49 protein-coding genes (1 of these 49 cut by a window edge) are annotated in these 57,671 nt (G+C 67.0%); 20 read left to right on the top strand and 29 right to left on the bottom strand.

Annotation, left to right across the window (positions count from 1 at the left end):
- The 14 genes from DVW87_RS02710 to DVW87_RS02650 form a co-directional block, all read right to left on the bottom strand.
- Positions 1-1,617 carry the 5' portion of an NAD(+) synthase gene (locus DVW87_RS02710; protein ID WP_114686215.1) on the bottom strand. 435 nt of this gene lie to the left of the window's left edge, so only the first 1,617 of its 2,052 coding nucleotides appear in the window; the start codon lies at positions 1,615-1,617; its stop codon lies off the left edge, out of view.
- Positions 1,618-1,871: 254 nt separating this feature from the next.
- The gene (locus DVW87_RS17695; protein ID WP_147276192.1) at positions 1,872-2,258 is read right to left on the bottom strand and encodes a hypothetical protein; all 387 of its coding nucleotides are present in this window, start codon (positions 2,256-2,258) and stop codon (positions 1,872-1,874) included.
- A gap of 37 nt (positions 2,259-2,295) precedes the next feature.
- Positions 2,296-3,081 carry a nucleotidyl transferase AbiEii/AbiGii toxin family protein gene (locus tag DVW87_RS02705; protein ID WP_175312234.1) on the bottom strand — a complete coding sequence of 262 codons (786 nt, stop codon included), beginning with the start codon at positions 3,079-3,081 and terminating at the stop codon, positions 2,296-2,298.
- Positions 3,059-3,361 carry a hypothetical protein gene (locus tag DVW87_RS17690; RefSeq protein WP_147276191.1) on the bottom strand — a complete coding sequence of 101 codons (303 nt, stop codon included), beginning with the start codon at positions 3,359-3,361 and terminating at the stop codon, positions 3,059-3,061. Before DVW87_RS17690 ends, DVW87_RS02705 begins: the two co-directional genes overlap by 23 nt.
- 28 nt (positions 3,362-3,389) lie before the next feature.
- Positions 3,390-3,734 (bottom strand): hypothetical protein, encoded by a 345-nt coding sequence (locus tag DVW87_RS02700; protein ID WP_147276190.1) that lies wholly within the window; start codon positions 3,732-3,734, stop codon positions 3,390-3,392.
- Positions 3,735-3,921: 187 nt separating this feature from the next.
- Entirely contained in the window at positions 3,922-4,761 is an 840-nt protein-coding gene (locus tag DVW87_RS02695; protein ID WP_147276189.1) for a hypothetical protein, read from the bottom strand.
- A gap of 53 nt (positions 4,762-4,814) precedes the next feature.
- Positions 4,815-5,240 (bottom strand): hypothetical protein, encoded by a 426-nt coding sequence (locus DVW87_RS02690; protein ID WP_114686211.1) that lies wholly within the window; start codon positions 5,238-5,240, stop codon positions 4,815-4,817.
- A gap of 55 nt (positions 5,241-5,295) precedes the next feature.
- The gene (locus DVW87_RS02685) at positions 5,296-7,956 is read right to left on the bottom strand and encodes a UvrD-helicase domain-containing protein (RefSeq protein ID WP_114686210.1); all 2,661 of its coding nucleotides are present in this window, start codon (positions 7,954-7,956) and stop codon (positions 5,296-5,298) included.
- A complete protein-coding gene (locus DVW87_RS17685; protein ID WP_147276188.1) occupies positions 7,953-9,080 on the bottom strand; it encodes a hypothetical protein in 1,128 nt (375 codons plus the stop codon). Before DVW87_RS17685 ends, DVW87_RS02685 begins: the two co-directional genes overlap by 4 nt.
- A gap of 67 nt (positions 9,081-9,147) precedes the next feature.
- Complete coding sequence (locus DVW87_RS02670; protein ID WP_147276187.1) at positions 9,148-10,545, bottom strand: RNA-binding protein; 1,398 nt, start codon at positions 10,543-10,545, stop codon at positions 9,148-9,150.
- 58 nt (positions 10,546-10,603) lie between these two features.
- Positions 10,604-13,381: a phospholipase D-like domain-containing anti-phage protein gene (locus DVW87_RS02665; RefSeq protein ID WP_181814690.1), complete on the bottom strand. Its 2,778-nt coding sequence runs from the start codon at positions 13,379-13,381 to the stop codon at positions 10,604-10,606.
- Positions 13,382-13,412: 31 nt separating this feature from the next.
- Positions 13,413-16,421, bottom strand: a complete 3,009-nt coding sequence (locus tag DVW87_RS02660) for an anti-phage-associated DUF1156 domain-containing protein (RefSeq protein ID WP_239017725.1) — start codon at positions 16,419-16,421, stop codon at positions 13,413-13,415.
- Entirely contained in the window at positions 16,421-16,987 is a 567-nt protein-coding gene (locus DVW87_RS02655) for a DUF3780 domain-containing protein (RefSeq protein ID WP_147276186.1), read from the bottom strand. The genes DVW87_RS02660 and DVW87_RS02655 overlap by 1 nt, the downstream gene beginning before the upstream one ends.
- A 38-nt stretch (positions 16,988-17,025) precedes the next feature.
- A complete protein-coding gene (locus DVW87_RS02650) occupies positions 17,026-20,130 on the bottom strand; it encodes an anti-phage-associated DUF499 domain-containing protein (RefSeq protein ID WP_114686204.1) in 3,105 nt (1,034 codons plus the stop codon).
- A gap of 442 nt (positions 20,131-20,572) precedes the next feature.
- Here DVW87_RS02650 and DVW87_RS02640 point away from each other — a divergent pair, with 442 nt between their 5' ends.
- On the top strand, positions 20,573-22,957 hold the full coding sequence (locus tag DVW87_RS02640; protein ID WP_114686202.1) for an ATP-binding protein: 2,385 nt from the start codon (positions 20,573-20,575) through the stop codon (positions 22,955-22,957).
- A 15-nt stretch (positions 22,958-22,972) separates the two neighbouring features.
- Here DVW87_RS02640 and DVW87_RS02635 read toward each other — a convergent pair whose 3' ends face one another.
- Entirely contained in the window at positions 22,973-23,998 is a 1,026-nt protein-coding gene (locus DVW87_RS02635) for a DNA cytosine methyltransferase (protein WP_181814689.1), read from the bottom strand.
- A gap of 5 nt (positions 23,999-24,003) precedes the next feature.
- Between DVW87_RS02635 and DVW87_RS17960 the strand changes: the two genes are divergently transcribed.
- A complete protein-coding gene (locus DVW87_RS17960; protein ID WP_181814688.1) occupies positions 24,004-24,363 on the top strand; it encodes a hypothetical protein in 360 nt (119 codons plus the stop codon).
- A 125-nt stretch (positions 24,364-24,488) separates the two neighbouring features.
- Here the strand turns inward: DVW87_RS17960 and DVW87_RS02630 are convergent, their stop codons facing one another.
- From DVW87_RS02630 to DVW87_RS02595, 8 genes are all read right to left on the bottom strand, one after another.
- On the bottom strand, positions 24,489-25,298 hold the full coding sequence (locus DVW87_RS02630) for a hypothetical protein (protein ID WP_114686200.1): 810 nt from the start codon (positions 25,296-25,298) through the stop codon (positions 24,489-24,491).
- Positions 25,295-26,008, bottom strand: coding sequence for a hypothetical protein (locus DVW87_RS02625; RefSeq protein WP_114686199.1), 714 nt, complete (start codon positions 26,006-26,008; stop codon positions 25,295-25,297). Before DVW87_RS02625 ends, DVW87_RS02630 begins: the two co-directional genes overlap by 4 nt.
- Before the next feature lie 82 nt (positions 26,009-26,090).
- Entirely contained in the window at positions 26,091-27,059 is a 969-nt protein-coding gene (locus DVW87_RS02620; protein WP_181814687.1) for a DUF7146 domain-containing protein, read from the bottom strand.
- 200 nt (positions 27,060-27,259) lie between these two features.
- A complete protein-coding gene (locus DVW87_RS02615) occupies positions 27,260-27,934 on the bottom strand; it encodes a hypothetical protein (protein ID WP_147276184.1) in 675 nt (224 codons plus the stop codon).
- Between the two features lie 126 nt (positions 27,935-28,060).
- Positions 28,061-28,414 (bottom strand): helix-turn-helix transcriptional regulator, encoded by a 354-nt coding sequence (locus tag DVW87_RS18210; protein ID WP_220149779.1) that lies wholly within the window; start codon positions 28,412-28,414, stop codon positions 28,061-28,063.
- Positions 28,415-28,623: 209 nt separating this feature from the next.
- Positions 28,624-29,406, bottom strand: a complete 783-nt coding sequence (locus DVW87_RS02605; protein WP_114686196.1) for a hypothetical protein — start codon at positions 29,404-29,406, stop codon at positions 28,624-28,626.
- A 75-nt stretch (positions 29,407-29,481) separates the two neighbouring features.
- A complete protein-coding gene (locus DVW87_RS02600; RefSeq protein ID WP_114686195.1) occupies positions 29,482-30,420 on the bottom strand; it encodes a hypothetical protein in 939 nt (312 codons plus the stop codon).
- A 130-nt stretch (positions 30,421-30,550) separates the two neighbouring features.
- The gene (locus tag DVW87_RS02595) at positions 30,551-31,927 is read right to left on the bottom strand and encodes a tyrosine-type recombinase/integrase (protein ID WP_181814686.1); all 1,377 of its coding nucleotides are present in this window, start codon (positions 31,925-31,927) and stop codon (positions 30,551-30,553) included.
- A 302-nt stretch (positions 31,928-32,229) separates the two neighbouring features.
- On the opposite strand from DVW87_RS02595, the gene dinB reads away from it, so the two are divergent.
- Genes dinB through DVW87_RS02575 form a run of 4 tightly spaced genes read left to right on the top strand, consistent with a single transcriptional unit; the run spans position 32,230 to position 36,837 of the window.
- Positions 32,230-33,336: a DNA polymerase IV gene (dinB, locus tag DVW87_RS02590; RefSeq protein ID WP_239017724.1), complete on the top strand. Its 1,107-nt coding sequence runs from the start codon at positions 32,230-32,232 to the stop codon at positions 33,334-33,336.
- A complete protein-coding gene (locus DVW87_RS02585; RefSeq protein WP_114686192.1) occupies positions 33,333-33,902 on the top strand; it encodes an alpha-ketoglutarate-dependent dioxygenase AlkB in 570 nt (189 codons plus the stop codon). The genes dinB and DVW87_RS02585 overlap by 4 nt, the downstream gene beginning before the upstream one ends.
- Before the next feature lie 60 nt (positions 33,903-33,962).
- A complete protein-coding gene (dxs, locus tag DVW87_RS02580) occupies positions 33,963-35,888 on the top strand; it encodes a 1-deoxy-D-xylulose-5-phosphate synthase (RefSeq protein WP_114686191.1) in 1,926 nt (641 codons plus the stop codon).
- 4 nt (positions 35,889-35,892) lie between these two features.
- Entirely contained in the window at positions 35,893-36,837 is a 945-nt protein-coding gene (locus tag DVW87_RS02575) for a 50S ribosomal protein L11 methyltransferase (RefSeq protein WP_114687020.1), read from the top strand.
- Here DVW87_RS02575 and phhA read toward each other — a convergent pair.
- On the bottom strand, positions 36,834-37,706 hold the full coding sequence (gene phhA, locus DVW87_RS02570; protein WP_114686190.1) for a phenylalanine 4-monooxygenase: 873 nt from the start codon (positions 37,704-37,706) through the stop codon (positions 36,834-36,836). The two genes, DVW87_RS02575 and phhA, sit on opposite strands and share 4 nt — an antisense overlap.
- Before the next feature lie 22 nt (positions 37,707-37,728).
- Here phhA and DVW87_RS02565 point away from each other — a divergent pair, with 22 nt between their 5' ends.
- Together DVW87_RS02565 and DVW87_RS02560 are read left to right on the top strand one after the other, a co-directional pair.
- The gene (locus tag DVW87_RS02565) at positions 37,729-38,403 is read left to right on the top strand and encodes a TIGR02117 family protein (protein WP_239017723.1); all 675 of its coding nucleotides are present in this window, start codon (positions 37,729-37,731) and stop codon (positions 38,401-38,403) included.
- 50 nt (positions 38,404-38,453) lie between these two features.
- Complete coding sequence (locus tag DVW87_RS02560) at positions 38,454-39,095, top strand: esterase/lipase family protein (RefSeq protein ID WP_239017722.1); 642 nt, start codon at positions 38,454-38,456, stop codon at positions 39,093-39,095.
- On the opposite strand, the gene moaB is transcribed toward DVW87_RS02560, so the two are convergent.
- The 3 genes from moaB to DVW87_RS02545 are packed head-to-tail and all read right to left on the bottom strand — an operon-like array spanning position 39,082 to position 42,188.
- Positions 39,082-39,609, bottom strand: a complete 528-nt coding sequence (gene moaB / locus DVW87_RS02555; RefSeq protein ID WP_114686188.1) for a molybdenum cofactor biosynthesis protein B — start codon at positions 39,607-39,609, stop codon at positions 39,082-39,084. The genes DVW87_RS02560 and moaB overlap by 14 nt on opposite strands.
- Positions 39,610-39,630: 21 nt before the next feature.
- Positions 39,631-41,400: a lytic transglycosylase domain-containing protein gene (locus DVW87_RS02550; protein WP_114686187.1), complete on the bottom strand. Its 1,770-nt coding sequence runs from the start codon at positions 41,398-41,400 to the stop codon at positions 39,631-39,633.
- Between the two features lie 23 nt (positions 41,401-41,423).
- On the bottom strand, positions 41,424-42,188 hold the full coding sequence (locus DVW87_RS02545; protein ID WP_114686186.1) for a uracil-DNA glycosylase family protein: 765 nt from the start codon (positions 42,186-42,188) through the stop codon (positions 41,424-41,426).
- Positions 42,189-42,315: 127 nt separating this feature from the next.
- Here DVW87_RS02545 and DVW87_RS02540 point away from each other — a divergent pair, with 127 nt between their 5' ends.
- From DVW87_RS02540 to DVW87_RS02505, 8 genes are read left to right on the top strand one after another with little or no spacing between them, the layout of a single operon-like run.
- A complete protein-coding gene (locus DVW87_RS02540; RefSeq protein WP_114687018.1) occupies positions 42,316-43,977 on the top strand; it encodes an electron transfer flavoprotein-ubiquinone oxidoreductase in 1,662 nt (553 codons plus the stop codon).
- A 19-nt stretch (positions 43,978-43,996) separates the two neighbouring features.
- Entirely contained in the window at positions 43,997-45,580 is a 1,584-nt protein-coding gene (locus tag DVW87_RS02535; RefSeq protein WP_114686185.1) for a tetratricopeptide repeat protein, read from the top strand.
- On the top strand, positions 45,577-46,404 hold the full coding sequence (locus DVW87_RS02530) for a 4-(cytidine 5'-diphospho)-2-C-methyl-D-erythritol kinase (protein WP_114686184.1): 828 nt from the start codon (positions 45,577-45,579) through the stop codon (positions 46,402-46,404). Before DVW87_RS02535 ends, DVW87_RS02530 begins: the two co-directional genes overlap by 4 nt.
- The gene (locus DVW87_RS02525) at positions 46,374-47,129 is read left to right on the top strand and encodes an N-formylglutamate amidohydrolase (RefSeq protein WP_181814685.1); all 756 of its coding nucleotides are present in this window, start codon (positions 46,374-46,376) and stop codon (positions 47,127-47,129) included. The genes DVW87_RS02530 and DVW87_RS02525 overlap by 31 nt, the downstream gene beginning before the upstream one ends.
- A gap of 9 nt (positions 47,130-47,138) precedes the next feature.
- Positions 47,139-48,860 carry a dihydroxy-acid dehydratase gene (gene ilvD / locus DVW87_RS02520; protein ID WP_114686183.1) on the top strand — a complete coding sequence of 574 codons (1,722 nt, stop codon included), beginning with the start codon at positions 47,139-47,141 and terminating at the stop codon, positions 48,858-48,860.
- Positions 48,841-49,245, top strand: coding sequence for a hypothetical protein (locus DVW87_RS02515; RefSeq protein ID WP_114686182.1), 405 nt, complete (start codon positions 48,841-48,843; stop codon positions 49,243-49,245). Before ilvD ends, DVW87_RS02515 begins: the two co-directional genes overlap by 20 nt.
- Positions 49,242-50,678: an NAD(P)H-hydrate dehydratase gene (locus DVW87_RS02510; RefSeq protein WP_114686181.1), complete on the top strand. Its 1,437-nt coding sequence runs from the start codon at positions 49,242-49,244 to the stop codon at positions 50,676-50,678. The genes DVW87_RS02515 and DVW87_RS02510 overlap by 4 nt, the downstream gene beginning before the upstream one ends.
- On the top strand, positions 50,675-51,871 hold the full coding sequence (locus tag DVW87_RS02505) for a class I SAM-dependent RNA methyltransferase (protein ID WP_114686180.1): 1,197 nt from the start codon (positions 50,675-50,677) through the stop codon (positions 51,869-51,871). The genes DVW87_RS02510 and DVW87_RS02505 overlap by 4 nt, the downstream gene beginning before the upstream one ends.
- Here DVW87_RS02505 and truA read toward each other — a convergent pair.
- Positions 51,843-52,589, bottom strand: a complete 747-nt coding sequence (gene truA / locus DVW87_RS02500; RefSeq protein WP_114686179.1) for a tRNA pseudouridine(38-40) synthase TruA — start codon at positions 52,587-52,589, stop codon at positions 51,843-51,845. The genes DVW87_RS02505 and truA overlap by 29 nt on opposite strands.
- A complete protein-coding gene (gene fmt / locus DVW87_RS02495; RefSeq protein WP_114686178.1) occupies positions 52,586-53,488 on the bottom strand; it encodes a methionyl-tRNA formyltransferase in 903 nt (300 codons plus the stop codon). Before fmt ends, truA begins: the two co-directional genes overlap by 4 nt.
- A gap of 98 nt (positions 53,489-53,586) precedes the next feature.
- Between fmt and recR the strand changes: the two genes are divergently transcribed.
- From recR to DVW87_RS17955, 4 genes are all read left to right on the top strand, one after another.
- Positions 53,587-54,183: a recombination mediator RecR gene (gene recR, locus DVW87_RS02490; RefSeq protein WP_114686177.1), complete on the top strand. Its 597-nt coding sequence runs from the start codon at positions 53,587-53,589 to the stop codon at positions 54,181-54,183.
- 45 nt (positions 54,184-54,228) lie between these two features.
- Complete coding sequence (gene def, locus DVW87_RS02485; RefSeq protein ID WP_114686176.1) at positions 54,229-54,762, top strand: peptide deformylase; 534 nt, start codon at positions 54,229-54,231, stop codon at positions 54,760-54,762.
- Between the two features lie 350 nt (positions 54,763-55,112).
- Positions 55,113-56,336 (top strand): DNA recombination protein RmuC, encoded by a 1,224-nt coding sequence (locus DVW87_RS02480; RefSeq protein ID WP_420822323.1) that lies wholly within the window; start codon positions 55,113-55,115, stop codon positions 56,334-56,336.
- A gap of 458 nt (positions 56,337-56,794) precedes the next feature.
- Positions 56,795-57,334 carry a tetratricopeptide repeat protein gene (locus DVW87_RS17955; protein WP_181814684.1) on the top strand — a complete coding sequence of 180 codons (540 nt, stop codon included), beginning with the start codon at positions 56,795-56,797 and terminating at the stop codon, positions 57,332-57,334.
- The last annotated feature ends 337 nt before the right edge of the window (positions 57,335-57,671 follow it).

Genomic DNA, 57,671 nt, shown 5'->3' with positions numbered 1-57,671 from the left:
GAGCACGCGGTCGGTTTCCGCATCGAACTGGTTCGTCTTCACGCACCAGCGGATCAGATACTGGATCAGCGTCTTGGGCACGCCGGCATTGAGCGCATAATGGCTCATCTGGTCGCCCACGCCATAGGTGCACCAGCCGAGCGCCAGCTCCGACAGGTCGCCGGTGCCGACAACCAGGCCGTTGCGCTGATTGGCCAGCCGGAACAGATAATCGGTGCGCAGGCCCGCCTGCACGTTCTCGAACGTCACGTCATAGACCGGCTCTCCGCGCCCGAACGGGTGGTCCATGTCGGCCAGCATCTGCGTGGCGGCGGGGCGGATGTCGATCTCCGCGCCGGTGATGCCCAGCGCCTTCATCAGCGCCCAGGCGTTCGCCTTGGTGCCCTCGCCGGTGGCGAAGCCGGGCAGGGTGAAGCCCAGGATATTCTCGCGCGGCGCGCCCAGCCGGTCCATCGCCTTGGCGATCACGATCAGCGCGTGCGTCGAATCGAGCCCGCCCGACACGCCGATCACCAGTCGCTCGGCGCCTGCCGCGGCGATCCGCCTGGCGATGCCCTCGACCTGGATGTTGAAGGCCTCGTAGCAGTCCTCGTCCAGCCGCTCGGGCGTGTTCGGCACGAACGGGAAGCGGCGGATCACGCGGCGAAGGCCGACATCGGCGAAGTCCGGCTGGTGCTCGAAGGCGACCCGGCGAAACGCCTTTTCCGGATCGCCGGCGGCGCGGGCGGCGTCGTTGAACGTCCCCATCCGCATCCGCTCCTGCTCGATCCGCTCCGCATCGACATCGGCGATGACGAGATCGTCGCTGGTGAAGCGCGCCGATTCGGCCAGCACGTCGCCCAGTTCGTGGATCATGCCCTGGCCGTCCCAGGACAGGTCGGTGGTGCTCTCGCCCGGTCCCGCCGCGGAGTAGACATAGCCGCACGCCGCCCGCATCGACTGCGCCGCGCACAGCAACTCGCGGTCGCGCGCCTTGCCGACGATGATGTTGGAGGCGGACAGGTTGCAGCAGATCAGCGCCCCGGCCAGCGCCCCGGCGGTGGAGGGCGGAGTGGCCGCCCAATAATCCTCGCAGATCTCGGCATGGAACACGAAATGCTCGAGGTCGCTCGCCGCGAAGATCAGGTCGGTGCCGAACGGCGCGCTCTGTCCCGCCACCGTGATCCAGCAATCGCCGGTGATCCCGACGCCCGGCGCGAACCAGCGCTTTTCGTAATATTCCCGGTAGTTGGGCAGGAAGCTCTTGGGCACCACGCCCAGCAGCCTGCCGCCCCGGATCACCACCGCGCAATTATACAGCCGCCCGTTGCGCGGCAGCGCGGCCCCGACCAGAAGCACCGGGCGAAGCTCTCGCGATGCCTCCAGCACCGCCGTCAGCGCCGCCTCCGTGGCCTGCTGCTGCGCGGTCTGCAGGTGCAGGTCGTCGATCGCGTAGGAGGTGATGTTCAGTTCCGGGAACACGACAAGGTCGCACCCCTCGTCGTGCGCGCGCCGGGCCAATGCGATCGTCGCCTCGGCATTGGCGGCGGCGTCGCCCACGCTCGCCCGCGGGGTGGCGGCGGCGCAGCGGATCAGCCCGTGGCGGTGGATGGAGTAGAAGGGGTGCGTGTCGGCCATGTGCGGGGCACTACCTCGTTGGGCAAGAATTTGTCACCGCGGCAGCGCACCGGCGCGCCAGTGGTTCCCAGCGTTGCCGGTCTGTTCTATATCGGCGCCGTGACGCGCAAGATCATCCATGTCGACATGGACGCCTTCTATGCATGCCGGTCATCCACCCCTTGTGGAATGCGGTCAGGGAGTGGCGTTTGGACGTATGGGCAATCGCCAGGCAATCGTCATCTCACGGCGCCAGACGCGGATGGGCAGTCGCATCAACATTCTGGCTCGTCCGTGAATCTGCCGATGATGCGAGTGGTCCGGCCTGCGTCGTAGCGATCGATAAATTCCTCAGGATAACCGTTCTCGACGAGCCATTCCTTCAGTCCTGCAAGGAACGGCCCTGCTTCGGCTGAGGTCGGCGCTGACTTCGGGAAGCCGTACGCGTGACCCTCTGGCGGGTCGATCATGGGCGGGGAAGAACCTTGAGGACCATGCCAGTCGGCGGCCTTGTCGTGGGTATGTCCAGGGGCTTCCCAAACCCCTTCACGAACCGGATCGTACATGAGGTTCAGCACACGGTTCTCCGCCTCGCTCCTTTCCGAAGCGGTGGTTGCTCGAACCGCGTCGACCCGGTGGATACCCCGGAACAGTTTCGCCATGACTTCTTGGAGGGCGTTCATTCGCTGTGTCTATCCGTCACCGTTCACGAGAGGTGTCGCGGGCATCGGGAGGCGGTAGATCGTCCATGCCCTTGGAGACCGAGGATAGGGCTGCCTTCTTCGTCTTGCGCATGTATCCATTCACTGTCGCCTTCATCCTCTCGGCCAGCTCCGCCATCGTCTGCGGGGCATTGGGCTCGATCGACTGGAATCCTGGATCGAAGGAGGTGAACGGCCTTGTGAGGAGACCCATGCGGCTGTCGAACGGATAGTGCGGGCGCTTGAGTCGGAGGACCTCATCGATCTCCGACATGCTGCGACCCTGCCGTTCGACGAAGTGAAGTAGGTCGAAGGCATCCCGCGACGTCCAGCGTTCTGCGACGACCATGGCCTTGAGACGGAAGATGGTATCGAGATCGGCGACCGGCACGGCGCCGTGGGATTCGGGTGCGGCCTTCTTCAGCACGTCCAATTCCTCTCGACGGTCCGGACAGAAGAAGGTGACCTTGACGCCGTCGACCATCCAGTCCTGATGGACGTCGTCGATGTCGTAGCCCTCGTTGTCGAAATGCTGTCTGGCAACGAGGCTGGTCACCAGTTCCGGTGGTTCCGCAGCTCGAAGCTGGGTCAGTATCCGCCCGATGCGGGCACGGTCCAGCTCCTTGCCGAATTGCACGAAGTCGAGATCCTCGCTGACGCGATGGGCGACGTGCAGGGTCATCGCGGTGCCGCCGATGAGGAGATGGTCCGTTGCGAGATCGACGACGCGGCCGGCGCGCTCGAGTACGCGTCTTGTGGCCTCAGGCAGCGCGCTCGTGCGCATGACGGACCCCCTGCAGGACTGACGCGTAGATGGGATCCAGGACCTGCCTGTGGAGCGGCGTGAGTTCGGCATCGATGTCGGACCTGACGCGCTCCATGCGATCGATGCCCCAGAGCGCGGCTGCGAGAGCCAGATCCACCCTCGTCGGGTCGGCGAGGATCATGGCGATCATGGTATCGACGTCGGAGAGTCCGGGATTCGACCACCACCTGTTCTTCTGGAATATGTGACCGAACCCGTCCCCCTTCGTTCGATCCTGCTGCTCGGCCGGCATTCCCATGGCGACACTCCGCTTTCTTCGTCTTGAGCTATGTTCGCGAAGCCGCGAGTTCGGCCCTTGCCCTGTTCCACAGCCGACTCCTCGCTCCTTGGTCCTGCTCACCGAGCAGTTCGGAGAATGGACTGCCCGATCTGAGAAGTCGACCATCGGGGTCGTCCTTCAGCATCGCCGATCGTATCTCGTCGACGCTCATCGTCAGAAGCACGCCCCACATCCTGTCGGCCAGGGTGATGCTTCCGTCCGCAAGGCGGGAACTGACGAGGTCGTTCGCGGCGTTCACGATACCGGGGTCGGCGGCGATGCGATCGGCATAGTGCTGATGGGTGATCAGTCGAAACCGTTCGTTGACGGCGTGGCCATCGATCATCGTCATCTGCTCCGGGCTCTGCTGCCTCAATTCGCTTCGATCATAATCCTTCCGACCTGCGATCGTAAGGGGTGGGTCGGGATGCTCAGCATCTCCTGACCGCCGCCCCGGATCTTTTCGATCGTCTATGGTAACACATTCGAGAGGTCTTGAACGAGAGCTGCTTCACATCTTCGATCTTCACTGGTCCGTCTCATGGCGCGATGCGTGCGGCCAGTCGCTTAACCGGCTTCAGCGGCAGGAAGATCGCTCCCCTGCCCGTGATCGCGGCCAGGATGTCCTGCCTGGCGATGAAGCTCACCGGCGGGACGGTCCCGTCGAAGGAGTCGTTCACCGCTCGCGGCTGGAAGAACATGAAGGGCTCCTCCACCTCGTCATGATCGGCGAGGATGCCTTCCGCGTTCGCGGTGACGATCGCGGCGGTGTATTCCGGCGTCAGTCCGATCGACATGAGATGGTAGGCGATCAGGATGAGGACGAACTCGTCCCTGGTGTATTCGAGAGCGCGTCCCGATCCCTTGCCAGCGCTCGGGAAGCCCTTGCGCCTGAGGTGCTTCAGGCTTGCACGTGTCTTGTCGGGATCGGCCGGCGCGTTGATGACCTCGGAGATCCCGTCGAGGACGTGCTGGAAGGTGACCGGGTGCGTCGGCTCCATGGCAGGCTCGGTCGGCGATCTCGTCGTTGCGCCGTCCTCGTCGGCATCGGCGTTCTTGCTCGTGCCATCGGCTTCGCCGTGAACATCGACGACATCGATCCCGATGTCCAAGACGTCCGCTCCTGACCAGTGCGAGGGGAACAGGAAGTTGATGCAGGCGGGAAGATCCGGCGCGTCCGGGCTTCCGAACATCGAGTCGACCTCTCCTTCGGTCGGCTCTTGTCCGATTCGCGCCTCGTAACCACGATAGACGTCCTCGGCCGCATTGCGGACCTTGGCGGCGTCGGTGATCTCGATCTTCAGGGTGACCAGCACGGCGGCGATCGCGTCATCGTGCACGAGGACCTCGTTCCCGTCCTTCATTCTGACTTTGGGCATTTCGTCTTCCCTCTGACATGGCCGGCGGCAAGCCGGACGTCATCGGCCCTTCTTCAGTTCAGACCATGTCTCCTGAGCTTCTCACGGTACATGGGACTGGACATGCGTTCGCGTGAGAGGCGAATGCCCTTGCGGAAGTAGAGGAAGAGGCGGAGCAGACCGATCGCCAGGGCGGCCGCGATGATCGCGAACACGGCTTCCTCCGATCGTATCGTTTCCTTGACGAGCAGGAACGTGGCCAGCACGGTTCCGCCGATGCCGTAGAAGAAAAGCGTCGACCATCCCAGAGTGAGGAGGAGCCAGAACCTCCTGAGTCCGCCCATCAGCTGCCATTCGGTGACCCGGTCGGCATGACTGTTGACGGTCCTGCAGCTTGGGCAGTCGATGAGCGGCTCGCCTATCCCCGCATAGGTGCGCACGTAGCCGCCCGTCAGGCTCTCGCCGCAGCCTCGGCATTTCAGATTGACGTAGACGCCCACTTCCTCTTTCCTTCCTTCACATCCGATCCTCGTGGCAGGAGCCTCAGCAGCGCGATCAAACGCGCGCCGCTTCCAGTGGTCGCGCGCGCGCTCGGCACCTCGGGTACTCCGAACATCCCAGGAAGGGGTCGTAGGGTCCCGAGTCCCTCAGGATCAGCGTGCCGGTCCCGCAGATCGGGCAACGGCAGCCGGCCTCCATGGGCGCCTCGATGCGATCGTTCCCGGCCGAACGACTGCCGCTCCGAACGGCGACGTTCCGCTTGAAGCGGCACGATGGCGACCGACTGCACGCCTGGAACGTGCCGTTCCTCCCCTCGATCAGCTTCAGATGGCCTGACCGGCACGAGGGGCATGGTTCCAGGAGACCTCCGGTCGTTCTGATCCTGAGGTGTCCGCCGTTCGCGAGCTCCATCAAAAAACGCGAGGGTTCACCGATCGTCGTGTACATCCGGACCTGCCGCTTGGCGCGGGTCAGGGCGACGTAGAACAGCCGCCTCTCCTCGGACATCGGGAACGGGTCCGGTTCAGGCATGGCTAGATCCAGCACGCTGTCGTCTGTCTGCTTGGCCGGAAACCCCATCAGGCCCTCGGTGAGGTTGACCAGCATGACGTAGTCCGCCTCCAGGCCCTTGGAGGCGTGGACCGTCCGGAATTCGAGATCGAATGCGCTGGCGTGGGAGCGCTGCCATCGTCCGATGTCGGCGGGTCGGTCCCGATTGTAGCGTCCGAGGACCATGACGCGGGGCCGGTGGCCGTTCGATCCATGCAGGGCGCCGGAAGCGACCTGCTTCCGCAGGGCGTCGAGATGATCGCGCAGCAGGGAGGTGGACGCCTCGCTCGTCTCCGATGCATACGCCACCAGCGCCGGACCATCATACTCGTTGGTGGTGACGACCGTCTTCGAGATCTGTCGCGGGTTGGCCTGGACGAAGGCGCTGGCCGCTTCGGACAGTGCTGCCGGACAGCGGAAGGTGGTGCTCAGCATGACCCTGGTGGAGTGCTCGAACGACGCCTTGAAGTGGCTCATCACGGAGAGATCGGCGCCGGCGAACCGGTTGATGCCCTGCCAGTCGTCACCGACCACGCACAGACGCGCGTCGTGGCCGCGGCTCTTCAGCAGCGCCTTCAGGAGCCTGACGCGACCACGCGAGCTGTCCTGGAACTCGTCCGCTAGGATCAGGGTGTAAGGGCTTTCGTAGCCGGCCTCGAGATGCTCGGCCGCGGCTACGATCATATCGTCGAAGTCGATGCACTCGATCGCCCGAAGCCTCTCCTCCCATTCCGCCGATATCCGCTCGTAGAGGTCGACGAACCGTGTGAGGCGTGCCGTGTAGGCGTCGTCGGACCCGACCGGGATCGCCGCGCGGATCTGAGCGATCGTCAATCCGCTGCCCTTCACGTGCTGCTGGAAGGTCCGCAGGGTCGATGCGAGCTGACTGATGGTGGGCGGTGGCGGCCCCTTTCCCGTACGATCCGGATCGTGATGCAGGGACAGGCCACGGGATTCGAGCTCGTGTCGGAGGCGGTCGAACGATCCGGGGCTGCGGATCTCATGCGACGTCGTCTCGAACAGATCGGTGCCCCGCTCCTCGTGGAGCCCCTGCTTCCAGCGGCGTTCTCCGAGATAGTCGCCCTCGAAGTGCGGCGGCGGCATGCCTTTACGGTTGAGTGCGAAGTGCTCGTGGTAGAGCCGGACGTCCGAGTAGTAGAAGTCGGGCTTGTACTGCCCGTACCGTGACGTGACGGTGTCGTATTCGTAGGGCCGTTCGTATTCGTACGACACGCCGTGGTGGAAGAGCCAGTTCGCGATGATCCGCTCCTCGTCGCTCTTCACCCGCTCGCCGTTGGTGGTGACGATGGACGGGTTCGCGCTGTCGCGAGGCGCGCTCCAGCGATCGAGGTCCCGTCCATAGACGGTGCGGAACACGTCCCAGTCCTCGCGGAACGTCGGATCCGATCGGCGCAGGTCCTCGACTATCTCGACGATCTTGGCGACTTCGTCCGTCTGGGACCCCACCCAGGGAGCGAGGGAGGGCCGTCTGCCGGTCGCTTCGCCGATCAGGCTTAGGCCGAACGCGCTGAAGGTGCGCGCCGTGATGCGATCGACGCCTTCGAACTGCGCCAGACGCGTCTGGATGCGTGCATCCAGTTCCTTGGCGGCATCCCTGTTGAACGCGAGGACCAGGATCTGCTCTGGCGCGACGAGCCCCTCGTGCAGTGCGTACCCGGCCTTCGCGACCATCGTCGACGTCTTGCCGGATCCTGCCGCAGCGACGATCTGCACGGCGTCGTCGAAGCAGATGCAGGCGTCCATCTGCTCGTCGGTGAGCGGGTTCTTCTCGACGCTGTCGAAGAACGGCTTCAGCGCCGCCTTCCGCTCGGCGAGATGCTGGAGGTTGTGGGCGGCGAACTCGGCGAGCAGTTCCTTCAGTTTGGCCGGCTTCTCGATCGAGGTCATGAAGTAGGTTCGGTCGGCGCCCGGCAGCGGGTACGTCTCGATGATGCGGTGTGCGACGCTTTGGGGAATCCACCGAGTCCGGTCGACCTCGTGCTCCCAGCCTGCCCGCCAAGCCGCTTCGTCGGCTGCCTTCTTGCGCCGATACTCGCCGGTGTCGAAGGAGGTCGTCGATCGACTGCCTGAGGACGACGAGCGGCTTCCGGAACTCGAAGCGCCCCCGGCGAGAGCCAAGGCGCCCAGGACGAGCCACTCGATCATGGAGCGGGCCAGGGAAAGTCGAAGCGGCCCACGTAGTGGACGCGCCTGATGCCCTCCAGATCGTCCTCCCACTGGCGGATTGCCTCGGCGAGGTTCGGGTTCCTGCGGCGCTTCGCGTTCCGCGCGAACGAGGCGAGACCTTCGGCGATCTTCCTGAGGCGCGTGCCCGTATCGGGCGCGCCCCACTGTCGCATGTAGGCGATGCCGTTGAGCGGCGGCAGGCGCATGACGAAGACGTGCCCGAGAAGCCGGAGCCGCTGTGCCGCGGACAACGTGCTGGATAGACCGACATGGTAGCCGAGATAGGCCAGCATGCCGATCTCCTGCCAGGCGCCGGTGGCCGCATGGCCATCACCATCACCGGCGGGAGCATCGGTCGAGGGCCACGGGAAGCAGTCGGGGCTGTTCGGATCGACAGCCTGGAGACGCTCCCATTCCCGCTCCACCTCTGCCATCCGGCGCCTCGCCTCCACGACGTCGGCCGCATCCGGGTTGGCTTCGGCGAACCGCTGGAGATAGCTGAAGGCCGCCTGCCAGCGACGTTGCAGCTCGGGGAACGGTGAAACGGCCTGCGGCGCTTCGGCGATGGCCGCCGTCCTCATCCGTGCGTTGATCGCCAGTCGGGATGCCGCATTCGAGGCGGCACCCTTCCGTCGGACGTTGGCGGTTTCGGAGGCGGCGGGAGGGACGGCGATCGGCGACCTGCCAGCTCTGCGGGCCTTGGCCTTCTTCGAGACCGTCGGCTGCCCGATCAGACCCGCCCTCTTCTTGGGCGCCTTCCGCTTCGTGGTCGGCTGGGCCAGCCTGGTGTCGGCGTCCGTTGGCGTCTTGGTCTTCTGGACTCTGCTCGGACCCGTTCGGGCTTGAGCACGAAGATCGATCGCTGCCTTCGGGTGAGCGGCCCTGGCGGCGTCGGACTTCGCGGGAGTGTCAGGATTGGGCATGCCCAAGGCGCTTCGTACCGCCAATCCCATGGCGGGATTGACGGGCGATGCATCGGAATCGCCGCGTGCGGTCGCCTTCGCGTGCGGCTTCTTGGCCGTCGTCGGATGGTAGAGGACCGGCCCGGCCTGCCCGGAAGTCCGTACGACCTGCTCGGCGTGCCTGATCGCGGCCTCGACCATCCGGAGGCGCGCCGGATCCTTCCTCGTCCTTGATGGGCGACTGCCCTTCATCGGCAGGCACTCTGGCTCACCGTCGACCTCCGACCCTGGTCGAGACGAATTGCTCCGCTTCCGAGATGATGCCTTGGCAATCCGAGCCGAAAGCGTTGTACATCGGCCCGAAGTCCATGCTCAGCAGACGGTCGTGGATGCGGTACAGCATGTACCGCCGCAGCTGGAGCATGTCCGGCATGTCGTACGAACACAGGAAGTTGTGCATCTTCGCCTGCGCGTCGGCATATGCGTCCCCTGACGGCGACTGAGCCACCTTCATGTCGATGAAGTCGCCATCGTAGAGATCCAGAAGCTCCCGCGCCTCAGGATACAGAGCGAGGTCGTCGAACTTCCGGATGTCGTCGAGATCGTTGAAGAGGTGGTATTCGAGCAGCGTGCGATCGAACGAGTTCCAGTCCCACTGGGCCTGATGGATGTCGAAGGAGACGCAGATGATGCGTTCGGCGACCCGGTCGCGCCCGGTCACCTTCAGATCGGCGACCAGCTTCTCCCTGGTGCCGTTCTCGTAGTTGCTGGCGAGCATCGAGGCCCACTGGATCTCACGCGACAGCGTCGCCCCGAACTCGCGTCCTTCGCGATCGTCGATCCTCTTCGCTTCGCGAAGGTCGAGGAGCGCCTCACGGCAGCGGACGCGCTTCATGAGGAGGTTGGCGCGGTTCATGTACGGCGAGGGATTGGGCCACGCTGCGATGGACCGGGTGTAGAGATAAATGGCCTCGTTCGATCGGAACGCAACGGCTGCCTCCATGCCGAGCTTGAACAGGCGCTCCCCTTCGGCTCGCCCGGTGCTTGTCGGTGCGGGGGCAGGCGCGGGCTTCACGCCCAGATCGGCCAGCACCGCCTGCCAGCGGCCGGCCATCGCGACGCTACCTTGGGCGATGCAGTTGTCGTGGAAGTGTTGAGCGTACTTGCGCCGTATGCCGTTCAAGGCGTCCTTGAAGCCGGACGTGTACATGACGAAGACGTTGGCGAGCATCAGGTCCGTCAGATTGGACGAGACGTGCCGATCCATCTCCGTCTTGACGTCCTGTAGGAAGGCAACGCCGGGGTTCGGAGCCCTGACGTATGAATCCTCCGACCGGCGGCCTTCATGTTCGATCTGGTGCAGGCGGAGGGGCGACAGCCTGGCTGCGCTTGCGGCCGACCCTGCCGCATCGATCAGTCGGTCATATTGTTCGGTGAGGAACCACCAGTTGTCCTGTTCCGTCGGAAGGAGGGCCGGCAGGGCGCTGGCGATCTTGGCCGCGACGGCCTGGAACTCGCCTGGCGCCGAGGGCCTGTCGACCTGGCCGACGTGCGGGAGGGTGATCCTTGTCCTTCCACTTCCGAACAGACTTCCGAAAACCATTCTGCCCCCGATATTTAGACGTGCACCGAAACGGTGGACTCCGCATCGGCATCGATCAACCACCCGCCTCCGCTATGCATCGCGATAGTGCCACTGTGGTTTTTGAGTGACGGTGGCATGGCTAGATCGCCATCGACTTCCTCTGATCGGCCCAGCCGATTGACAGGCGACCAGCGATGTCTTCCCTGGCGAGCACTCGGGTGGCTTCACTCCACTGTGCGCCGGCGTCGACAAGGCCGTTGGCGTACCGCGACCTGAATGGGTCGGGTCGTTCCTTCAGCTTGGTGAATTCGCGCAGACGCTCCTCGAGCGCTTCGAGATCGTCGATCCAATCGGCGTCGATGGTCTCCGGCATGGTGCCGAACACGTCGCTGCTCACGCGCAGACGTTCCGACAGGACGCGGTACACCTTCTCGTCGACGGTCCCTGCGTAGGTGAGGTTCGCCATGTCGACGCGATCGCGCGTCTGCCCGAAGCGCTTGATCCGACCGATGCGTTGCTCGAGCCGAGACGGATTCCAGGGCAGGTCGACGTTTATGAGGGTGCCGAGGGTCTGCAGGTTGAGGCCCTCGCAGGCGGCGTCCGTGGCGACGACCAGCGATATCTCCCGATCCGCCACCAGCTGCTTGATCTTCGGGCGCAGCACGTTCGTCGAGACGCCGCCCTTGATGATCCGGGACTTGCCCGCCCCGGCGTACAGAGCGACCGGCTGTTCCGGATAGGCTTCGCTGAGCGCCTCCGCGATCCAGGCGGCGGTGTCGTAGTACTGGCTGAACACGATGGCACCGAGTTCGCGCCAGGTCCGGCTGCCCGAAGGGTGCTCGTCCAGGAAGTAGCGCACCGCCCGGAGCTTCGGGTCCGACGCGCCCGTGAGGGCTTCGATCAGATCCTGAAGGTGCTTGCGCTCGGCCGCCAGGCCGGAGAACGAGGCGGCGCCGAGTTCCTCCTGCGCCTCCTCGTCGAGTTCCCGCTTCCCCAGCAGCGCCTCTGCGGTGGCGATCCCGGCCGCATGACTCGAGCAGATGCGCTGGAGGAGCAGCGTCTTCATGAAACCGGCGGCCTTCGACCGCTTGCGGTAGGCGGCGGTGAATGCCTCCGCCGCCTTGTACGCGCTGTCGAACGCGTCCGAAGTGCCGATGCTCAGGCCATCGAAGATGTGTGAAGGCAGCGCTACGTCCCGGTTGGGGTGCGTATCGACGGGGAGCTTCGGAATGAGGCCCATGTCCTCGAGGTCGCGGCGTTTCCGGAGAACGATATGTCGAAGCAGCGGGTTGTGGCTTCCCCGCTGGAAGTAGGCCAGCCCGTCCTCCTCCGTCACCATCGCGTTGTCCGCCTTCATCTCCAAGACCGGATTGGTGATGTCGGCCGCCAGCTTCGTCAGGACCCAGTCGTCCTTGCCCATGTCGAACTCGACGCGGAGATCGGCGATGATGTCGTCGTCCCGCGCCGGGGGCATCGGATTGACGAGGTAGTCCCAACCCTCGCGGATCGACTCGAAGCGGCGCTCGCCCGTGAGCACCGGCATGGCGTTCTCGGACTTGTACCAGGGAGAGAACGCGTTCCCGAGGACGAACTCGGTGGACTGGTTCAGCGCCTTCAGCAGGTCCCACAGGTCGTCGATGTGCGTCTGGATGGGGGTGGCCGTCGACAGCAGCAGGTGCTTGGATCGTTCGGCTATCCGCACGATGAACTTCAGGAGGTTGTTCGGCGTCCGCTCGTCCTGCCCCATCGGCTGCGATCCGCGCGCCTTGTGGGCCTCGTCGAGAATGACCATCCCGAACCGGCGCTGAAGCAGGTGCTGCGCCTCCGTGCCCTCCTTGGGACGCCCGTGTTCATCGATCCCATGGACGATCAGTCCCGTGGAGACGATGCCGATGGCATACGGGCAGCGGACGACGTCCGGTGCGCCCTGCCCCTTGATGACGCGGCCATCGGGGTCGATCCAGCACTTCTTCGTCGAGTTCCAGCGCGCGGTCGGCATGGCCAACCGATCCTTCAGTTCGATCTGCCACTGCTCGGTGAGCGTCGATGGGACGAGGATCAGGACCGGACCATCGTTCAGGATGACCGAGACCAGGGCCGATGCAGCAAGCGACAGGGTCTTGCCGACTCCCACCTCGTCGGCCAGGAGGAGCCTGGTCCGCTGATACACCGATCTGTGGTCGAGGAAGATGCTGACGAACGCGCGCTGCCACGGCTGCAGGGACTCGCCGTCACGGTAGATCGGGGTCTCGACGAGTGCGGCCTGCGGCACCTCATCTGGCGCCAGCCCTTCGACCGAAACCTCTCGACGATCCGCGAGGCGGCCGATCTCCTTGATGATGACGTCGGGCAGCGGCACGCCGCGGTCCCAGAGCGCATCAAATTCGGCCTGGACCCAATCGACGCCTTCCTTCGAGCTGTCCTCCCAGACGAGTTCGTAGTTGTGCGCCCAGGCGGCCCGGGTCTCGTTGATCGATCCCATGAAGGCCAGAGCACCGCCATCGCCGTGGATCACGCCGGCCTTGCCGTGAAGGAAGGGCGCGATGGAACGCGGGACGACCTTGACCTGCACCTTCCCCGAAGAAAGCAGCTCGTACAGTTTCGCGTATCGATCGCCGTGAAGGGCTGCGTCGATGATGGAGTCGTCCTCCACGAACTTCCGGAACAGCTTCGCGTCCCGCACCTTCTGCGCGGCCTGGATGTCGAGTATGTCCAGGTCGGCGTTCGCTACGATGCGGACCGTTCCGATCGCCTCGATCTCCTCACCGACCAGCTCGAATATGGACGACCGGAAGTAGCCGGCGATCCGGTCGTAGCTCTTCGCGGATCGCAGGCGGTCTGCCAGATAGACCTGGCTCAGCCGTCCATGGCGGGAGGAGAAGCGGGACAGCCCCCCACCGTCGGCGAACAGGGTCATGCTGGTGGGGGGCATTCCCGAGCTTGCCACGTCAGAGCTTCTCGTTACGCAGGATGTTCGCGAGGAGCGCCGCGTAGCGACCCTCCTTCTGATCCTCGCGTCCGCGCTGGCTGGCGATGTATTCGGCGATCTCGATCAGATCCTCGCGGCGGCGATAGTAGCCATCGACCATCTCGTGGAGCTGCTGCGTCACCACGTCGGGGTCGATCTCGGCTGATAGTTCCCAGATGCCGTAGAGCACTGCCCGAACGAGACCCTCACCGAAATTTGGAATTTCGAAGCCGGTCCGTCGCTTGAAGTCGGACGCTCCTTTGATCCGCGCGGTGTTCGGCCGCAGATCGGCCATCAGGACGCCGTAATCGGGCACGCGGAACGCGCGGGCGAAGTTCTGGTAGTTGTCGAGCTTGCTCAGGCCTGCCGCTTCAAGATCAACCATCTTGAGGTAGAAGCGCTCCGTCCCGCTCAGGCTTTGCCAGAGCCGTGGGGTAAGCCCGGTCGGCACCATGTGCTCGTTGGCGACTTGGACGGCGTAATCGATGATCCGTTCGACGAACCCCTGTTCACCCTTCTTGCGGGGACGGCCAGCCTCGGCGGTCATGTCGCGTCCGTCGATGCGGGTGTAGCCCGTCAGCACGCGAAGAGCGGCGGCATAGCCTGCCATCTGCAGATCAGCATCCTCGAAGAGGTTCTCGACGCGACCCGCGCCCTTGAGCTGTTGGTTGAGACCGACGAGCGTATCTATCTGCCGCGCGACCTCGCCGCGGACTTCCTGAGCGATCTCATCCTCGTAGCCGCTTTCGCCATCGTTCCGCTTGCGAAGGACGAGGATCACCGTCCCTTGAACGTGCCCTCCCTTCCTGAGTTCGGTCGACGTCTCGGTGGCGATATACCACGCCGCTTGGACTTGAAGGCCGGCTCCCCAGAAAATTTGAGCCATGTCCGCCCATACCGCTCCGGACTGATGGGTAAACATTACGATCTGGAGACCGTTGTTCGGCATGTTTTTGGCAAGAGCACTGTAAGCCGCGACCATCTCGCGGCGAAACTCCTCGCCCTCACCTTTTATTGCAAGAGGTCGTCGCGAGTCCCATACCCATTGATCGAACGGATTCGGTGGTTGCTTTCTTAGCCACGCGATGAAGAACTCGGTAATTTCGTGATAGTTGACGGCGTCCGCATAAGGTGGGTCGGTTATGCCCAGATGATGCTGGATCGCGAGTGCCGAGGCAGGTTGGTTCAGGATCGTAGGCGCCGCCTGAAGAGTAGTGCCAGCGGAAGACATCTCCATCAGCCGCAGGTAGTCGCGGCTAGCATACGATCCATAGTTCAGCATGGTGTTCAGCGCCTGGTTGCTGAACACGTTGGTCGGTTGCCCGGTCGACCCATTATTGTTGCTCCAGCGGTTCAGCTTGGAGGAACGATCAAGAACTCGCGCAAGCGCGATGGCGCCGATGGGCGAGCTGTCAACTTCCCGACACAGGGCGAAGAAATGAAGCTGACGAGGCGTGAACAGATGGTGCCAATGCGTCCAACCCCGAGTCCTTATCGGCTCGCTCGTCTTTGCGCCGGCTTCGATTGCCATGTCTGGTATAAGCCCGGCAGCCTGCCACTCAACGATGTTAGTCTCGACCAATGCCCGGACTTCGTCCTCACGCCGCACATCCTCGGGCTTGACTGAGGCGAAGAACGTCTGGGGTCGAGCATTGCTGACCGTGCCTCGCCGCATCCACAGAATCGCGTAGAGCCGCTCTTGGAACACATCATCGGGGCGGGGTGCGACATCCGTCTTGCTCCAGAGCCTCAGCTTGGAAAATTTGGACCCGTCGGTGCCTCGCTCGAGACCCCGAAGCGACTTCAGAGACGTGCGGTAGGTCTCGCCTCCAACGCTATGGACAAGATTGTCACCTTGGACAGTGCCGAGGGCAGCTGCCTTGAGCCTGTCCGGACCGACGCCGGAGTCGATCTCGATTGCATAACGCTGGTGTTCCGGCTCGGGAACAAGGCGAGCGACGACACCCTGAGCCTTAGATATAACCAATGTCGGCAGCATCGGCACCATCCACCCGGTCTGGGGGCAGCGGGTTTCCAAGCAGTACAGGAACGCCTTGGTCTGGTTGCCATCGGCGTCGTGTTCGAAGCCGAGAGCTTGCATCCTTGCGGAGATCTCGCGAGCAGCATGCTCCTGAGACCTCTTCCATTCTGCTTCATCGGTGTTTGAAGCGCCAATGATATGACCTGCACCCCAGCTTAGCATGCAGGCGATCGGATTCAGGTCGGTTCCTGTTGAACGGCAGCCTGTCCGGGCCGCTTCGAAAGGAATCGAGCCGCCACCGGAGAAGGTATCAACGACGTGTGGCTTCTCGCCGAAGCGCATCACGCCAAGTTGGTTCACTAGCTCCGGGATCGATCGAGCAGTCGTGCCGAGGTGCTCGTTCACATCGTTCCAGATGTGGTCGAACGCATCATCATCGAGATGCTCAGAGCGTGCGGCAAGCTCCACTCGCTGCTTGTAGGGAAGGGTTGAAACCCACTTGCCGATAATAGCCCGTCGTTCCTCCGGGTTCAGATCGCGCCGCCATCCCACGCGTCGTTTCTCGATCGCGTCTGACCATTCGTCGATCAAATTCGAGTTGGGCGTGAGCCGATTGACGAAGGCCGCTGATAGCTCCTCCGCAGAGGCGGAACCTTGCAGTGCTATGGTTGAGAGATCGGCTGCTGCGATGCCCTCGGCGCGATGTCCCATGCCGTTCTCATCGAACGCCATGAGTGCCTCGAAGGTCGCCAGATCGCGTTCGGGATTATTGGTGGCCGGCAAAAGAGCGCCAAGAACGCACGCCCGTACAAGGACGAGTGGCTTGCGACCTTTCCAATAGGCGCCCAGCGGGGTCAGGGTCTGAGACTGCTTGGCGTCGCGCTCCTGCTCCGCTTCAATCGAGATCTGGGTGCTTGGCCAAACTCGCTCGATCATCGTAGGAGCATCGCGCAGGGTGTGAGCCTGAATCTTCGCAAGTCTGGTGGCCGCGTCGTCCCGCATGTGCATCAAAGATCCTCGAAGCTGATCTGGCGTTTATTGTCGGCGTCGACTGCGCCGGCGCCCTCGGTCAGGCCGATGCGGATCGCCTTCCGCCAGCCCTTGTCGATATCCTCTGCGCGACCAGTCGCGTGGACTGCCATCGAGTAGAGCCACCAGCGCTCCTCGGGACGGAGACCGATCCAAGCGTCGATCGCCGATGAGACGAGATCGGCATCGCAGCTCTCAATGGCCCATGCCAGGACGCACATCTCACGGCCAAGCAAGCGATGAACGGGATTGTCGCCCGTGGTCCATTTTCCAGCTGCCATTTTTCGACTGCGCAGGCGCTCGTTGAACGCGGTCTTCAGTGGCGTCGCGATCTGGCGCCACCGTTTCTGATCCAGTCGGCAACGCACGACCCGATCCGACCGAGTGTTGGTGTTCGCATCGTACTGCGGTCCGGCAAGGCCGAAGTCCTCGACCAACACGACGGGTTCGCGGGCGTTCTGCGGTATCTGAACCACGAAACGCTGCGGATCCATCTCGGAGGTGGGTACGCCGTACCCGATCGTGGCTATGCTCTTGCTCGCCAAGGCGCTTTCCTTCCGTGAACCACCGATTGCTCGATGGGTCACTGCTGCTCGATCTGAGTGCCCGACACCGTCTCGCCGATCGCGCTCATGAACGGATCGATCTCGGCGGCGCGATCGACAGAGGCGCTCCGCCAGGAGACCTTCACGTCGGCCATCTCGTCACCGAGCCGGGTCCGGGCGAACTTCGCCGCTTCCTCGATGGTCGCGGCATCCACGCCGACATCGGCACCGAAAGAGGTGCTGATGTTGTTCGTTCCCGAACCAACGACGACGAGCACCGTACGGAAGACGAAACCCGCTTCCTTCGCCTTCGCGATTGCGGCGTACACCTTCTCGGTGGAGCCGAGATTGATCGGCTTGTTGATGGATGCCGGCCGTTCATGATCGATGGCCTGTCCGGCGCCTTCGCGCCGGTTGACCTTGAATTCCTTCTTCACGCTCACGCCGTCGGCTTCGGCGTACGCGAAGATGGTCACGTCGGTGCTGCCATCGAGCTTGATCGGCCCCTCGTAGACCTGTCCTTCGCTAGAGTTGGTGCCGTCGGTGTTCCAACGGATCGTCCCCGTCGGCTTGACGGTGATCTCGACCTCGTAGCCGCTGCCGACCGGCGTTGGTTCATGGGTGAGATGCAGACGGTTGATCCACTCGAAAGGCTTGCCGGGCTCATGCCCACCGTCCGGGTCGATCGCGAGGAACCAGCGCTTCATGTCGGTGGTCCGGACGGTGGTGTCCTCCAGGATCGCCGAGTCCTTGGTGACGTTCGGATCGTTGGCCCAGTGGATGACGGGGTTCGAACCGGCGTTTTTCGGGCTTACGAATAGCGTCGCTTCGCCGGTCTTCTCGTCGAAGCCGGTCACGTCCACCGAAACGGAGGTCTTCTCCTTCTCGAATGGACCCTTCTCGATCCAACCGGTACCGCTGTCGCGCCAGTCGCCTCGGGACATGGCGAGCTTCTTCAACTCGTCGAGCCCGGTACGGGGCAGCCATATCCAGCGGACGGCCGATGCGGCACGATCGACGACGTCGGCCCAGCGGACCTTCCGGTCGTTGGCGGGCCACAGCATGTCCTCTGCGCGGGCGCGCAGCATCGCGTAGCTCTCCTCGACGGACAGGATCAGCTTCCTGGATCCCATGTCCGTCAGAGCCTTCTCGACCGCGGTCTCGCCATCGAAGCCCGCCCCCTCCGAACGCCGGTGGGAGTCGAGCTTCAGCGCCGTCGCGACAAGACCATCGCCTTCGCCCGGGACCCTCATGGGAACCCAGAGCTTGTTCAACGTCGCGGCGATGGTCGTGTAGACGTCCATCTCTGCCTCTGACTGGCGCTTTTCGAGCTCGGCGAGGTTTTGGCTGCCGGGGCCTTCCTGCCGAAGGACCGATGCGATCGCATAGGCGAGTCGGATGCGCTCCTCGACCGAAGCGAGGCTGTGCCCGTCACCACTGACGATCGCGAAATTGTTCTTCTCGGTCGTCTCCTTGAACAGGCGTTCGGCGGTCTCCGGCGGGACGCGTGCGTCCGGCGAGAGGACGAGGAGCAGTCGGTCGCCCTTGGTATCGATGTCCTCGATCCTGGGGAGCGCCAGCACCTTGCCGTAGGCGGAACGCCGCTTGGTGGCGAAGATGTCGAGCAGACGACGCGCGAGGTCCTCATCGACCTTGGGCTGGGGCGTGATCTTCGCGAGGTTCTCGATCTTCTTGGTGAGGTTCTCGTTCTTCGAGAAGAAGAAGGCGCCGTTGTCGCGCTTGTGGAGATACCAGGAGGCCTGCCGCAGATCGGCGAAGGCCTGGACGAACTCGCGCTCCTCGCGCCCCGGCGAGATGAGATAAGCCAGGACGTCGGCCTCGAGCAGGCCTTTCACGGCATCGGTGGACTCTGCAAGCGAGGCCATCAGGATGAGGCGCGCGGCCTGGCTGGCCGCATCGTTCTGAGCCGCAGCGTCGATCGCCTCCGCATGGGCGTCGCTCGAACCGGTGTCGACGATGTCCTGCGTGATGGCGGCATCGAGGTTGTAGATGTTGTTGACGAAGTCGCGGGTCTCGCGGTCGGCGAGGTCGAGGTGCTGCGGACCGAGGAGATAGACGTCGTTGAACGGACGCCGCTGGGCGGACTTCACCATCAGGGCGGCGATTGTCATGAGACCGCGCGTCTGGCGGAAGCTCTCGTTGTCCTTGAAGGTGGCGACGATCGTCTTGAGACTGGGATGGAACGGATAGGTCGCGGCGACCTCCTCCGACATGCGCTCGGCGGACCGCTCGACGATCTTCGCCTTGGCTGCGTCCGCCAGCAGCTGACCGTAGGCCGATGCCACGGCCTCCACGGTCGCCGGGTTCGGCTCCTCCTCCAGCAGCCGCTTCCGAAGGATCTTGTAGATGTCGTCGGAGCTCAGATCGACTGGGGTGATCGGCTTCGTCTGCCGTTGCGCCTCGTTCGAGATCTGCGAGATGATCTTCGAGAGATCGCCGCTCGCGCGGTATTGGCCGACCAGCGTCGACATAACGATGCACAGCCGGGGCAGCTTGGTCGCCGCGGAAAGCAGATTCGAGATCGCGGCCGACGTCACGTCGCCCAGATGGCCGGCGCCGACGGATATGGTGACGGCGTTCTCCAGGTACGGCGGTAGTTCGTCGAACAGGATCAGGACCGGCTCGTCGCCGATGAGATCTCGCCAGTCATCCTCGTTGGGCGCCCGTGGGCCGTTGACCCAGAAGCGGGAGAACTGATGCTCCTTGCCCAGCTGTCGCGCGACGCTGCCCCAGAGCAGCACGTCGTGCGGGATGTTCCGGCCTGAGACGACGACCACCTTCGCGACGGAGGGCGTGAAGCCCTGCACGATCTTCGGATCGATCTCGGCGGCGATCTCGGGATGAGCGGCTAGGTAGCCCAGAGCGAGCATGGAATGGGTCTTGCCGCCACCCATCGCCTGACGCAGCTCGAAGGCGGCCTGAGCGTTCTGACCTGCGAGACGCTGGAGCGCGGCGCGAAGGAGGAATGCCATGCCCTCGGTTATGAATGTCTTGTCGAAAAAGGCTTCGGCCGCGGCCTGATCGTGGCCGACGAGGTCCGTGAGATCCTCGATCTGCTTGGTCAGGGCGAAGTCGATGGCGTCCTGCCGGAATTTGCAGGCGTCGCGGATGGTCTGCAGCATTCAACAAGCCCCGTTCTTGCTTCGCTCGACGAGCGATATGAGTTCCCTGAGATGCTCCGCCCGGTGGCGAAGCAGCGAAAGAAGGCGATCCGGCAGATCGTTCGGCCGAGCTGAACCGGCCGCCCAGTTCCTGACGGTACGATCGGTCACCTTCAGATCTCGCGAGAGAGGTGTCTGCCACTGCGGACCGTACAACGCCTCTCCGACGAGCCTGAGTAGATCGGATCCCCCTTCTTCCATTTCCTTTTTATAGGAAATTCTGAGATTTGCGCAAACGCTTTCGAAGTCCTGCGCCCTCCAGCCGACCGACCGCCACCACATATCGCATCCAGAACGGATGCTTGATCAGACGCGGAGCTGAGACGTTTTCTTCGGGGAGCCAGACCTCCCCCTTCCGATGCGTGAGCTGCGCGTATAGTCTCGGCGTCGAGAGGGAGCTTCCATGTCTAACGTCACGTCACGTCCGCCGCAGTTCACTGTCGTCATCATGGGACGCCTGCTCAACAACCTCGGGATCAACATGTATGGATCGCTGGGCAAGTGCCTCGTCGAATTCGCGGCGAATGCCTACGACGGAGACGCCACCACGCTGGACATCGACCTCGATGTCGATGGCATCCAGCGCGCCCGGCAGGAGGTACGGGCGGCGGCGAAGAAGCATCATGCGGAGGAGCTGCGCGCGCTGACCGAGCGCCGTACCGAAGAGGAGAGGATCGCAGCCGAGGCCGGGACCGTCATGCCGCCGGAGGCGGAGAAGCCGGTCATGAGCTTCGTCGAGGATCCGCTACCGGATCTGACGGTGGTCATCCGGGACAACGGCCATGGAATGCTTCCTGACGAGGTCCAGAACAAGTTTCTGCCGATCAACCGTGACCGGCGATCCGACCACAACGCGAACGGGCTACGAACCGAAGCCGGCAAGCGCTACGTGATGGGACGCAAGGGCATCGGCAAGCTGTCCGGCTTCGGCGCTGCCCTCAACATGTCCGTGCGCACCAAACGGAAGGGCGAGACGTTCGCGACGACGTTCGACCTTCGTCAGGACGATCTGCTGAACGCCGCCGACCTGGGCAAGGTGCCGATCGACGCGATGTATGAGGAGGGGCTGCCGCTCGAGGATAGCGGGACGACGATCACGCTGAGCGGCCTGAAGTGCGACTCCATGAAGTTCTCGAAGGAGCAGCTGGAGGACGCCCTGGCCAACGCGTTCTATCCAGTTCGTCCCAGCGAATTCGCAATCAGGATCAACGGACAGCCGATCGCCAGACGGACAGGTGACGTCGTCTACGTCTGGCCTGAACATCTTGCGCGCAAGGAGGATGGCGCGATTCTGAATGCGCTGGCCGAGGATGGTCCTGACGATGTCGCGGAGACCGATGACGAGGAAGCTGCCGTTGGAGATGCCATCGCCGAGGTGTCGCCGGACGTGGTGCTGCCCGAGCGCGCCGACGACGTCGAGCCGATGGCGGAGGATGAAGTCGGCGACGACGACATCGGGCGCCTGAAGTTCCGCTACGTGGTCAAGTTCAAGAGCAAGAGCCTCGAGGCCGCGAAACGCGGTGCGCGCATCTACTGCAACAATCGGCTCGCATTCGGTCCCAGCCTGCTCGACATGAAGACGGGCATGCACAACTTCATGGCGCACCAGTACATGGAGTGCATCATCGAGGCCGACGAGCTGGATCGCCAGAACGTCGACCTCATCAGCACCGATCGCGGCGATCTGCTGCGCGACAACGAGCTCGTCGACGCCTTCGTCAAGCGCGTGACCGAACTGATGGAACAGGCCATCAAGGACAATGGCGGCGTGAAGGAGAGGAAGGCGGGCGAGTTCATCAAGAACGCTCCAGAGATGGAGGAGATCAGGCGCAGGCTCAAGCAGCTTCCGGCTACTCAGCGTGCGGCCGGTCGCAAGGTGATGAAGGTGATGATCGCCAGGTACGGCGGTCCATCCGAGGAATTCCAGCTTGTCGCGCCGCTAGTCATGGAGTCGATGGGGGCCGGCGAGGTGCTGGTCAATCTGATAGAGATCGCCCGCAGTCCCAAGGACATGGCGCAGGTCCTCAGGGAGCTGCACGCTCTACGCAAGGTCGAGGAAGGCGATGCTCTCAAGATCTACAGGGGCCGCCAGAACGGCATCATCGCGGTCGACAAGTTGACCGATGAGGGTGAGAACAAATGGAACAAAGGGCCGCGCAACGAGGCGGAACTTCATGCGCTGCTTCGGGACAACCCTTGGCTCATCAGTCCGGAGCTGTCGAGCTACGTCAATAGCGACGACGATCTCGACAAGGTCCTGAAGGCCCTGTCGGTCGAGTTGGAGATTGATGCCGGTGCCAAGCCTGCGACCGACGAAGAGAAGCAACGGGATGCGACACGCCCGGATCTCGTGTTCGTTCTGGGAGATGGCCGGCCACGGCCCGATACCGTCCTCATCGTCGAGCTGAAATCGACCGACATCCCGCTGGAGATCGCTCACCTCGAACAGCTCAGGCGCTACATGCGCAAGGTGAATGAATGGCTGAGGACTGAGTTTACGGGTCGCGGATACGAACCTCGGGTACGCGGCGTGCTGATCGGCGCCATGCCCGCTACGAATACGATCAAGGAGGGTTGCAAGGATCTGCTCAGCAGGATCACCGAAGACGGCCCCGGCGCAGCTTGGGAGGTGATCGGTCTTCGCGATCTCGTCAGTCGCTCGAAGGCCATTCACAAGGAGATGATCGGTGCCCTGCTCCAGCACGAGAGGGACAATCCTCCTGAACTGGAAGACGAGGATGACGTCGATGACGATGATGGCATCGGCCTCGAGGACGCGGCCGAATAGCCTGATCGCGCCGGATCAGGCAGCCGCGCGGAAGCCCTGTGTGCGTATCGCTTCGACTACGGTGCGGCATACCGCCTCGGCAAGCGGCACCGGAACCCCGTTGCCGATCTGCCTCGCCACCGGGTAGGGCCTGCCGACGAAACTCCAATCTTCCGGCACGCCCTGCAGCCGGGCTCCCTCTCTCAACGACAGGGTGCGGTCTTCAGTGGGATGTAGATAGCGGCCCTTCGACGGGTTCTGGAACGTACAGCGCAGGGTGTTGGCCGGCTTGTCGGGATCGATGCGCCCCCAGACGTCGGTCGCCTGGCAACCCACCTTCGTCCATGACGGAGGGCAGAGGTGCGGGGCCTTGCGCATGATGTCGCGCTTGTCGCCCTTCGGCGGCACCAGCGCTATGCGGTCGGCGGCAATGCCCTTGGGGATCGGCCAGACGTGCATCGAGTCGTGATCGGCAATCGGCATCGCCAACACCTGGCCAGCGGTACGATGCGCCGCATCCGATGGTTCGGGACGCGCGATCGCGCCGATCCTGCTGGCGATCGTGAATGAGCGACGACGGAACTGGGCGGCCCCGTGGTCGGCGGCCTCCAGCTCCCAGGCATCGACCGTATAGCCCTGCAGTTCGAAGGCCGCCTTCAGCTCGACCCATCTGGTCGAGCGAAGGAAGGGCGGGACGTTCTCCACGATCACCACCGACGCTCCCGTCCGCTCCGCCCATGCGGGAACGGCGAGCGCCAGCGCATTCCTCTCGTCCAGCGGATCCTGCCGCCCGAGAGTCGAGAAGCCCTGACAGGGAGGCCCTGCGAGCAACACGTCGATCTGGGGCAGATCGCGAGGCTCGTCGACCGACCCCACGACGCCCACCGGCGCGACGTTGCGATTGTAGCTGGCGATCGCGTCCTTCGACAGATCGATCGCGAAGGCCGGGGTCATTCCGGCGCGGACGGCCCCCGCGCTGAAGAGCCCGGCGCCGCTGAACATGTCTGCAAAAGCGATCCGCATAATCACATAGCTTTTAATGCGAATATGCGATATATGCAAGCGCCATGGACCACCAATCGCTGTTGAAGGATCTAGCGAAGCGGCTGAAGACCCCGGGTCTCCCCTCTCAGGTGGAGATCGGCAGAGGTGCGGGCGTGGATCAGCCCTTGGTGTCGCGCGCGCGCAAGGGACAGCTGATCCGTTACACCGATCGGGTGAAGCGTCTGGACGAATATGTGAGTATGCGAGTGGCGATGCTCCCGCATCCGTCTTCGACCCGAACGCGAGGCCGACGCAACGCAGGTGTTGCGGTGGACCGCGAAGTGATGGACCGTTGTCGCGACTTCCTTGCGGGCGGAGGAGATCCGAACCTTCTGCTCGATCAGTTGGCCCTCCTACGGAGGGCGGTGTCGTCGACCAAGTGATGCCAGCGATTGCCAACCATCGCTGCGACACCCATCCGCACTGAGAGATGGACGTGGATGGGAACGGCTCGGTTGCGATATGCGCCGAGCCGTTCCCACCTTTCCCATGAATCGTCGACCGTGGTTTAAGCGATCGCCTGCATCGCATCGCTCGTGTCGATGAGCGCCGCCGCCGCGACCTCCAGCATATGATGGGTCAGCCGGTCCGATCCGTAGCGGGTCGCCAGTTCGCCCCACGCCGGCCATCGGTCCATCCGGTGACAGATCCATTCGTAGAAGCGGTCGCGCCGCTCCGTCGTGCCCAGCCCGAGCGTCCATACCGTCTCGAAGATCGGCACGACACCGTCTCCGCGCTTCGACAGGATGATCGACGGCTGCCCGCCCTCGCGTCGACGGAGAAATGCGACGTCCCAGCGGGCCGCGGCCTTCTCGACGCGCGCCAGCCTGTCCTCCCGCCCCTCCGGGCCGAGGCCGAGCTCGCACAGCTGGGCGATGGTCGCGGCGGACGGTCGCTGCCTCCGCACGTCGTACGGGCGGGTCGCAAGCAGCATGTGGATCACGGCCATCCCCTCCGCCGTCACGGCCTTGGCACCGCGGCCATCCTCCGTCAGTTCGACCAGTCCTTCCTGGGCGAGCCAGAGGTGGAACAGGAGGAGGTACAGCTTGCTGGACTGGAAGATGTCTCCCGCCTGCTCACCGATCGTCGGCTTGCGCCTGATCGTAGCGACGAGCACGGCATGCATCGTCTCGAGCAGTTCGTGCGGCGTCCTGCCGAAATGGTCCGGCATCCGCAGCCGACCGTTCCAGAACGCCGCGCGCATCGATGGCCAACGTTCGCCGGTCTCCTCGTCGACGAAGACCGTCTCGCCATCGACGTGTTCGCCCCGCAGCCAGTTGCCCCAGGGCAGCTCGGGATCGCAGACGCGCGGGGTCAACGTCTGTACTCCAGGTTCGAGGCGGGGATGAGTGTCGGACCGGGATCGGCTGCCCGGGGGTCGCGGTCCTCTCCGATCGCCTTCAGCTGTGCCGCGAGGCGCACGCACTCGCCGTAGACGAATGCCTCGGTCTTGTAGGTGGGATCGTCGACGCCGAACGCCGGGGTCTTGTCGCTGCCTGGATGGCGGGTGTCCAGCGGGACGAGGTCGTCCCGCTGGTCGCAGCTGAAGCCGAACCACCATGCGTCGTCATCGTCGTGGCCATCACGATCGTCCGCGACGGTCCTGCGGACCTCCCGCCGGGATCCGAGGTCCACGGCGACGTGGCAGATGCTGCGATCCTCGGGCGCATCGCGCTCGCAGACGTGCGAATAGTCGATACCGCCGTGCACGCCGATCATGATGCCCAGCATCGTGCCGTATTCACGACCGAACAGCGGATGGCCCGGGGGGACCGCGACGTATCCGCAGAGGTGCTGATACAGCGGCGATCGGCGGATGATGCAGGCGTATCCGGACGCCGGATCGGTCCAGGCGATCTTGTTCGCCTCGCCGCTCCACGGCCCATCCGCGGTGGGGTGCACGTCGGCGATGCGGTAGACGGCATCGACCTTCACGAGGCCACCGTCCTCCCTGAGCGGCAGGCGTGCGCCAGCGGGCGGCTTGACGATAGCGGGCAGCGAGACGGCGTTGGGCTTCTTCTTCGGCATGTCATTCTCCTTGGGATGTCATCCGCACGGCGGCGCATGGATGGCGACGATGGTGCATCGCCGACTGGATCGGGGTCGCTGCTCAGGCGTGGAGGAGCAGCCACTCCTCGTTGAAGTCCTTGCCGGCACGGGGGACGAGGTCCTCCACGGTGAGACCGACACTGGCGTACGCCGCCATCGCAGCGGCGGCGGCGATCCTGCCCGGTTCGTCCGCATCACCGCAGACGATCACGCGTCTGACCGCCGCCGGGAACCGGACGTGCGGCAGGTTGCCGTCGCCCACCGCCGCCCACACGCTGGCGCCCGGGAACATGAGCCTCACCGCCAGTCCGTCCTCGACGCTCGCCGCCAGCATCACCGTCTCCGCGACGGGACCGAAGCGGACGGCGCAGCCCCGCACCCGGCCGAGCGACAGCCTCGGCGTGCCCCGCGTCGACTTGCGCCCCTCGTGGTCGAGGAAGGTGCGCTGGATGCCACCTACCCGGCCATCGCGGTCCTGCAGCGCCGCGATCATCGCCGGCTCGCGTCGACCCTCTCGACCGTCCGCATCCCACCAGCGCGCGACGTGCGAGTGGCGGATCGATCCGGGAATATCGTCGCCGATCCCGCGGTTGATGAAGTACGTCTCGCTCAGCGACCAGGCGATCGGCATCGCTTCCCGCCAGATCTGACGCGCTCGCCTCACCGACTCCGCGCGACGCATCGCGACGAGGTCCGGGTTCTCGAGCATCGTCGGCACGACGATCGCGGTGCCGACGAGATCGAAACATGCCTGCCGGAAGTCGACGTGATGGAGACGCCGGTGGAGCTCGATCACGTCGCCGCCGGCTTCGCAGCCGTGGCAGTGGAAGACCCGCTTGCCCTCGTTGACGAAGAAGCTGGCGGTGTCCTCCGGGTGGAAGGGACACAGCCCCTTCAGTTCGTCGCCGCTCTTCTTCAGGTCGGTCGCTTCTGCCGCGACCCGGGCGATCGAGGTCTCCGCCTTGATGCGGGCGACGTCGATGCGCCCCTTCCCGTCCATGTATCTGGCCGGGAGGCCGATGCTGTCCATGTGCATGCTCCTTCGCTGGTCAATCGCCACGTTCGCGGTGGTCTGGGGCCTCTTTCCTTCGGCCCCTGCCTCCACCGCCCGGCTCAAGCCGGCCGGCGCCTCCGCGCCGCAGTCACTTTCATCGGAGATCCGCCCGCGCGTCCGCGCGCGGGCGCAACCATCCCGACCCGGCGCCATGGCGCCGGGCACCCTTCACGAACTCAGCTCGAGCGGCGGGAATGCAGGTCGTTCGCACCACCGCCGCCGAGAATGACCCGGGTGACGGCATGGGCCAGCACGAACGGCGACGGAGGACGCAGTCCCATGCGGTACGTCCACCAGTCGGCGGCCGCCCGCTGGTTGAGCAGCATGTCCTCGCGCTTCGTGCCTTCTGGCCACTCCGGGCCGATGCCCGCCTGCGCAGCCGCCACCAGCATCGGCGTTCCGAAGTCGACGAGCTGGCCGAAGATGGAGTCCCGGATGAGCGCCAGGCTCCAGTCGAAGGTGCTGGTTGCGGGCACGTTCGCCGCCAGGATCTCCTTCGCGTAGTCCTCAGTGTCCAGGTCGCAGGTCACCACCTTGCCGTAGGTGTCGACGACGAGCGGGCCACGCGTCCTGGTCCCCGCAGCCGCGACCACCGCCGCCGCAGCGGCATATCCCACCGCGACCTCGGTCATCCTGCCGGACGGATCGGGCAGCTTCAGCAGACCCTGCTGCCGGTCGATCAGTTCGATCGGAGCCGCCGCGATGCTGGACGCCGAACATCCGAGGAGGGTGGCGAGACGCACGAGCAGCGCGGGCGGCTCGGAGCTGGTCTTCGATGCGCGGTGGATCAGCGCGATCTGGTCGGGCGAGAGGTTTCCGCTCGCGAGCGGAAGGCGGTGTACGTTGTCCATGACGATGTCCTCGTTGTCGCCGGCCCGCTGGACGGAGCCGGTCGCTGCTGACTTGCTGCGTTCTGCCGACGCCGCGGCGGGTCGCGGACCCACGACTGAAGCCGTGGGCCAGCGGAGGCAGGCGGATCAGTTGGTGGAGTCGTACTCGCTGGTGGTGATGGCGCGGTTGCGGTCGATCCAGACGTCGAGATCGTCCGGGTGGTACCTGACGGCCGTCCCCAGCTTGATGAAGCGGGGCGAGTTGTCGCCCTTGCGGCCGTAGAGGCGCATCTTCTCCAACGTGTTCTTGGCCAGCCCGCAGTACGTCGCGGCCTCGGTGGTGGTCATCAGCCGGCGGCGCGGCGCCTCGTCGTCGTGATCGGCGGCATTGGGCGTCCTGGCGGGGCGGTTCTTCCCGGAACCCGCAGCACCGATCGAGACGACGTAGCCGTTCGGGCTGACCATCCTGGCGGTGTTCGGGCTGATGTAGTTGACGTTCATGCTTCGCCTCCTTGGCTGCCGGACCGGAATGGCCTGGCAAGTCCGTGGTAGGAGGCGGAAATCTCGTTCAAACAGTCCGAATGTCGTCCCGCAGGGGGTGAGATTGCAGCAGGAGATTTACCTGGATCTGTCAGAGGAATGGCATACCGAAAAGGCCCACCCGCCAGTTGGCGGATGGGCCTTGGATCAGAACCGGAGTGGGGCGTCGACTATGCGGCCAGTCGCACGCCTACGAGATTGAGGGTGTCACTGGACGGCGCGACTGCGTGCCAGGCGGCGAGCAGGGTCTCCTTGGGCAGTGTGCCCTCGGCGACCTTGCGACAGGCGTCCCACACGTCGGCAGGCCAGCGTCGGACCACGTGACGGATTGTCCCGTCCGGCTGTATCGGGCCGAGCAGGATCGGCCCCTTCATGACCCCCGTCACCTTCACGCCGCGGAAGTGCGTCGGCGGCACGAAGTCGCCGTCCGCATCAAGGAACGGCAGGATCGGATCCGTGCCGAAGGTCGGCGTCTCATCGAGGTAGCCGATCATCGCGGGGGATGCCGACGACACCTCGACGTGATCCGCGTCGAGGAGGCGGACGGACAGGTACTCGTTGTAGCGGCCTTCAGGCAGCGCGATGACGGTGCAGTCCACCGTTCGGAAGGGAACGCGATCGTAATCGCGCGCGTCGCAGTGATCCGCGACCGGAGGCCGGTCGCCATCGACGGCGGGGCCGTTGGCGGAGACGTAGGTGCACGACGTCGGCGACCAGACGATGCAATGCGACGTGTTGCTACGGGTGGTGTGCCGGCAGACGTAGTTGATCAGCAGCAGGCGTTGGGCTTCGGTCGGCGGCGTGTCCTGAAGCATGCCGAACGCATGCAGCATCCTCTCCACGTCGTCGCCCTGGAGGTCGACGAACAGATCGACACGCACGTGCGTGTTCCGGTCCAGACCGGTTTCGACGATGTGCGGATACTCGCGGTCGGTGAGCTGAACCTTGGCCATTTCTATTTCATCCCTGGGAATGCATCCCGGATGTCTTTCCATGGATTCTCTCGTCCATCCGAAGATCCGCGTCCTTCAGTGCCCCCTGCGCGGCCCCTGCGGTCCTCGACGTCGACCTGGCCTGGCCCACTCTGGGAAGTCCGGCAGCAGTCTGGCGCGGGCCCGTTGGAAGACCTTCGCCGAGAACTCCCGGTTCGTCCGCGCTTCGACCGCTTTCTTCAGCGCTTCGCTGGTGATGTCCTTGTTCTCCGCTTCGCTGAGATGCTCGCGCATGGCGTCCTCGCAGATCTTCTCCACGTACGCCGTAGGAGCCTGCTTCGGTGCACCGAGGAGTCCGTCGTCGATCACGGTGATGCCGCCGTCGTTCAACGACACCTGGTTGTCACGGGCATACGCGCGCAGCCGTTTCTCGAGCTGGTTCCCGTCGACGAACACGAGGTGGGTGCCGGATGAGCCCGGCGCCGTGCGATCGCCCGGCGTCAGCCGGCAGGACGCGATGCGATCGATGGGATCGATCAGTTCCCAGTCGCCGGGATCGATCGGGATCGAGGGGGAGCCGTCCTGCGGCATCCCGATGGTGCTGATTCTTCCGCTGGCCGCCAGCAGGGCGATCCCGCGTGCGACCGCCCTCACTGCCACTCGTCCAGCGTGACGGTAGTTGTTGTGGGCGTCGGCTCGATCGAGGGCAGCCTCCTCTTCCTCGGTCCAGTCGTCCGGACGCCAGAACCCCGCTTCGACGTCGGGGTCGACGCCGATGACGCCCGAGCCATCACGGTAGGGTGACCATTCCGGATGACTCAGGAACAGGTCGGGCCGCGGTTGGGACATCTCGGTCCGCCCCGCGGCCACGAAGAGGTCGTCGTACCAGGGGTAGCACATGACCCGCGCCAGTCGCATGGCGACGTCGGCCAGGAAGGCGTGCCTGCTTGCGGGCCACTTGGCCGGATCGCCGTACCACTTCTCCCAGTCGGCCGCTTCGATCGGGTCTCGCGCAACCGACTGTTCGATGGACATCCGTCATTCTCCGACCGGCGTTCAGGAATCTGCCGAGCGGATGGATTCTTTCCTCCCTCCACGGCATCCCATGAAGGTAGAGCGTTCGACCTTCCTGTGTCCACGGTGCCGATGGCCTGACCGCCAGGTCCTACTTCGCATTCCCCTTCCGGGCCTTCTTCACCCGTGCATCGTCGGCCTTGCGCTGCGGCCAGGTGGCGCGGATGCGCGTCCACAGCGGCTTCGTCTCGAACCTGCCCAGTTCGGGCAGGTCACGTCCTCCGGGCCAGGCGTCGGGACGTTCCATGATGCCGTCGAGATAGCCGTTCCAGATCGCGATCGCCCGATTGACCGCGGCCTTGCGCTGCGCACGGTTGTACTTGCTCTTCGGAACCTTGTGGCCGAGCGCGAGCTCGATGTCGTCGGTGGGCACGTCGAACGGCTCGTCGGCCAGGATCGTCGCGCCGGTGGTCCTGCTGTCGTGAGGGACCCAGTGCTCGAACGTGAAGGCGGATCCGCTCTTCTCCTCCGCCAGATCGAGGCGCTGCTGGATGTGGGCATCGATGCGCCTCCGATCCTGTTCCGCACCGACCTTGATCGACTTGCGACCATCGTAGCTGAAGACGAAGCCCTTCCTCCTCCTCTTGTCGGGGTGGAGGCGCTCGATGATCGCGACGACCTGCGGCGGCAGGGTCATGACGACCGGCTCGCTCTGCTTCGTCCGCTCCGCCGGCACGATCCATTCCCAGGTCGCCTGGTCGATCTCCTCCCAGACCATTGCTGCGATCTCCTCCTTCCGCCGCAGGGTCCGGAGGATGCATTCGTACACGAGGCCGTGCGTGTCGCGCATGTCGCTGCACGCCTCGAGGATGCGCTGCAGTTCGAACAGCTTCAGCACCCGCTCGCGCTCGACCCTGTCGGGCACCTTGTAGGCATCGGCTGCGGACCGGACGATCGTACCCCTCCGCTTGGCGTCGTTCATGATGACCTTGAGGTAGATGAGCCCCCAGGTCCGGGCCGAGATCGAACGCTTCGCGAGTTCGGCGAGGAACGCGTCGATGTCGGACGTGGTGATGCGATCGACGCGGACGTCGGGCATGAGGCCCGCCACATCGCGTGACAGGATGCGCTCGTGCTGCAGGATGAGCGGACGCTGCTCGATCCTGCGCCGTTCGATGTAGTCGGCGACGTACGTCTTCATGACCAGGGACCTGGAGGCGTCGGCCTCCTTGGCCTCCGCGCGACGCTTGTCGACGGGGTCGATGCCACGGCTCTTCTGGAAGGCATGCTCCTGCGCGATGTCGCGAGCCTGCGCGGGCGTTACGTCGCCGAGCCTGCCGATCGTGATGCGGCGCGCGGGCCGCATCGGCACGCGGTACTGGTAGACGAACACGACGATGCCATCGGTTCGGCGGTAGGCTCCGAAGCCGAGGAGACGGTCATCCCAGACGAATTCCTTGCGGCCTGGCGCGGACGGCGGGATCGACTTGACGGTGTCCTTCGTGAGGGTGCGGCGTTCTCGCGGCAAGATGGGTGCTCCTTCTTTTGGTCGGAGGCAGGATCGCATCGGCCTGAAGACGGTGCGCCCCATGGCATCCAGTGCCGTAAGTCGGGACTGCTGCGTTCACCTGGGCGGACTTGCAGCTGCCGGAACAGCACCCACCTATCCGGCTGGTGGTCAGTAGCGATCGCATGGCGGCATCGACCGGCCGGGTTCTCTTCCTGTTCTCAGTCTTCGCTGGCCTTCTAGGCAATCGCCGGGTAATCTCCACGGAGGAAACCGAAGCGATTTGGGTCGATCGTGGTCAGAGTCGTCAGAGAGCTAAGCCATTGAGCAGCCAGCAGGATAAGCCTCCACCCATCCGCAAGATAATCCACGTCGATCAGGACGCCTTCTTCGCCTCGGTGGAGCAGCGCGACGCGCCTGAACTCAGGGGCAAGCCGGTTGCGGTGGGCGGCTCGTCCGGGCGCGGCGTGGTGGCGGCGGCGAGCTACGAGGCGCGGGCGTTCGGCGTGCGCTCGGCCATGCCGTCGGTCACGGCGCTGCGGCGCTGCCCGGACCTCGTCTTCGTGCGCCCGCGATTCGACGTGTATCGCGCCGTGTCGCAGGCAATCCGCACGATCTTTCTCGATTACACGCCGCTGGTCGAGCCCCTGAGCCTCGACGAAGCGTATCTCGACGTCACCGCCAACCAGCGTGGGCTGCCATCGGCCACCGCTACGGCAGAGGAGATCCGCGCGCGCATCCTTGCCGAAACCGGGCTCACCGCCTCGGCCGGCATCTCCTACAACAAGTTCCTGGCGAAGCTCGCCTCCGACCAGAACAAGCCGAACGGGCAGTGCGTGATCCCGCCATCGAGGGGGGAGGCATTCGTCGCCTCGCTGCCGGTTGCCCGCTTCCACGGCGTCGGCCCGCGCACGGCGGAGAAGATGGCGCGGCTGGGAATCGAGACGGGTGCGGACCTGAAGGGCTGGACGCTGGCGGACCTGACCGCGCGCTTCGGCAAGGCGGGAGGCTGGTATCATGCCATCGCCCGCGGGCAGGATCATCGCGCCGTCAGCCCGGACCGCGTGCGCAAGTCGTCCGGTTCCGAAACCACCTTCCACAACGACCTGCATACGCCGGAGGAGGTGGAGCGCGGCATCTGCGCCATGGCGGCGGACGTATGGGAGTGGTGCGCGCGGACCGGCGGGCGAGGGCGCACCGTGACGATCAAGGCGCGCTTCTCCGACTTTCGGACCGTCACGCGCAGCCGCACCCTCAACCTGGCCGTTGGCGACCGCGCCACGCTGGACGCGGTCGCGCTGGCGCTTGTCCGCACGCTCTATCCGCTGCCGATGGGCGTGCGGCTAGTAGGCGTCACCCTGTCCGGCTTCGACACGCCCGCCCCGGCACCCGTGCCGGAGCAGCTCGACTGGCTGGCGGAGGTCGCATGATCCAGGCCGACCTGTTCGGAGCGTCGCCGCCGATCCCCGGCCTGGCCAGTAGCGACGAGCTGGTCTCGCCGCAGGAGGAGCGTGACCTCGTCGCCCGGATCGACGCGACGGACCTGACGCCGTTCCAGTTTCACGGGTGGACCGGCAAGCGGCTGACCACCTCGTTCGGCTGGCACTACGATTTCGACCGCGGCGGCATGGCGCAGACCGAGCCGATGCCGGGCTGGCTGCTGCCGATCCGCGACCGTGCCGCCGCCTTTGCCGGGCTGCCGGCTGACGCGCTCGCCCAGGCGCTGCTGATCCGGTACGATCCGGGTGCGGGCATCGGCTGGCACCGCGACCGCCCGGTGTTCGGGCATGTGGTCGGCCTCTCGCTCGGCGCGCCCGCGACCATGCGCTTCCGCAAGCGCCGTTCGGGCGGGTTCGATCGCGTCGCCGTGCCGCTGCCGCCGCGCGGTGCCTACCTTCTGTCCGGCGAGGCGCGTCACGACTGGGAGCATTCCATTGCGCCGATGGAGGTCGCCCGCCACTCGATCACCTTTCGCAGCCTCGCGTCTCCCCGCTGAGCCCCCGTCAATGCGGCGGGAGCCATCGACAGCCATCGTCCATGCGTTTACAGGCGGTGGATGGCCGATGTTCCAGACACGCCGCTGCTCGACACCGTCGACACGCCGAACGACCTGCGCAAGCTCAAGCCTGCCGATCTCCGACAACTCGCCGACGAACTGCGTGCCGAGACGATCTCCGCCGTGGGCACCACCGGCGGGCATCTCGGCTCCGGCCTTGGCGTGGTGGAGCTGACCACGGCCATCCATTACGTGTTCAACACGCCGGACGACCGCCTGATCTGGGACGTCGGGCACCAATGCTATCCGCACAAGATCCTCACCGGCCGGCGCGACCGTATCCGCACGTTGCGGCAGGGCGGGGGGCTGTCCGGCTTCACCAAGCGCTCCGAATCCGAATTCGACCCGTTCGGCGCCGCGCATTCCTCCACCTCGATCTCGGCCGCGCTGGGCTTTGCCACCGCCAACAAGCTGTCGGGCGCACCCGGCAAGGCGATCGCGGTGATCGGCGACGGCGCGATGTCCGCCGGCATGGCCTATGAGGCGATGAACAACGCCGAGGCCGCGGGCAACCGCCTGGTCGTGATCCTCAACGACAACGACATGTCGATCGCGCCGCCGGTGGGCGGTCTGTCGGCCTATCTCTCGCGCATCGTGTCCAGCCGCGAGTTTCTGGGCCTGCGCGAGAGACTGAAGAAGGTCGCGCGCCGCCTGCCGCGCCCGTTCCATCAGGCCGCACGCAAGACCGACGAGTTCGCCCGCGGCATGACCATGGGCGGCACGCTCTTCGAGGAGCTCGGCTTCTATTATGTCGGCCCGATCGACGGCCACAATCTCGAGCATCTGATCCCGGTGCTGGAGAACGTCCGCGATGCCGAGGAAGGCCCGATCCTCGTCCATGTCGTGACCAAGAAGGGCAAGGGCTATGCCCCGGCCGAGGCGGCGGCGGACAAGTATCACGGCGTCCAGAAGTTCGACGTCATCACCGGCGCACAGGCCAAGGCGCCTCCCGGGCCGCCCGCCTATCAGAACGTGTTCGGGGCCGCGCTGGTCAAGGAAGCGGCGACGGACAACCGCATCTGCGCGATCACCGCCGCGATGCCCTCGGGCACCGGGCTCGATGCGTTCGCGCAAAACTATCCGGATCGCTTCTTCGATGTCGGCATCGCCGAGCAGCACGCCGTCACGTTCGCGGCGGGGCTTGCCGCGCAGGGCATGCGCCCGTTCTGCGCGATCTATTCCACCTTCCTCCAGCGCGCCTACGATCAGGTCGTGCATGACGTGGCGATCCAGAACCTGCCGGTGCGCTTCGCCATCGACCGCGCCGGCCTAGTCGGCGCGGACGGCGCGACTCATGCCGGCAGCTTCGACGTCACTTATCTGGCGACCCTGCCCAATTTCGTCGTGATGGCCGCCGCCGACGAGGCGGAGCTGGTGCACATGACGCATACCTGCGTGCAGCACGATTCCGGCCCCATCGCCGTGCGCTATCCGCGCGGCAACGGGACGGGCGTGGACCTGCCGGAAACGCCCGAACTGCTGGAGATCGGCAAGGGCCGCATCGTGCGCGAGGGCAAGAAGGTCGCGATCCTCTCGCTCGGCACACGTCTCGCCGAGGCGCTGAAGGCGGCCGACACGCTGGACGCCAAGGGCCTGTCCACCACCGTCGCCGACCTGCGCTTCGCCAAGCCGCTGGACGAGGCGATGATCCGCCGCCTGCTCACCACGCACGAGGTGGCCATCACCATTGAGGAAGGCGCGATCGGCGGTCTCGGCGCGCATGTCCTCACGCTCGCCAGCGACGAGGGGCTGATCGACGGCGGCCTGAAGCTGCGCACTCTCCGCCTGCCGGACCTGTTCCAGGACCAGGACAAGCCGGACGCCCAATATGCCGCCGCCGGCCTCGATGCCGAGGCGATCGTGGACACGGTGCTGAAGGCGCTGCGCCACAACAGCAGCGGTGTGGTGGAAGGCGCGCGCGCCTGACGCGATGACGGATGCGGTGATCGACTCGTGGCGCACCACGCTGCCGTGCACCCGTGCGGAGGCCGAGGCCATCGACGCGGGCGCGGTGGCGCTGGATGCCGTGCTGATGACCACGGAGGAAGTGGAGGACGACCGCGAGCATTGGCGGCTCGACGCCTTCACCGAGAACGAGCCGGATGCCGGGATGATCGCGGCCCTGCGCGCGCTGGTGCCGAGCGCGGCGGGCGTGGAGCCGGTGGTGGAGCCGCTCACCGCGCAGGACTGGGTGACGCTGTCCCAGGCCGGGCTGGAGCCGATCCGGGAGGGTCGCTTCGTCGTCCATACCTCCGCGCACCCGATCGCCCCGCCGACCGGCGGGCGCGCCTTCCTGATCGATGCGGGACAGGCGTTCGGGACGGGGCATCACGCGACCACCGCGGGATGCCTGGCGATGCTCGACGGCCTTGCCGATCGCCGCTTTGCCAACGCGATCGATGTCGGCACCGGCACCGGGCTGCTCGCCTTTGCCGTGCGCCATCTGTGGCCCGAGGCGCGGGTGATGGCGACCGACATCGACGCCAAGGCGATCGACGTCACGGCCGAGAACATGGCCGCCAATCAGGTCGGCGCGATCGATCTCGTGGTGGCGGACGGGGCGCTGGCCGACCCGATCACCGCCGGCGCGCCTTACGATCTGGTTATCGCCAACATCCTGGCCGGGCCGCTCGTCTCGATGGCGCCCGAGCTGGCGGCGATCGCCGATGCGAACGCCACCGTGATCCTTGCCGGTCTGCTGGAAACGCAGCGGTCGCAGGTGGTCGCGGCCTTCGAGGCATGCGGCTGTTGTCTGGAGGCGGTGGACCGTCGCGGCGACTGGACGATCCTGCGGCTCACCGCCGGTGCCGTGCGCTACGTGCCGACCACGCCGCCGGACCCCAAGGGTCGCGACGGCTGGGCGCTGGACCTTTAGACCAGCGCCTTCGAGCGGGCATATCCCTGCGTGCCGTTCGTGATGACCTTGTCACCGTCCACGATCGTGCCGACCGGAATGTCGGGCTGGCTCAGCAACTCGCCATAGAGCGGCGCGAAGTCCGTCTCCACCGTCGCGCGCAGCAGCTCGTCGAAGCTGGGGATCACGAAATAGTTCTGCTGGAAATCGTCGATCCGATATTCCGTGCGCATCACGCGGGCGAGATCGAAGCCGATCCGGTGCGGGCTGTCGCTGGTGAGGGCGAATCGGGTTTCCGAATGGCTGGAAACGATGCCGGCCCCATAGATGCGCAGGCCCTCCGGCTCGGCGACCAGCCCGAACTCCACCGTGTACCAGTAGAGCCGCCCGAGCTGCTTCAGCGCGCCGAGCTCCAGCGCCCGCTGTCCGCCCTTGCCATAAGCTTCGAGATAGTCGGCGAACACCGGGTCGGCGAGCATCGGTACATGGCCGAACACGTCGTGGAAGACGTCCGGCTCCTGAAGGTAATCGAGCTGGTCCGGCCGGCGGATGAAATTGCCGGCAACGAAGCGGCGATTGGCCATGTGGTCGAAGAACACGTCGTCCGGCACCAGTCCGGGCACCGCCACCACCTGCCATCCCGTCAGCTTCATCAGCCGGTCGGACAGTTCCTCGAAATCGGGGATGCCGGGGCGCGAGAGCTTGAGCACGTCCAGCCCGCGCAGATAGGCGTTCGAGGCGCGGCCCGGCAGCAGTTGCGACTGCCGCTCGAACAGCTTGTCCCAGGTGGCATGCTCCTCGGGCGTGTAGTGCGACCAATCCTGCGGGATCGTCCAGTCGGCAGAGGCGCCGGCGGGCGGCGCATCGAGAACGTGGGTGTCATCGGCCATGCGCATGGCATATCAGCTGCTTATGGAGCGCGCAAAGAGGGCTTGGTGGCGGCAGGCGCTGGCGGCGTTGCTGCTCGGGATGGCGCTGCTCCTGTCCGGCTATGCCGCCGCGGGGCTGATCGGCGGCTCGATCCCGGTTCATGCCGGTTGGCGCCCGCCGGAGCGCGGCGTGCGCATCTTCGTGGAAAGCAACGGGGTGCATACCGGCATCGTCGTGCCGGCGCGGGCGGCGGGGGTGGACTGGTCCGATCTCGTCCGCCCCTCCGATCTGCGCGACCCGCGCTATGCCCGCTATCCGTGGCGCAGCTTCGGCTGGGGCGAGCGCACCTTCTACCTCGAGACACCGACGTGGAGCGATGTGCGCCCCGGCACGGTGCTGGCGGCCGCGTTCGGCAGCGATCGTACGTTGATGCATGTCGACCAGGTGCCCGCGCCGGCACTCGGTTCCGACGTGCGCACGGTGCTGTTGCGGCCGGAAGAATATCGCCGGCTGGCCGCCTTCCTCCGCGCCAGTTTCGCGCCCGGGGGCAAGCGTCTGCCCGGATATGGCGCGAACGACGCCTTTTATGAGGCAGTCGGGCGCTACAGCGGGGTTGTGACCTGCAACGCGTGGACCGGGGCGGCGCTGCGTTATGCCGGGGTGCGCATGGGCGCGTGGACGCCCTTTCCGGTGACGGTGCTGGGCTGGCTGCCGTGAGGCTCGGTCCCCCATCGCGGCGGCTATGGGCGGCGGAGGGGCCCCGGGCCGTGTTCGGTCTGGTCGAGCTGGGCTGGCGCTGGCGCGAGCTGGCGCACCTGCCGCGCGGGGACGGTCGGCCGGTGCTGATCCTGCCGGGGCTCTTCAACACGGACCGCTCCACCATCGTGCTCCGCCGCTCCTTGCAGGCGCTCGGCTACCATGCCGAAGGCTGGGGCCTCGGCCGCAACCTGGGCGCGCGCAGCACGGGCGCGGAGCTGGAGCGGTTGCTCGCACGGGTGGCGGCGATGGCGGAGGACGCCGGGGAGCCGGTCACGCTGATCGGCATCAGCCTTGGCGGCATCATGGCCCGGCTCGCCGCGCATCGCGCACCGACAAAGGTTCGCGAGGTCATCACGATCGCCTCGCCCTTTGCCGGCGATCCGCGGGACACCAACGTCTGGCGCGCGTTCGAGTGGGCGACGGGCGAGCGGGTGGGCGATCCCTTCCTGGCGGCCCGCAGCGCGGAGGGCATGCGGCCCTTGCCGGTGCCCTCCACCGCGATCTGGTCGGCGACGGATGGATTGGTGAACGGCAACATCTGCCGCATCGAGGGAGAACGCTGCATCGAGGTGCGCAGCAGCCACCTCTGGGTGCAGCACCGCGTCTCGGTGCTGACCGCGGTGGCGGAGGTCCTCGCTAGCGCTCGGTAAGGCGCGGCATCAGTTCCACGAAGTTGCAGGGCCGGAAACGGCTGTCGAGCTGGCTCGCCAGTATGTCGTCCCACCCGTCCTTCACGGCGCCGGGAGAGCCGGGCAGGGCGAAGATGTACGTACCCCGCGCCACGCAGGCGGTTGCGCGCGACTGGATGGTGGAAGTGCCGATCTTGGCGTAGCTCAGCCAGCGGAACAGCTCGCCGAAGCCGGGGATCATCTTGTCGGCGACGCGCTCCACCGCCTCCGGCGTCACGTCGCGCCCGGTCACGCCGGTGCCGCCGGTCGTCAGGATGCAATCCACCTGGTCGTCGGCGATCCAGCTGCGCAGCCGCTTTTCGATCAGGTGCACGTCGTCCTGCACGATCCCGCGGTCGGCCAGCACGTGCCCTGCGGCGGTCAGCCGCTCCACCAGCGCCTCGCCCGAGCGGTCGTCGGCCAGCCGGCGACTGTCGGAGATCGTCAGAACGGCGATGCGGACGGGCAGGAACGCCCGGCTGTCGTCAATCGGCATGGGCGTCAATCGGCATGGGCGTCAATTGGCACTGGCGGCGGAATTGCTGGCGCTGGCCACCTTGGTGCCGTTCGCGCGGCCGGTGAGGCGGACGGCGGCGGGGCCGGACAGGCCCGGAAAGCGCGGCCACATGCCCTGCGCCAGGGCGGTGCGGCTGGGAGAGGCGAGCTTGCCGGTCTGCCCCTCGTACATCCAATAGTTGCGCAGCACGGTGACCACATAGCCGCGCGTTTCCCAATAGGGGATGCTTTCGATGTACAGCAGCGGATCGCCGCCGTCGCGCACCAGCGCGTTCCAGCTGGTCACCGGCACCGGCCCCGCATTGTAGGCGGCGATGACCTTGGGCAGCAGCCCCTCGGTGCACGGCTGGTCGCGCAGCTGCTCGAGGTAGGACTGGCCCACCTCCATGTTCACCGACGGCTTGGACAGCATGCCCTTGTCGAAGGGGCGGCCCTGCTTGCGGGCGATGTCCAGCGCGGCGGCCGGCATCACCTGCATCAGGCCGTATGCGCCCGCCGGGCTGACCACGCGGGTGCGGAAGCGCGATTCCTGCAGCGTGTGGGCATAGACCAGCGCCTTGTCGACGCGCCAGCCGCCGTCCGGCGTCCAGCTGGGCGCCGGGTAGCGCGCGGCCACCGTGGGCGTCACGCCCGCGGGTCCGTTGTGGGAGAGCCAGACCACCGTGGACGGCAGGTCCAGCACCCCGGCAAGGCGGGTGAGAGCGGAGAATTCGGCCGGGTCGCTCAGGCGGGCCTGTTGCCGCAGCACCTCGTCGGCAAGCTCGTCCTCGTCGATCTCGACCAGCGCAGCCGCGACGCGCACGTTCGGGCGGCGGGACAGCAATGTCCAGTCGGCGGCGACATGGCGCTCGGCCGGGCGCGGCTTTTCCTGGATGCCCAGCGCCTGGCGCGCGAGCAGGCCGTAAAAGGTCTCGTCGAGTTGCGCGGCGTTCTTCAGCCGCGGCTCGACCAGGTCGGGACGGCCGCAGGCCATGTCGGCGCGCGAGGCCCAGAACAGGCCGGCTGCACGCATCTCCACGTCGCCGGCGCGCGCCGCGACATCCTCGAACGCGGCACCCGCCGCCTTGCAGTCGTTCTGGCGCCAGGCCGCGAGCGCACCGGTCCAGCGCGCCTGCATGGCCCAGTCGCCGGTGCCCGCGGCCCCCTTGGCGGCCATGGCCCGGGCGTTGTTGTCGTCGCCCGACAGGAAATACATCCAGGCAATCTTCTGCTGCCATTCGGCGATCGACTCGGGGGAGAGGCCTTCGGTGGAGTCGAGCAGCGCCTGCGCCGAGGCGCCATCGTCCGCCTTGACGTACGGCTGCATGCGAATGGCGAGTTCGGCGGCCACCATATCGCCTGCCACCAGGCTCTTCACCCGCTTGCGGACAGGAGCGCCGTCGATCCAGCTGAGGCGCTGAAGCTCGGGCAGCTGCGGCAGCTCGCTGGCACCGCGACGCTTGGCAAGCGCGGCGATCTGCTGCGCCTGGGGCAGTTCCGGCGCTTCGGCCAAAAGCTTCATGAGCGGATCGAGCTCGGCCTTGGGCGAGCCCTTGGCGGTCACCAGTTCGGCCCGCGCGATGGCGTGGAGCGGGCCGGGCTTCATGCCGTCCAGCGCGAGTTGCGCGTCCAGCCAGCGGCTTTCGCGGATCGCGGCGAAGACCGTGCGGTAGCCGGTCGCCTGCTCCTCATCCAGCTGGCGCGGAATGCGCTCCTCTGCCGCCTTGCGGTCCACCGGTGCGGCCGGGGCACCATCCGCTGCGAGCACCGGGGTCGCCAGCGTGCCCAGCATCACCGCGCAGGCCAGAAGAGATTTCACGGTTGCAGTCCCCTGATCACCATCTGCAGGTCTCGCCAGGCATCCGCCTTGCAGGCGGGCCGGTCGAGCAGGAAGCGCGGATGGTATGTTGCCACTGCCGCTACCTCCACTGCCGCTTGTCCGTTTTCTAGGTTAACGGCGCGTAAACCGCCCCGTGCTTCGGAGCTGGTCGTCGACAGTATGGCACGGCTTGCCGCATCGCCCATAAGCAGCAGCCGCCGCGGCGCCGCGAGAGCGACATGGTGGCGGGCGATCGCCTGAAGGTCGGCGGCGACCTCCGGAAAGACGCGGCCGGCGGCGGGGCGCACGGTGGCCACGGAGGCGAGGTACACGGCCGAGCGATCCAGCCCGATCGCGGCCAGCATGCGATCGAACAGGCGCCCGGCCGCCCCGCTGAGCAACTGGCCCGATTCCGCATCCTCCCGCTCCGGCTGATCCAGCAGAATCATCAACGCCGCGCCTGCCGCTCCCGTCGGCGCCAGCGGGCGACCGGGCCAGCGGGCTTCGGGCGCTGCATCGGACAGGCGCCACGCGGTGAACGCGTCCCGCGTGGCGGGCAGCGGCGCAAGCGCAGTTGGCGCCGCCACGGGGTCAGGCGAGCCTTCCGCAGGCGCCGAGGGCTGCGGCTGCGGCGCCGGCGGAGGAGCCGCGAACCAGTCGCGCGGGCTCTCGTCCGCCAGATATTCGACGCCGGCCTCCTGCCACCAGCCGATCAGGCTGGCCGCGGCCGCACGCCAATCAAGATTTTGATCCGCCCCCATTGCCGGAACACACAAGGGGATGTTGACGCGCCCGTCAATTCACTGGCACGGGTTTGCCAGACGGGACGTGGCCGCCGCGCGACGGATACGCGCGCGAAACGAGCCGGCGTCCACTGGGAGTGTGATGATGAGCGAACGCGAATCCATGCCGTACGACGTCGTGATCGTCGGCGCCGGGCCTGCCGGCCTGTCCGCGGCGATCCGGCTGAAGCAACTGGCGAACGAGGGCGGGCAGGAGCTGTCCGTCTGCGTGCTGGAAAAGGGCTCGGAGGTCGGCGCGCATATCCTGTCCGGCGCCGTGATCGATCCGCAGAGCCTGGACGAGCTGCTGCCCGACTGGCGGGACGATGGGTGCCCGCTGGCCGAGGTGCCGGTGACGGAGAACCTGCACTGGGTGCTCACCAGGAAGCGCAAGACGGTGTTGCCGCACCTGTGGACGCCGCCCTTCCTGCACAACAAGGGCACCTATACGGGCTCGCTCGGGAATCTGTGCCGCTGGCTCGCGGGCAAGGCCGAGGAGCTGGGCGTCGAGATCTTCCCCGGCTTCGCCGCCGCCGAAGTGCTGTTCAACGAGGACGGCTCGGTGAAGGGCGTGGCGACCGGCGACATGGGCGTGGCGCGCGACGGCACGCACAAGCCGGACTACCAGCCGGGGCTGGAGCTGCATGCCAAGTACACCTTCTTCGCCGAAGGTTGCCGCGGGCACCTGACCAAGGAGGTGCAGCGCATCTTCGACCTGCGCCGCGACTGCGACCCGCAGGTCTACGGCATCGGCGTGAAGGAGCTTTGGGACATCGATCCGGCGCTGCACAAGCCGGGCCGCGTGATCCACACGCAGGGCTGGCCGCTGACCGAGACGGAGGGCTCCAACGGCGGCGGCTGGCTGTATCACCAGGCGAACGGGCAGGTGAGCCTCGGCTTCGTGACCTGGCTCAACTACACCAACCCGTATCTCTCGCCGTTCGGAGAGATGCAGCGCTGGAAGACGCATCCGGAGATCGCCGCGATCCTGAAGGGTGCCAAGCGCGTCTCCTATGGCGCGCGCGCGATTTCGGATGGCGGGCTGCAGTCGATCCCCAAGCTCGTCTTCCCGGGCGGCGCGCTGATCGGCGACAGTGCCGGTTTCCTCAACGTGCCGCGGATCAAGGGCACGCACACGGCGATGAAGACGGGCATGATGGCCGCCGAGGCCGCCTTTGCCGCGGTGGCGGCCGGGCGCTCGGCCGACGAACTGGCCGCCTATCCGGAGGCGTTCGAGACGAGCTGGGTCAAGAAGGAGCTGTCGATCGTCCGCAACGTGGTGCCGCTGGTGAAGAAGTTCGGCGATTTCGTCGGCTCGGGCCTCGCCGGCATCACCATGTGGCTCGAGCATTTCGGGCTCAGGATGCCCTTCACCATGCGCCATCATCCCGACCATGAGACCTTGTGGCGCAAGGACATGGTCAAGAAGATCGACTATCCCAAGGCCGACGGGGTGCTGACCTTCGACCGGCTTTCCTCGGTGTTCCTCTCGAACACCAATCATGAGGAGGACCAGCCGGTCCACCTCACCCTGCGCGATCCGGACGTGCCGGTGAAATACGATCTGCCGTTGTACGACGAGCCGGCACAGCGTTATTGCCCGGCCGGCGTGTACGAGATCGTGGGCGAGGAGACGGGCGATCCCAAGTTCGTCATCAACGCCCAGAACTGCGTCCACTGCAAGACGTGCGACATCAAGGATCCCACCCAGAACATCAACTGGGTGGTGCCGGAAGGCGGCGGAGGCCCGAACTATCCCAACATGTAGGTTCCTCCTCGGCCTGTTCGTGATCGCGGGCGTGGCCGGCCCGGCGCCGGCCTGGGCGGATGCGACGCTCACCGCCTTCGCCCGTGCCCGCGCCGCGGAGGGCGACGGCGCCGTCGTGGTGGCGGCCCGGGGCTATGGCGAGGCGCTGGACGCCGAGCCCGGCAATGCGGTGATCGCGGGACGGGCCTATCGCGAGGCACTGGACGCGGGCGACTATATCCTTGCGTTCCGTGCCGCGCAGGCCTTGCAGGCGGCCGGTGCCGCCCCCGCCGATGCCGGCCTGTTGTTCGCGGCGGAAGGCATGCGCAAGCACGATGCGGCGCAGTTGCGGATCGGAACCGCGCTCATGGCCAAGGGGCCGTTCGCGGTGTTGGTGCCGAGCGTGGAGGCCTGGGCGGCGCTTGACGCAGGGCGCGATCCGTTTGCGGTGCTGGCGCGCGCCAAGGGCAACCCGCTTGCGGACCGCTATGGCGTCCAGACGCGGGCGCTGCTGCTGATCGCCGCCGGACGCACCGCGGAGGGCATGGCGGCCGTGCAGACCGCGCTCCGCGCCGATGCGGGCGAGCCGGACCTGCGCCAGGCGGCCGCGCAACTGCTTGCCGGGCGGGGGGAGATGGACCTCGCCCGCACCTTGCTGGATGGCGACGATCCGGTGGTGGAGCGGCTGCGGGAGAGTCTGGCGGACGGCGGCGTGCGCGCGTCGGGCAGTTTCGGCCTGTCGCGGCTGTTCACCCGGCTCGCAGCCGACATCGCCGGCGGCAATACGGGGCCGTTTGCCGTGGCGCTGACGCGCGCCGCGCTGCTGGCGGAGCCGGCCAACGATCGCGCGCGCATCCTGCTGGCGCAGGCGCTGGCGAAGGAGGACGTCACCGATCAGGCGCTGGCCGTGCTGGCGGAGGTGCCCGCCTCCAGCCCCTTCCGCGCCCTGGCAGAGGAAGCGCAGATCGCGGTCCTGCGCCACGCCGGGGAGCGCGCGCGGGCGCTTGTCTGGGCCAAGTCCCGCGCCGAGGGGAAGGGCGCCCCGGCGGATGATCTCGCGCGCTACGGCGACCTGCTGGTCGAGGCAGGCAGGTTCGACGAGGCGGCAAAGGCGTACCGGGCGGCGATCAAGCGCTCTCCGGCGGACGGGGGCTGGACCCGGTGGCTGCAACTGGGCGGCGCGCTGGAACAGGGCGGCGACTGGAAGCGCGGCGAGGAAGCGCTGCTCCATGCGCTCGCGCTCGCGCCGCAGGAGCCGGTGGTGCTCAACTATCTCGGCTATGCGCGGCTGGAGCATGGCGGCGACCCGGCAGCGGCGCTGGCGATGCTGGAACAGGCCAGCCGGTTGAGGCCGGGCGACCCCTCGATCACCGATTCGCTCGCCTGGGCCTATTACCGTCGCGGCGACGCGGCCCGCGCCGTGCCGTTGCTGGAGCAGGCGGCGCGCGGCGAGCCGGAGAATGCCACCATTGCCGAGCATCTGGGCGACGCTTACTGGTCGCTCGGCCGGCGGTTCGAGGCGCGCTATGCCTGGCGGGCGGCGCGCAGCGTGGCCGAGGCGCCCGACCTGCAGCGGCTCGCCGACAAGATCGCGGACGGTCTGCCGAAGAGCCGCCGCCGGTGATCGTGGAGACGGCGCCGGCCAAGATCAACCTGGCCCTCCATATCCGCGCCCGCCGCTCGGACGGCTATCACGAACTCGAAACCCTGTTCGCCTTTCTCGCCGATGGCGACACGGTGACGCTGGAAGATGGCCCGCCCGGACTGGTGATCGAGGGCCCGTTCGCGGGTGGTCTGGACTCCGGCGCCGACAATCTCGTGGTGCGCGCGGCCGCCCTGTTCGCGGAGACGTTCGGCGTGCCCGATCGGGCGGCGCTGACCCTCGTCAAGCGGTTGCCGATCGCATCGGGCATCGGCGGCGGATCGGCGGATGCCGCCGCCACGCTGCGCGCGCTGGCCCGGCGCCACGGGATCGCACGCGACGACCGGCGCCTGTTCGATGCGGCGCTGGCCCTCGGTTCCGACGTGCCGGCCTGTTTGCTCGGCCGCACCGCCCTGGGCCGGGGGCGGGGCGAGGTGCTGACGCCGAGCGATGGTCTGGCGGGAACCCCGGTGCTGCTGGTCAATCCCGGCGTCGCGGTGTCGACCGCATCGGTCTTCCGGGCCTGGAGCGGGGCGGACGCGGGACCGATCCCGCCGGGCGATCCGCTCGCCGCCGCGCTGGCCGGACGCAACGACCTGGAGCCGCCGGCTCGCTTGCTGGCGCCGGAGATCGACGCGGTGCTGGCCGAGCTGACAGGGATGGCCGGCGCGCGGCTCGTCCGCATGTCGGGGTCCGGGGCGACCTGTTTCGCCCTGTTCGACGGGGTGGCGGCGCGCGATGCCGCGCGGGCGTCGATCGCCTCCTGCCGACCGGAATGGTGGTGCCTTTCGTCGGTGCTGACGTGAGCCCCGTGCAGCTGCGCGGAGAACCCGGCGGCGTGCTGCTGCTGTGCGACCATGCCTCCGCCGCGGTGCCGCCCGGTGTGGACCTGGGCGTCGCGCCGGACCTGATGGCCAGGCACATCGCGGTGGATATCGGCGCGGAACCGCTCACCCGCGCGCTGTCCGCGGCCCTGCACGCGCCGGCGGTGCTGGGCCATGTGTCGCGGCTGGTGATCGATCTGCACCGTCCGCCCGACCATCCGCACCTCGTGCCGGTGGAAAGCGACGGACACGTCATCGCCGGCAATCGCGGGGCGGACGTGGCCGGGCGGCTGCGCACTCTCCACCGGCCCTACCATCGCGCCGTGGCGCAGGCCGTGCGGGAATGGCGGCCCACCCTGATCGTCGCGATCCACAGCTTCACGCGGGAGCTGGAGACGGTGCCGGGCGTCCGGCCATGGCATGTCGGCATCCTCTACAATCGCGATGCGCGCGCGGCGCGGGTGATGCTGGAGCTGCTGCGCCAAGCGGATATCCCGGCCGGCGATAACCAGCCCTATTCGGGCCGGACGCTGAACACGACGCTGAACCGGCATGGCGAGGCGAACGGCATTCCCTCGGTATCGATCGAGGTTCGCAACGACCTGATCGCCGAACCGGAGGGCGTCGCCCGCTGGGCAGCCTTGCTCGGGCCCATGATCGTGGCGATACGCAATAGACTTGTGGAAAACGAACGTTCTGCGCAATAGGCGTTCGCCATGAGCCAAGCCTACGACAAGTCCCGCCTGCCCAGCCGCCATGTCTCGGTGGGTCCCGAACGCGCCCCGCATCGCAGCTATTATTATGCCATGGGCATCCCGGAGGAGGACATCGCCAAGCCGTTCGTCGCGGTGGCGTCCGCCGGGAACGACAGCGCGCCGTGCAACATCACGCTCGATGCGCAGGCGGACGTGGCGCGACAGGGCGTGATCGCGGCGGGCGGCATGCCCCGGCGCTTCAACACCATCACCGTGACCGATGGCATCGCCATGGGGCACCAGGGGATGAAATCGTCGCTGGTCAGCCGCGAGGTGATCGCCGATTCCGTCGAGCTTTCGGTGCGCGGCCACTGCTATGACGCGCTGGTCGGCTTTGCCGGCTGCGACAAGTCGCTGCCGGGCATGATGATGGCGATGCTGCGGCTGAACGTGCCGTCGATCTTCGTGTACGGCGGCTCGATCCTGCCCGGCCGCTTCCACGACCGCGATGTGACGGTGGTGGACGTGTTCGAGGTGGTCGGCCGCTATGCCGCCGGCGCCTGCCCGCTGTCGGAGGTGCATGAACTGGAAAAGGTCGCCTGTCCCAGCGCCGGAGCGTGCGGCGGGCAGTTCACCGCCAACACCATGGCCTGTGTCGCCGAGGCGATCGGATTGTCCCTGCCGAACAGCAACATGGCGCCCGCTCCTTATGCCAGCCGCGAACAGGTGGCGCATGCCGCGGGCGCGCAGGTGATGGAGCTCCTGCGGCTGAACCTGCGTCCGCGCGACATCTGCACGCGCGAAGCGTTCGAGAATGCCGCACGGGTGGTGGCGGCGACGGGCGGGTCGACCAACGGGGCGCTGCACCTGCCGGCGATGGCCAGCGAGGCCGGCATCGACTTCGACCTGTTCGACGTCGCCGAGATCTTCAAGACGACGCCTTATATCGCCGATCTCAAGCCCGGCGGCCGCTATGTCGCCAGGGACATGCACGAGGCGGGCGGCGTCTACATGCTGATGAAGACCCTGCTGGCGGGCGGCTACCTGCATGGCGAGTGCCGGACGGTGACCGGGCGCACGCTGGCCGAGAATATCGACGAGATCACCTGGAACCCGGATCAGAAGGTGATCTACGACGTGAAGACGCCGATCACCCCGACCGGCGGCGTGGTCGGCCTTCGCGGCAGCCTGGCGCCGGACGGTGCGATCGTGAAGGTCGCGGGCATGCACCGGCTGCAGTTCGAGGGGCCGGCGCACTGCTTCGACTGCGAGGAGGACGCCTTTGCCGCCGTTGAGGGCCGCGCGATCAACGAAGGCGAAGTGATCGTCATCCGCTACGAAGGGCCGAAGGGCGGTCCGGGCATGCGCGAGATGCTGTCCACCACCGCGGCGCTCTATGGCCTCGGCATGGGCGAGAAGGTGGCGCTCATCACCGATGGCCGCTTCTCCGGCGGCACCCGCGGCTTCTGCATCGGCCATGTCGGCCCGGAGGCGGCGGAGGGCGGCCCGATCGCCCTGATCGAGGATGGCGACACGATCCGCATCGATGCGGAGGCAGGCACGATCGACCTTCTGGTGGCGGACGCGGTGATCGCCGAGCGGCGCGCGCGCTGGCAGCCGCGCACGAACGACTATGGGTCCGGCGCACTCTGGCGCTATGCGAAAACGGTCGGTCCGGCCTACAAGGGCGCGATTACGCACCCCGGAGCCGCTACCGAAACGCATGTCTACGCGGATATCTAGCACGATCGCCGTTCTCCTGCTCGCCGGCTGCGGCGGGCAGGGGGCCAGCAACCAGATCGCCGAGAATTCGACTGCCCCTGGCGTGCAGCCGGCAACAGCGCGCAACGCAGCGGACGGGCGCGTGCCGTGCGCCGAGGGCGGCGCGCAACTGGAACCCGTCTGCACGGTCGACCAGGAGCGCGGGCAGCAAGGCCTGCTGCTGACCCTGCGCCACCCCGGCGGCGCGTTCCGCCGCCTGCTGGTGACGCGCGATGGCCGCGGCGTGGTGGCGGCCGATGGCGCAGAGCCGGCGAGGGTGCGCGTGCTCGACGCCGGCCGGATCGAGGTCGCCCTTGGTAACGCGCGCTACGAACTTCCCGCGACGGTGAAGGCAGGCGCGCGATGATGCCGATCGACGGGCAGCCCGTGCTCACCGCGGCGCAGATGCGTGCCGCGGAAGAGCGCGCGATCGCGGCCGGGGCCAGCGTCGAGAGCCTGATGCAGCGCGCCGGCGAGGGCGTGGCGGCGGCGGTGCGCCGGCTGGCGGCGGGGGCCGAAGTGCTGGTGTTGTGCGGCCCCGGCAACAATGGCGGCGACGGCTATGTCGCGGCGGCGACGCTGGCCCGGGCCGGTCACCCGGTGCGCGTGGCGGCGCTGGGCGAACCGAAGACCGCTGCGGCGCAGGCAGCGCGTGCGCAATGGACCGGGCCGGTGGAGTCGTTCCCGGCGGGGCTGCCCGAGGACGCCGCCCATGCTCCGGTCGTGGTCGACGCTGTGTTCGGAACGGGGCTGTCGCGGCCGCTCGAGGGCGATGTCGGCCGGGCGATGCAGGCGCTGGCGAGCTTCGCGCGATTGTCGATCGCCGTCGATCTGCCGAGCGGGCTCGATACCGACACGGGCGCGGAGCTGGGCGGCCCGCTTTCCACGGCGGAGCACGACCTGACGCTTGCGCTGGGCGCGCTGAAGCCGGCGCACGTCCTTCAGCCCGGCGCGAAGCAGTGCGGCGCCGTCCGTCTGCTCGACCTTGGGCTTGGCCTCGATCGGATCTCCGCGCCGCGCACCGACGTCAGCGCCGTGGAGACGATCGCGCGGCCGCGGATCGCGCGACCCGAACCCTGGTCGCACAAGTTCAGTCGCGGGATGGTGACGGTGGTATCCGGCCCGATGCACGGCGCGAGCGAACTGGCCGCGCTTGCCGCTTACCGTGCCGGCGCGGGCTATGTGCAGTTGCTTACCGGTGGGCTGCCGCAACGGCCGCATGCGATCGTCCGGCGGCGGTGGAGCGCCGATGCCCTCGACGACAAGCGGATCGGCGCGGCCGTGATCGGCCCCGGTCTCGGGCGCGACGACCGCGCGCGGGAGAAGCTGGAGGTGGCGCTGGCGAGCGATCGGCCGCTGGTGATCGACGGCGACGCGCTGCACCTGCTCGATCTCGCCCGGTTGCGCGAGCGAAAGGCGGCAACCGTGTTGACCCCACATGCGGGCGAGTTCGCCGCGCTGTTCGGGGAGGGCGAGGGCAGCAAGATCGCCCATGCGCAGGCCGCCGCGCGGGAGAGTGGCGCGGTGGTGGTGTTCAAGGGGCCGGACACCGTGGTGGCGCAGCCCGATGGCCTTGCCGATGTTTCCACGGGCGCCAGTTCCTGGCTGTCGGTGGCGGGCACCGGCGATGTTCTTGCGGGCACGATCGCGACCATGCTGGCGCAGCGACCGCATGCGCCAAGGGAGGCAGCGTCGGCGGGCGTGTGGCTCCATGCTGCGGCCGCCCGGCGGCTGGCAGGTTGCTTCATCGCGGATGATCTGGCGAACGCCCTGCCCGGCGCATTGGGGGAGTGCCTGTGAGCGAAGCCGATACGATCCTGCGCGTCGCGGCGCGCGGCGACGGCGTCGCCGGCGACGGACGCCATGCGGCATTCGCCGCGCCGGGCGACGTGCTTGCCCCGGACGGCAGCGTGACGCCGGGACCGCACCATCAGGCGCCGCCCTGCCGCCACTTTCCGGAATGCGGCGGATGCCAGCTCCAGCATCTGGACGAGGAGAGCTGGGCGCAGTTCCTGCACGATCGCCTCGCCAACGCGCTGGAAGGGCAGGGGCTCGCCGCGCCGATCCGGCCGCCGGCACTCTCTCCACCGCGCACCCGGCGGCGGGCGACACTGGGCGCCGAGCGGAAGGGCGGGCGCGTGCTGCTCGGCTTCAATGTCGAGAACAGCCATGCGCTGATCGACCTGCAGGAATGCTGGATCCTCGATCCGCGCCTGTTCGCGCTGGTGGCGCCGTTGCGGCGGCTGCTCGGCCGCTTCCTGAAGGGCAGGGCGCGCGTGCACCTGACGCTTTCCGATCAGGGGCCGGACGTGCTGGTGGAGGGTCTGGCCGCGGAGGGCCTGGAGGCAGCGGAGGCGATCAGCGCCTTTGCCGAGGCGAATGGCGTCGCCCGCTTCGCGGTTGATCCCGGCCACGGCGTGGAGGTTCGCTGGGAGCCGCAGCCGGTGACGATCACGCTCGGCGGGGTGCCGGTGCCGCTGCCGCCGGCGAGCTTCCTTCAGGCGACGCCCGAAGGCGAGGCGGCGCTGGTCGCGGCGGCACGCGAGGCGATCGGTTCGGCGCGGCTGACCGCGGACCTGTTCGCCGGCCTGGGCACGTTCGCCCTGTCCTTGCCCGGCAAGGTCTATGCCGGCGAAGGCGCGCGCGATGCGATCTTCGCGCTGAAGGCCGCCGGAGCGGGGCGGCCGGTGTTCCCCGAGCATCGCGACCTGTTCCGCCGCCCGCTCACCACCGCGGAGCTCGACCGTTTCGAGGCCGTGGTGCTCGACCCGCCGCGTGCCGGCGCGCGCGAGCAGGTGGTACAGCTTGCCGCGTCGCGCGTGCCGAGGATCGCCTATATCTCCTGCAATCCCGGCAGCTTCGCGCGCGATGCGAAGGTTCTGTGCGAAGGCGGGTTCCGGCTCGACTGGGTGGTGCCGGTGGGCCAGTTCCGCTGGTCCACCCATGTCGAACTGGCCGCCGCGTTCAGTCGGCCGGATAGTCCGCCCGCGTGAAGAACAGGCCGTCGGGCGGCGCATTGTGACCCAGCGCGGTGCGGTCGCGCGCTTCCAGCGCGACCCGCATGTCGTCCGGGTGCCATTTCCCCTGGCCGACGAGCGCCAGGCAGCCGACCATCGAGCGGACCTGATGGTGCAGGAACGAGCGGGCGGACGCGAACACGCTGATCCGCTCGCCGGCCGCGATCACCTCCAGCCGGTCCAGGGTGCGCAAGGGGCTGTCGGCCTGGCAATGCGCCGAGCGGAAAGTGGTGAAGTCGTGGCGGCCGAGCAGGTGCGCCGCGCCCTCCTGCATCGCCGCGGCATCCAGCGACATGGCCAGCCGCCAGGCAAGCCCGGCCTCGAAGGTGAGCGGGGCACGACGGCTCACGATCCGGTATTCGTAATGCCGCGCGATGCAGGAGAAGCGGGCGTGCCAGTCGTCGGCCACTTCGTCGCAGGCAAGGATCGCGACAGGCGCGGGGCGAAGCCGGGCGTTCAGCGCCTCCATCAGCCGGAACGGTGCGATCGTACGCGAGGTGTCGAGGTGTGCGCGCATGCCCGTCGCATGGACGCCGGCGTCGGTGCGCCCCGCGGCCTGCACCTGCACCGTCTCGCCGAGGATCGTGGCGGCGGCTTCCTCGATCGCCTGCTGCACGCTGGGGCCATGCTTCTGCCGCTGCCATCCCATGAACGGGCGGCCATCATATTCGACGGTGAGCGCGAAACGGGTCACAGGCGGGTGCCGGGCGGGATCGCGAAGCCGCGCAAGAGCTCGGCGGGCGTCATGGCGCCACGGCCCGCGCGCTGGACGCGCAGGGGGCGGAGGGCACCTGTCCCGCAGGCAATGGTGAGCCGGTCGTCGATGACTTCGCCCGGCATGCCGGCTTCCTCGACAACTTGGGCGGCAAGGATGCGGATGCGCTCGCCCGCTGTCTCGAACCAGGCGCCCGGTGCAGGCGCGAAGGCGCGGACCTGCCGCTCCGCCTGCTCTGCCGTTGTGGTGAAGTCGAGCCGGGTTTCGGCCTTGTCCACCTTGGCCGCATAGGTGACGCCCTCGTCCGGCTGCGGCACCGGCGGGTGGGCGGCAGGATCGGCGAGCACCTCCAGCAGCAGGCGCGCACCCGTGGCGCTCAGTTCCTCGAACAGGTCACCGGCGGTCTTGCCGGCGATCGGCGTGCGCGCCTCCAGCCGCACGGGGCCGGTATCGAGCCCGGCCTCCATCTGCATGATGCCGACGCCCGTTTCCGCATCGCCCGCCAGGATCGCGCGCTGCACCGGCGCGGCGCCCCGCCAGCGCGGCAGCAGCGAGCCGTGGATGTTGAGGCAGCCGAGTCGCGGCGCGTCCAGCACCGGCTGCGGCAGGATCAGTCCGTAGGCGAAGACCACCGCCACGTCCGCCTCGTGCGCGGCGAAAGCAGCCTGCGCTTCCGCATCGCGCAGCGTTCGTGGCGTCAGCACGGGCACGCCCAGCGCCTCGGCCGCGGCGGCGACCGGCGAGGGCGTCAGCGCCTTGCCGCGGCCCGCGCGGCGCGGCGGCTGGCTGTAGGTCGCCACAAGCGTGTGGCCGGCATCGACCAGCGCGTGGAGTACCGGAACGGCAAAGGCGGGCGTGGCCATGAAGACGATGCGCATGACGCCCGCCGCTATCGGCAAAGCGGGATTGCGGCAACTGCGGCGCCCCCGTCCGCACCCCCGTGACGAACCGCCTCCTGCACCCTATCTGTTCCCCCATGGCTTCTCAAGAAATCGAGGCGTTGACGCAGGCTCTCGCGAAACTGCCGGGGCTGGGCCCCCGCTCGGCTCGGCGCGCGGTGCTGCACCTGCTCAAGAAGCGCGAGGTCGCCTTGTCGCCGCTGCTCGCCGCCCTCACCGCGGTGAAGGAGAAGCTGGCGACCTGCGCCACCTGCGGCAATGTCGACACCACCGACCCGTGCGGCGTGTGTGCCGATCCCCGGCGCGACCAGCGCGCGCTGTGCGTGGTCGAGGAAGTGGCGGACCTGTGGGCGCTGGAGCGCTCGCGATTGTTCCCCGGCCGCTTCCACGTGCTGGGCGGGCGGCTGTCGGCGCTGGAGGGCGTGCGGCCGGAGAACCTCTCGATCGACGCGCTGATCCGCCGCATCGCCGCGGGTGGGATCGACGAGGTGGTGCTGGCCACCAACGCCACGCTGGAGGGGCATTCCACCGCGCACTACATCGCCGAGCGGATCGAGCGGTTTCCGGTGCGCGTCACCCAACTGGCGCATGGCCTGCCGGTCGGCGGCGAGCTCGACTATCTGGACGAGGGCACGCTGGCACAGGCGTTGCGGGCTCGCCGGCCGGTCGGCTGAGCGCGCTTGGTTGACTGGCGGGCGGGCGGCGCATAGCGGCACGCCATGGCTATTCTGGAAATCATCGAAGTTCCTCACCCCGGCTTGCGCGCGGTGGCCGCGCCCGTCGCGGCGATCGACGACGAAGTGCGCGCGATCGCGGCCGACATGCTGGAGACGATGTATACCGCCAAGGGCATCGGCCTGGCCGCCACCCAGGTGGCGATCGAGCGGCGCATCGTCGTGATCGACCTGCAGGAGCGCGAGGATGAGGCCGACGAGAAGGCCGATCCCGTCAAGAACCCGCAGGTGTTCGTCAATCCGGAGCTGACCTGGACCAGCGAGGAGCATTCGACCTACAACGAGGGCTGCCTGTCCATCCCGGACCAATATGCCGAGGTGACCCGTCCCGCACGGTGCCGCGTGACGTGGCGCGACCTCGACGGGGCGGAGCGGGAGGAGGAGTTCGACGGCCTCATGTCGACGTGTCTACAGCACGAAATCGATCACCTGAACGGCGTGCTGTTCATCGATCACCTTTCCCGGCTGAAGCGCGACATGGTGCTGAAGAAGCTCGCCAAGGCACGCAAGGCCGGCTGAGGCCGCGCAAAATTGCCGCGGTCACCGATTGAGGGTGGCTTTGGCGATCGTTCCATGTATGTTCCGGCCGTCGATTTGCCGCCGGAGATCATGACGTGGAGCTTGCCGTTGCCGTTCTTGTTGCCGTTGCCGCCGGCCTGTTGCTGGGCTGGCTGATCGGCCGGCGCGAAGCGGCGTCCCTGCGCACGGAGCGGGATGCCCGCACCGAGGAGTTCCGCCGCGCCATCGTGGACCTCGCCTCCGCCGAGGAGCGTGCCCGGGCGGCCGAGGGATTGCGGGGCGAACTCAGCGGGTTGCGCGCGGAGGTTGCGGGCTTGCGCGAGGAGCGGGACACGGCGCGGCTCGACAACATGCGCCTGCGCACGGATGCCGTCGCTTCCGACGCGCGCTTTGCGGAACTCAACGCGCTGCACGATGCACGGCTCGAGGAGATGGCTGCGGTCAGCGAAGCCAGGCTGGAAGAGGTGCGTGCCGCCAAGGACGTGATGGCGGCGCAATTCTCCGAGGTATCGAACAGGCTGCTGGCTGAGGCGCAGAAGAGCTTCCTCGAGCGCGCCGATGCCCGCTTCCGCCAGTCGGAGGAAAGCACCGGGCAGAGCCTGCGCGCGATGCTGCAGCCGGTGAACGAGCGGCTTTCCCGGTACGAGGAAACGGTCGCCAAGGTCGAGCAGGAGCGCAAGGGCGCCTTTGACATGCTCTCCGGGCAGCTCGAACAGATGCGCATCGGGCAGGAAAAGGTATCCAGCGAGGCGGCGAAGCTGGTCAATTCCCTGCGCAACGCCCCCAAGTCGCGCGGGCGCTGGGGCGAGCAGCAGTTGCGCAACGTGCTGGAGACCTGCGGCCTTTCGGAGCATACCGATTTCCAGACCGAGGTGTCGGTGGCGATGGAGGATGGCGGGCGCCTGCGGCCGGACGCCATCGTCAAGGTGCCCGGCGGCCGCGCGCTGGTGATCGACGCCAAGGTGTCGCTGAACGCCTACCAGGACGCGTTCGGCGCCGTGGACGAGGCGGAGCGGTTCGCCGGCCTTAAGGCGCATTGCGACTCGATGCGGGCGCACATCAACGGCCTGGGTGCCAAGGCCTATTGGAGCCAGTTCGCCGAGGCGCCCGATTATGTCATCATGTTCGTGCCGGGCGAGCATTTCCTGTCCGCCGCGCTGGAGCACGACCCGACGCTGTGGGATACCGCTTTCGACAAGCGGGTGCTGCTGGCGACGCCGACCAACCTCATCGCCATTGCGCGCACGGTGGCGGCGGTGTGGCGGCAGGAGAAGCTCGCCAAGGAAGCGGCCGAGATCGGCCGGCTGGGCAAGGAATTGTACGAGCGCCTGGCGGTGGCGGGCAACCACCTGCGCGTGGTCGGCTCGGGCCTCGGCACCGCGGTGGACAATTACAACAAGTTCGTCGGCTCGTTCGAGCGCAACGTCCTGAGCACCGGGCGCAAGTTCCGCGACCTGAACATCGAGGACTCGGCCAAGCAGATCCCGGAGGTCGCGCAGGTGGAGGCGCTTGCCCGCTATGCGGACGAGCGGCTGCAGCTGGACGTTTCCTCCATGGACGAGGCGGCGGAGTAATCTTCGGGGCGGACAGGCGCTCGCTCCGGTCAGGACCTGCCGGAAAGTTCGCCCGTCAGTGATCCGACCGGGAACCCGGCATGGTCATCGCCCGTATCGCTTCCTGGTTCGGTGAAGGGGAGCCCGTGCTGATTTCCGCTGTCGTTCTGCCTCTTCTTCTCGCGGCCGCGCAAGCCGGTGCGACCGGGGCCTCGCCGTGGCCTTCTGGCGCCGGGCGGCCCGGTGGGGCGGCACAGGTGGAGCATGCTCCTGCCGCGGGTGCTGGCCGGGCCGGCGTGACAACCGGTGTACCTGGCCGTGCGGAGCAGGCGCCCCCAGCTGGACGCTCGGCCAGCGGGCAGCCCGCCGGACCGAACGCAGCGGCTGCAATTCCGCCAGCGCCGGCCGACCCGTATGAACAGACACTCGGCACCGCGCTGACCCTGTCCCGCCTGGGCCGGGTCGCGGAGGCCAGCCGGATGATCGATCCGGTGCTTGCCGGCTACCGCGCCACCTATGCGAGCGAGGAGCGACGGCTTTATTGCGATTTCGGGCCTGAGGAAACGAAGCGGTACCTGCTTGGCGCAACGGCAGAGACGCCAACGGCGCGAGCGATTCCGCGCCATTGGTGCGTCGCCTTGTTCCTGAAGGGTTATGCGCTGAACGACCGGCGCGATTTTGCAGGGGCGCTGCCCTACCTGCAACAGGCGGTCGGCATGGCGCCGGCGCATGCGCACTTCCTGAACGAACTCGGCTACACGCTCGGTCAGCTGGGCCGGACGGAAGAGGCGCTCGATGCCTTCAACAAGGCGGAGGCGGGCGCCGCCGCCATTGCCGGCCCGGAGACGCGGGTGGAGCGCGGCCGGGCGCTGCGCGGCATCGGAGCGGCGCTGGTGGAACTGAGCCGGTGGGACGAAGCGGAAGCAGCCTATCGACGCGGCCTTGCTCTCGATCCTTCCGACACTCGTTCACGAGCCGAGCTTGGCTGGATCGCGGAAAATCGCCCGAAGTCTATCTGACAGGCCGCCGGCAGACCCGTTGATCCCCGGGTTGCGGAAACGCAGAACCTCCGCGCGTGCCGGAGACAGCAGGCAGCACGCGAGAGGCGGGAGGCGGCCGGCAGCAGGCGAGGCGGGCGGACACCGCCCGTCCGTATCGCAGCGGGTTTTCTCGCCCACATGCGCTTTCTCGCGGCGGTCAGAGCGCGGCGGGCGCCCGGCCGAGGAAGCAATGGCTCGCTGGCCAATGCCCTCGGCGGAACGGAGCGCCCAAGAGCCGGCGGGGAATTCTGAGAGGCACAGCGCCCGGCCAGTCGCTCCGGCTTCTCACATTACCCTCACTGGGGCGAGCGGCGAT

Origin of the sequence: Sphingomonas aracearum (assembly GCF_003345355.1) — a bacterium.
GTDB lineage: Bacteria > Pseudomonadota > Alphaproteobacteria > Sphingomonadales > Sphingomonadaceae > Sphingomonas > Sphingomonas aracearum.
Note: the sequence above shows the minus strand (reverse complement) of the source record. Positions and strands in the feature narration are given on the sequence as shown.

Coding starts and splice junctions, on each gene's coding strand:
- DVW87_RS17695 (WP_147276192.1), bottom strand. CDS start 2,258: ATGGCGAAACTGTTCCGGGGTATCCACCGGGTCGACGCGGTTCGAGCA.
- DVW87_RS02705 (WP_175312234.1), bottom strand. CDS start 3,081: ATGCGCACGAGCGCGCTGCCTGAGGCCACAAGACGCGTACTCGAGCGC.
- DVW87_RS17690 (WP_147276191.1), bottom strand. CDS start 3,361: ATGGGAATGCCGGCCGAGCAGCAGGATCGAACGAAGGGGGACGGGTTC.
- DVW87_RS02700 (WP_147276190.1), bottom strand. CDS start 3,734: ATGACGATGATCGATGGCCACGCCGTCAACGAACGGTTTCGACTGATC.
- DVW87_RS02695 (WP_147276189.1), bottom strand. CDS start 4,761: ATGCCCAAAGTCAGAATGAAGGACGGGAACGAGGTCCTCGTGCACGAT.
- DVW87_RS02685 (WP_114686210.1), bottom strand. CDS start 7,956: ATGATCGAGTGGCTCGTCCTGGGCGCCTTGGCTCTCGCCGGGGGCGCT.
- DVW87_RS17685 (WP_147276188.1), bottom strand. CDS start 9,080: ATGGTCGAGGCCGCGATCAGGCACGCCGAGCAGGTCGTACGGACTTCC.
- DVW87_RS02665 (WP_181814690.1), bottom strand. CDS start 13,381: ATGACCCTGTTCGCCGACGGTGGGGGGCTGTCCCGCTTCTCCTCCCGC.
- DVW87_RS02660 (WP_239017725.1), bottom strand. CDS start 16,421: ATGCACATGCGGGACGACGCGGCCACCAGACTTGCGAAGATTCAGGCT.
- DVW87_RS02650 (WP_114686204.1), bottom strand. CDS start 20,130: ATGCTGCAGACCATCCGCGACGCCTGCAAATTCCGGCAGGACGCCATC.
- DVW87_RS02640 (WP_114686202.1), top strand. CDS start 20,573: ATGTCTAACGTCACGTCACGTCCGCCGCAGTTCACTGTCGTCATCATG.
- DVW87_RS17960 (WP_181814688.1), top strand. CDS start 24,004: ATGGACCACCAATCGCTGTTGAAGGATCTAGCGAAGCGGCTGAAGACC.
- DVW87_RS02625 (WP_114686199.1), bottom strand. CDS start 26,008: ATGCCGAAGAAGAAGCCCAACGCCGTCTCGCTGCCCGCTATCGTCAAG.
- DVW87_RS02620 (WP_181814687.1), bottom strand. CDS start 27,059: ATGGACAGCATCGGCCTCCCGGCCAGATACATGGACGGGAAGGGGCGC.
- DVW87_RS02615 (WP_147276184.1), bottom strand. CDS start 27,934: ATGGACAACGTACACCGCCTTCCGCTCGCGAGCGGAAACCTCTCGCCC.
- DVW87_RS18210 (WP_220149779.1), bottom strand. CDS start 28,414: ATGAACGTCAACTACATCAGCCCGAACACCGCCAGGATGGTCAGCCCG.
- DVW87_RS02605 (WP_114686196.1), bottom strand. CDS start 29,406: ATGGCCAAGGTTCAGCTCACCGACCGCGAGTATCCGCACATCGTCGAA.
- DVW87_RS02600 (WP_114686195.1), bottom strand. CDS start 30,420: ATGTCCATCGAACAGTCGGTTGCGCGAGACCCGATCGAAGCGGCCGAC.
- DVW87_RS02585 (WP_114686192.1), top strand. CDS start 33,333: ATGATCCAGGCCGACCTGTTCGGAGCGTCGCCGCCGATCCCCGGCCTG.
- dxs (WP_114686191.1), top strand. CDS start 33,963: ATGGCCGATGTTCCAGACACGCCGCTGCTCGACACCGTCGACACGCCG.
- DVW87_RS02575 (WP_114687020.1), top strand. CDS start 35,893: ATGACGGATGCGGTGATCGACTCGTGGCGCACCACGCTGCCGTGCACC.
- phhA (WP_114686190.1), bottom strand. CDS start 37,706: ATGGCCGATGACACCCACGTTCTCGATGCGCCGCCCGCCGGCGCCTCT.
- DVW87_RS02565 (WP_239017723.1), top strand. CDS start 37,729: ATGGAGCGCGCAAAGAGGGCTTGGTGGCGGCAGGCGCTGGCGGCGTTG.
- moaB (WP_114686188.1), bottom strand. CDS start 39,609: ATGCCGATTGACGACAGCCGGGCGTTCCTGCCCGTCCGCATCGCCGTT.
- DVW87_RS02550 (WP_114686187.1), bottom strand. CDS start 41,400: ATGCTGGGCACGCTGGCGACCCCGGTGCTCGCAGCGGATGGTGCCCCG.
- DVW87_RS02545 (WP_114686186.1), bottom strand. CDS start 42,188: ATGGGGGCGGATCAAAATCTTGATTGGCGTGCGGCCGCGGCCAGCCTG.
- DVW87_RS02540 (WP_114687018.1), top strand. CDS start 42,316: ATGAGCGAACGCGAATCCATGCCGTACGACGTCGTGATCGTCGGCGCC.
- DVW87_RS02525 (WP_181814685.1), top strand. CDS start 46,374: ATGGTGGTGCCTTTCGTCGGTGCTGACGTGAGCCCCGTGCAGCTGCGC.
- ilvD (WP_114686183.1), top strand. CDS start 47,139: ATGAGCCAAGCCTACGACAAGTCCCGCCTGCCCAGCCGCCATGTCTCG.
- DVW87_RS02515 (WP_114686182.1), top strand. CDS start 48,841: ATGTCTACGCGGATATCTAGCACGATCGCCGTTCTCCTGCTCGCCGGC.
- DVW87_RS02510 (WP_114686181.1), top strand. CDS start 49,242: ATGATGCCGATCGACGGGCAGCCCGTGCTCACCGCGGCGCAGATGCGT.
- fmt (WP_114686178.1), bottom strand. CDS start 53,488: ATGCGCATCGTCTTCATGGCCACGCCCGCCTTTGCCGTTCCGGTACTC.
- recR (WP_114686177.1), top strand. CDS start 53,587: ATGGCTTCTCAAGAAATCGAGGCGTTGACGCAGGCTCTCGCGAAACTG.
- def (WP_114686176.1), top strand. CDS start 54,229: ATGGCTATTCTGGAAATCATCGAAGTTCCTCACCCCGGCTTGCGCGCG.
- DVW87_RS02480 (WP_420822323.1), top strand. CDS start 55,113: ATGCGCCTGCGCACGGATGCCGTCGCTTCCGACGCGCGCTTTGCGGAA.
- DVW87_RS17955 (WP_181814684.1), top strand. CDS start 56,795: ATGATCGATCCGGTGCTTGCCGGCTACCGCGCCACCTATGCGAGCGAG.